This is a genomic window from Falsirhodobacter xinxiangensis (assembly GCF_004959935.1).
Taxonomy (GTDB): domain Bacteria; phylum Pseudomonadota; class Alphaproteobacteria; order Rhodobacterales; family Rhodobacteraceae; genus Falsirhodobacter; species Falsirhodobacter xinxiangensis.
This window is the reverse complement of record NZ_SMYN01000011.1, coordinates 56156-111201: the sequence shown is the minus strand read 5'-3', so window position 1 is coordinate 111201 and position 55046 is coordinate 56156. Positions and strand designations below refer to the sequence as shown.

Annotated in this window: 56 protein-coding genes and 1 other RNA gene; 39 read left to right on the top strand and 18 right to left on the bottom strand. The window is 66.1% G+C overall.

The window, feature by feature from the left end; genetic code table 11:
- Positions 1-220 precede the first annotated feature (220 nt).
- Positions 221-565, top strand: a complete 345-nt coding sequence (locus E2K76_RS13895) for a bactofilin family protein (protein WP_136684954.1) — start codon at positions 221-223, stop codon at positions 563-565.
- 21 nt (positions 566-586) lie between these two features.
- Here E2K76_RS13895 and E2K76_RS13890 read toward each other — a convergent pair whose 3' ends face one another.
- From E2K76_RS13890 to E2K76_RS13880, 3 genes are all read right to left on the bottom strand, one after another.
- Positions 587-2059, bottom strand: coding sequence for a carboxypeptidase M32 (locus E2K76_RS13890; protein WP_136684953.1), 1473 nt, complete (start codon positions 2057-2059; stop codon positions 587-589).
- Entirely contained in the window at positions 2056-3216 is a 1161-nt protein-coding gene (gene ctaA, locus E2K76_RS13885; RefSeq protein WP_136684952.1) for a heme A synthase, read from the bottom strand. Before ctaA ends, E2K76_RS13890 begins: the two co-directional genes overlap by 4 nt.
- A 69-nt stretch (positions 3217-3285) precedes the next feature.
- Positions 3286-3747, bottom strand: coding sequence for an Lrp/AsnC family transcriptional regulator (locus tag E2K76_RS13880; RefSeq protein WP_136684951.1), 462 nt, complete (start codon positions 3745-3747; stop codon positions 3286-3288).
- Positions 3748-3887: 140 nt separating this feature from the next.
- Here E2K76_RS13880 and cobA point away from each other — a divergent pair, with 140 nt between their 5' ends.
- The 6 genes from cobA to E2K76_RS13850 are packed head-to-tail and all read left to right on the top strand — an operon-like array spanning position 3888 to position 8678.
- Positions 3888-4667 carry a uroporphyrinogen-III C-methyltransferase gene (gene cobA / locus E2K76_RS13875; RefSeq protein WP_136684950.1) on the top strand — a complete coding sequence of 260 codons (780 nt, stop codon included), beginning with the start codon at positions 3888-3890 and terminating at the stop codon, positions 4665-4667.
- A complete protein-coding gene (locus E2K76_RS13870) occupies positions 4664-4984 on the top strand; it encodes a DUF2849 domain-containing protein (protein WP_136684949.1) in 321 nt (106 codons plus the stop codon). Before cobA ends, E2K76_RS13870 begins: the two co-directional genes overlap by 4 nt.
- Positions 4985-4997: 13 nt before the next feature.
- Positions 4998-6665 (top strand): nitrite/sulfite reductase, encoded by a 1668-nt coding sequence (locus tag E2K76_RS13865; RefSeq protein ID WP_136684948.1) that lies wholly within the window; start codon positions 4998-5000, stop codon positions 6663-6665.
- Positions 6655-7404, top strand: coding sequence for a phosphoadenylyl-sulfate reductase (locus E2K76_RS13860; protein WP_136684947.1), 750 nt, complete (start codon positions 6655-6657; stop codon positions 7402-7404). Before E2K76_RS13865 ends, E2K76_RS13860 begins: the two co-directional genes overlap by 11 nt.
- Entirely contained in the window at positions 7401-7805 is a 405-nt protein-coding gene (locus tag E2K76_RS13855) for a DUF934 domain-containing protein (RefSeq protein WP_136684946.1), read from the top strand. Before E2K76_RS13860 ends, E2K76_RS13855 begins: the two co-directional genes overlap by 4 nt.
- Before the next feature lie 57 nt (positions 7806-7862).
- On the top strand, positions 7863-8678 hold the full coding sequence (locus E2K76_RS13850; protein ID WP_181952904.1) for a ferredoxin--NADP reductase: 816 nt from the start codon (positions 7863-7865) through the stop codon (positions 8676-8678).
- Positions 8679-8709: 31 nt separating this feature from the next.
- On the opposite strand, the gene E2K76_RS13845 is transcribed toward E2K76_RS13850, so the two are convergent.
- The gene (locus tag E2K76_RS13845; RefSeq protein ID WP_136684944.1) at positions 8710-9318 is read right to left on the bottom strand and encodes a hypothetical protein; all 609 of its coding nucleotides are present in this window, start codon (positions 9316-9318) and stop codon (positions 8710-8712) included.
- A gap of 216 nt (positions 9319-9534) precedes the next feature.
- On the opposite strand from E2K76_RS13845, the gene infC reads away from it, so the two are divergent.
- Positions 9535-10032 carry a translation initiation factor IF-3 gene (gene infC / locus E2K76_RS13840; protein WP_246032968.1) on the top strand — a complete coding sequence of 166 codons (498 nt, stop codon included), beginning with the start codon at positions 9535-9537 and terminating at the stop codon, positions 10030-10032.
- A 33-nt stretch (positions 10033-10065) separates the two neighbouring features.
- On the opposite strand, the gene E2K76_RS13835 is transcribed toward infC, so the two are convergent.
- Positions 10066-11646 (bottom strand): OmpA family protein, encoded by a 1581-nt coding sequence (locus E2K76_RS13835; RefSeq protein ID WP_136684942.1) that lies wholly within the window; start codon positions 11644-11646, stop codon positions 10066-10068.
- A gap of 95 nt (positions 11647-11741) precedes the next feature.
- On the opposite strand from E2K76_RS13835, the gene E2K76_RS13830 reads away from it, so the two are divergent.
- Together E2K76_RS13830 and E2K76_RS13825 are read left to right on the top strand one after the other, a co-directional pair.
- The gene (locus tag E2K76_RS13830; protein ID WP_246032967.1) at positions 11742-12758 is read left to right on the top strand and encodes a glycosyltransferase family 2 protein; all 1017 of its coding nucleotides are present in this window, start codon (positions 11742-11744) and stop codon (positions 12756-12758) included.
- Positions 12759-12809: 51 nt separating this feature from the next.
- The gene (locus E2K76_RS13825; RefSeq protein WP_136684940.1) at positions 12810-13679 is read left to right on the top strand and encodes a phosphoadenosine phosphosulfate reductase; all 870 of its coding nucleotides are present in this window, start codon (positions 12810-12812) and stop codon (positions 13677-13679) included.
- Here E2K76_RS13825 and E2K76_RS13820 read toward each other — a convergent pair.
- A complete protein-coding gene (locus E2K76_RS13820; RefSeq protein WP_220432245.1) occupies positions 13674-14039 on the bottom strand; it encodes a lysozyme inhibitor LprI family protein in 366 nt (121 codons plus the stop codon). The two genes, E2K76_RS13825 and E2K76_RS13820, sit on opposite strands and share 6 nt — an antisense overlap.
- A 69-nt stretch (positions 14040-14108) precedes the next feature.
- Between E2K76_RS13820 and pyrC the strand changes: the two genes are divergently transcribed.
- From pyrC to E2K76_RS13805, 3 genes are all read left to right on the top strand, one after another.
- Positions 14109-15143 carry a dihydroorotase gene (pyrC, locus tag E2K76_RS13815; RefSeq protein WP_136684938.1) on the top strand — a complete coding sequence of 345 codons (1035 nt, stop codon included), beginning with the start codon at positions 14109-14111 and terminating at the stop codon, positions 15141-15143.
- Entirely contained in the window at positions 15140-15817 is a 678-nt protein-coding gene (locus E2K76_RS13810) for an orotate phosphoribosyltransferase (protein WP_136684937.1), read from the top strand. Before pyrC ends, E2K76_RS13810 begins: the two co-directional genes overlap by 4 nt.
- Before the next feature lie 229 nt (positions 15818-16046).
- On the top strand, positions 16047-17537 hold the full coding sequence (locus E2K76_RS13805; RefSeq protein ID WP_136684936.1) for a replicative DNA helicase: 1491 nt from the start codon (positions 16047-16049) through the stop codon (positions 17535-17537).
- Here the strand turns inward: E2K76_RS13805 and E2K76_RS13800 are convergent.
- The 4 genes from E2K76_RS13800 to E2K76_RS13785 are packed head-to-tail and all read right to left on the bottom strand — an operon-like array spanning position 17534 to position 21602.
- Entirely contained in the window at positions 17534-18301 is a 768-nt protein-coding gene (locus E2K76_RS13800; protein WP_169053315.1) for an EcsC family protein, read from the bottom strand. The two genes, E2K76_RS13805 and E2K76_RS13800, sit on opposite strands and share 4 nt — an antisense overlap.
- Before the next feature lie 52 nt (positions 18302-18353).
- On the bottom strand, positions 18354-19304 hold the full coding sequence (locus E2K76_RS13795; protein WP_136684959.1) for a GGDEF domain-containing protein: 951 nt from the start codon (positions 19302-19304) through the stop codon (positions 18354-18356).
- Positions 19304-19885: a heme NO-binding domain-containing protein gene (locus E2K76_RS13790; protein WP_136684934.1), complete on the bottom strand. Its 582-nt coding sequence runs from the start codon at positions 19883-19885 to the stop codon at positions 19304-19306. Before E2K76_RS13790 ends, E2K76_RS13795 begins: the two co-directional genes overlap by 1 nt.
- 58 nt (positions 19886-19943) lie before the next feature.
- Positions 19944-21602 carry a DUF4153 domain-containing protein gene (locus E2K76_RS13785; protein WP_169053314.1) on the bottom strand — a complete coding sequence of 553 codons (1659 nt, stop codon included), beginning with the start codon at positions 21600-21602 and terminating at the stop codon, positions 19944-19946.
- A 69-nt stretch (positions 21603-21671) separates the two neighbouring features.
- Here E2K76_RS13785 and E2K76_RS20365 point away from each other — a divergent pair, with 69 nt between their 5' ends.
- From E2K76_RS20365 to rnpB, 6 genes are all read left to right on the top strand, one after another.
- On the top strand, positions 21672-21938 hold the full coding sequence (locus tag E2K76_RS20365) for a hypothetical protein (protein ID WP_169053313.1): 267 nt from the start codon (positions 21672-21674) through the stop codon (positions 21936-21938).
- Between the two features lie 33 nt (positions 21939-21971).
- Positions 21972-22259 (top strand): Asp-tRNA(Asn)/Glu-tRNA(Gln) amidotransferase subunit GatC, encoded by a 288-nt coding sequence (gene gatC, locus E2K76_RS13780; protein ID WP_136684932.1) that lies wholly within the window; start codon positions 21972-21974, stop codon positions 22257-22259.
- Positions 22256-23722, top strand: a complete 1467-nt coding sequence (gatA, locus tag E2K76_RS13775) for an Asp-tRNA(Asn)/Glu-tRNA(Gln) amidotransferase subunit GatA (RefSeq protein WP_136684931.1) — start codon at positions 22256-22258, stop codon at positions 23720-23722. Before gatC ends, gatA begins: the two co-directional genes overlap by 4 nt.
- Positions 23723-23755: 33 nt before the next feature.
- Complete coding sequence (locus E2K76_RS13770) at positions 23756-24481, top strand: hypothetical protein (protein ID WP_136684930.1); 726 nt, start codon at positions 23756-23758, stop codon at positions 24479-24481.
- Positions 24478-25107, top strand: coding sequence for an N-acetylmuramoyl-L-alanine amidase (locus tag E2K76_RS13765; RefSeq protein ID WP_136684929.1), 630 nt, complete (start codon positions 24478-24480; stop codon positions 25105-25107). Before E2K76_RS13770 ends, E2K76_RS13765 begins: the two co-directional genes overlap by 4 nt.
- Positions 25108-25119: 12 nt before the next feature.
- Positions 25120-25513: RNase P RNA component class A (gene rnpB / locus E2K76_RS13760), an RNA gene on the top strand.
- Here rnpB and E2K76_RS13755 read toward each other — a convergent pair.
- Positions 25514-26275, bottom strand: coding sequence for a MauE/DoxX family redox-associated membrane protein (locus tag E2K76_RS13755; protein WP_136684928.1), 762 nt, complete (start codon positions 26273-26275; stop codon positions 25514-25516). It lies immediately after the preceding RNA gene.
- Between the two features lie 177 nt (positions 26276-26452).
- Between E2K76_RS13755 and rpmG the strand changes: the two genes are divergently transcribed.
- Complete coding sequence (gene rpmG / locus E2K76_RS13750; protein WP_018301779.1) at positions 26453-26620, top strand: 50S ribosomal protein L33; 168 nt, start codon at positions 26453-26455, stop codon at positions 26618-26620.
- A gap of 150 nt (positions 26621-26770) precedes the next feature.
- Here rpmG and E2K76_RS13745 read toward each other — a convergent pair whose 3' ends face one another.
- On the bottom strand, positions 26771-28927 hold the full coding sequence (locus tag E2K76_RS13745) for a FepA family TonB-dependent siderophore receptor (protein WP_220432244.1): 2157 nt from the start codon (positions 28925-28927) through the stop codon (positions 26771-26773).
- A 164-nt stretch (positions 28928-29091) separates the two neighbouring features.
- Between E2K76_RS13745 and E2K76_RS13740 the strand changes: the two genes are divergently transcribed.
- The 3 genes from E2K76_RS13740 to E2K76_RS13730 are packed head-to-tail and all read left to right on the top strand — an operon-like array spanning position 29092 to position 31850.
- Complete coding sequence (locus E2K76_RS13740) at positions 29092-29643, top strand: TRAP transporter small permease (protein WP_169053312.1); 552 nt, start codon at positions 29092-29094, stop codon at positions 29641-29643.
- Positions 29640-30896 carry a TRAP transporter large permease gene (locus tag E2K76_RS13735; protein WP_136684926.1) on the top strand — a complete coding sequence of 419 codons (1257 nt, stop codon included), beginning with the start codon at positions 29640-29642 and terminating at the stop codon, positions 30894-30896. The genes E2K76_RS13740 and E2K76_RS13735 overlap by 4 nt, the downstream gene beginning before the upstream one ends.
- A gap of 9 nt (positions 30897-30905) precedes the next feature.
- A complete protein-coding gene (locus E2K76_RS13730; protein ID WP_136684925.1) occupies positions 30906-31850 on the top strand; it encodes a TRAP transporter substrate-binding protein in 945 nt (314 codons plus the stop codon).
- Here E2K76_RS13730 and E2K76_RS13725 read toward each other — a convergent pair.
- Positions 31847-32398, bottom strand: coding sequence for a cytochrome b (locus E2K76_RS13725; RefSeq protein ID WP_246032966.1), 552 nt, complete (start codon positions 32396-32398; stop codon positions 31847-31849). The genes E2K76_RS13730 and E2K76_RS13725 overlap by 4 nt on opposite strands.
- A 106-nt stretch (positions 32399-32504) precedes the next feature.
- Between E2K76_RS13725 and E2K76_RS13720 the strand changes: the two genes are divergently transcribed.
- Genes E2K76_RS13720 through E2K76_RS13710 form a run of 3 tightly spaced genes read left to right on the top strand, consistent with a single transcriptional unit; the run spans position 32505 to position 37998 of the window.
- Complete coding sequence (locus E2K76_RS13720; protein ID WP_136684923.1) at positions 32505-34073, top strand: (2,3-dihydroxybenzoyl)adenylate synthase; 1569 nt, start codon at positions 32505-32507, stop codon at positions 34071-34073.
- Positions 34070-34303 carry a phosphopantetheine-binding protein gene (locus tag E2K76_RS13715; RefSeq protein ID WP_136684922.1) on the top strand — a complete coding sequence of 78 codons (234 nt, stop codon included), beginning with the start codon at positions 34070-34072 and terminating at the stop codon, positions 34301-34303. The genes E2K76_RS13720 and E2K76_RS13715 overlap by 4 nt, the downstream gene beginning before the upstream one ends.
- Before the next feature lie 8 nt (positions 34304-34311).
- Positions 34312-37998 (top strand): non-ribosomal peptide synthetase, encoded by a 3687-nt coding sequence (locus E2K76_RS13710; protein WP_136684921.1) that lies wholly within the window; start codon positions 34312-34314, stop codon positions 37996-37998.
- On the opposite strand, the gene E2K76_RS13705 is transcribed toward E2K76_RS13710, so the two are convergent.
- Positions 37978-38772 carry an alpha/beta hydrolase gene (locus E2K76_RS13705; protein ID WP_136684920.1) on the bottom strand — a complete coding sequence of 265 codons (795 nt, stop codon included), beginning with the start codon at positions 38770-38772 and terminating at the stop codon, positions 37978-37980. The two genes, E2K76_RS13710 and E2K76_RS13705, sit on opposite strands and share 21 nt — an antisense overlap.
- Before the next feature lie 123 nt (positions 38773-38895).
- On the opposite strand from E2K76_RS13705, the gene E2K76_RS13700 reads away from it, so the two are divergent.
- The 5 genes from E2K76_RS13700 to E2K76_RS13680 are packed head-to-tail and all read left to right on the top strand — an operon-like array spanning position 38896 to position 43936.
- Positions 38896-40281 (top strand): YncE family protein, encoded by a 1386-nt coding sequence (locus tag E2K76_RS13700; RefSeq protein WP_136684919.1) that lies wholly within the window; start codon positions 38896-38898, stop codon positions 40279-40281.
- A 46-nt stretch (positions 40282-40327) separates the two neighbouring features.
- Positions 40328-41404, top strand: coding sequence for an ABC transporter substrate-binding protein (locus tag E2K76_RS13695; RefSeq protein ID WP_246032965.1), 1077 nt, complete (start codon positions 40328-40330; stop codon positions 41402-41404).
- Positions 41401-42429, top strand: a complete 1029-nt coding sequence (locus E2K76_RS13690; RefSeq protein WP_136684917.1) for a FecCD family ABC transporter permease — start codon at positions 41401-41403, stop codon at positions 42427-42429. The genes E2K76_RS13695 and E2K76_RS13690 overlap by 4 nt, the downstream gene beginning before the upstream one ends.
- Entirely contained in the window at positions 42426-43190 is a 765-nt protein-coding gene (locus E2K76_RS13685) for an ABC transporter ATP-binding protein (protein ID WP_136684916.1), read from the top strand. Before E2K76_RS13690 ends, E2K76_RS13685 begins: the two co-directional genes overlap by 4 nt.
- 38 nt (positions 43191-43228) lie before the next feature.
- Positions 43229-43936, top strand: a complete 708-nt coding sequence (locus E2K76_RS13680) for a DUF6065 family protein (protein WP_136684915.1) — start codon at positions 43229-43231, stop codon at positions 43934-43936.
- A 91-nt stretch (positions 43937-44027) separates the two neighbouring features.
- Here E2K76_RS13680 and E2K76_RS13675 read toward each other — a convergent pair whose 3' ends face one another.
- The 4 genes from E2K76_RS13675 to E2K76_RS13660 all read right to left on the bottom strand — a co-directional run bounded on the left by E2K76_RS13675 (position 44028) and on the right by E2K76_RS13660 (position 47670).
- A complete protein-coding gene (locus E2K76_RS13675) occupies positions 44028-44423 on the bottom strand; it encodes a hypothetical protein (RefSeq protein WP_136684914.1) in 396 nt (131 codons plus the stop codon).
- Positions 44424-44495: 72 nt separating this feature from the next.
- Positions 44496-45581 carry an iron-containing alcohol dehydrogenase gene (locus tag E2K76_RS13670; RefSeq protein ID WP_136684913.1) on the bottom strand — a complete coding sequence of 362 codons (1086 nt, stop codon included), beginning with the start codon at positions 45579-45581 and terminating at the stop codon, positions 44496-44498.
- Entirely contained in the window at positions 45578-46525 is a 948-nt protein-coding gene (gene pdxA / locus E2K76_RS13665; protein WP_136684912.1) for a 4-hydroxythreonine-4-phosphate dehydrogenase PdxA, read from the bottom strand. Before pdxA ends, E2K76_RS13670 begins: the two co-directional genes overlap by 4 nt.
- A complete protein-coding gene (locus tag E2K76_RS13660; protein ID WP_136684911.1) occupies positions 46522-47670 on the bottom strand; it encodes a sialidase family protein in 1149 nt (382 codons plus the stop codon). Before E2K76_RS13660 ends, pdxA begins: the two co-directional genes overlap by 4 nt.
- 240 nt (positions 47671-47910) lie before the next feature.
- Between E2K76_RS13660 and E2K76_RS13655 the strand changes: the two genes are divergently transcribed.
- The 8 genes from E2K76_RS13655 (at position 47911) to secG (ending at position 54907) form a co-directional block, all read left to right on the top strand.
- Positions 47911-49407, top strand: a complete 1497-nt coding sequence (locus tag E2K76_RS13655) for an ABC transporter substrate-binding protein (RefSeq protein ID WP_136684910.1) — start codon at positions 47911-47913, stop codon at positions 49405-49407.
- 54 nt (positions 49408-49461) lie between these two features.
- The gene (locus E2K76_RS13650) at positions 49462-50337 is read left to right on the top strand and encodes a dihydrodipicolinate synthase family protein (protein WP_136684909.1); all 876 of its coding nucleotides are present in this window, start codon (positions 49462-49464) and stop codon (positions 50335-50337) included.
- Positions 50337-51287 (top strand): NAD(P)-dependent oxidoreductase, encoded by a 951-nt coding sequence (locus E2K76_RS13645; protein ID WP_136684908.1) that lies wholly within the window; start codon positions 50337-50339, stop codon positions 51285-51287. The genes E2K76_RS13650 and E2K76_RS13645 overlap by 1 nt, the downstream gene beginning before the upstream one ends.
- Positions 51284-52291 (top strand): Ldh family oxidoreductase, encoded by a 1008-nt coding sequence (locus tag E2K76_RS13640; RefSeq protein WP_136684907.1) that lies wholly within the window; start codon positions 51284-51286, stop codon positions 52289-52291. Before E2K76_RS13645 ends, E2K76_RS13640 begins: the two co-directional genes overlap by 4 nt.
- Positions 52288-53250 carry a four-carbon acid sugar kinase family protein gene (locus E2K76_RS13635; RefSeq protein WP_136684906.1) on the top strand — a complete coding sequence of 321 codons (963 nt, stop codon included), beginning with the start codon at positions 52288-52290 and terminating at the stop codon, positions 53248-53250. The genes E2K76_RS13640 and E2K76_RS13635 overlap by 4 nt, the downstream gene beginning before the upstream one ends.
- Entirely contained in the window at positions 53247-53945 is a 699-nt protein-coding gene (locus tag E2K76_RS13630) for a FadR/GntR family transcriptional regulator (protein WP_136684905.1), read from the top strand. The genes E2K76_RS13635 and E2K76_RS13630 overlap by 4 nt, the downstream gene beginning before the upstream one ends.
- A 285-nt stretch (positions 53946-54230) precedes the next feature.
- A complete protein-coding gene (locus E2K76_RS13625) occupies positions 54231-54440 on the top strand; it encodes a hypothetical protein (protein ID WP_136684904.1) in 210 nt (69 codons plus the stop codon).
- Between the two features lie 71 nt (positions 54441-54511).
- Positions 54512-54907 (top strand): preprotein translocase subunit SecG, encoded by a 396-nt coding sequence (gene secG / locus E2K76_RS13620; RefSeq protein WP_136684903.1) that lies wholly within the window; start codon positions 54512-54514, stop codon positions 54905-54907.
- Positions 54908-55046: the final 139 nt, after the last annotated feature.

Sequence of the window (55046 nt, the reverse complement as noted above, 5' to 3'; positions counted from 1 at the left end):
CTGCGGTGAAGCGGTATCTACGGATAGCACGCAGCACTCGCAAGAGGAAAAATGCATCCGACATGAAGATTTTTTGTCATGCCCAATAAATATTGGTGTCAAAGTGCCCCTGCCCAACAAACACGCAGCCGGCCATAACCCGCCCGGTCTTGCAAACGGCCTTGACCCCCACACGCGGTTGCGCCTTCTATCCCGAAAACGCCGTTCTAAGGATACGCACATGAATACGCCCGCCGACCGCCCCTTGGGGAATGCCGCAAAATCCGTCCTGTCTTCGGATCTGCGCATCAGCGGCGACATCACCTCCGAAGGCGCGGTGGAGATCTTGGGCACCGTCGATGGCACTGTCACGGCACGCGGCCTGACGGTCGGCCCTGAAGGTTCGGTCACCGCGACCGTCTCTGCCGAACAGGTCGACGTGAAAGGCCATCTTGATGGCCGCGTCAGCTGTTCGGAGCTGACCTTGCGCGGCACCGCGCGGGTCACGGCGGACATCACCTACAAGCGCGTGGTGATCGAAAGCGGCGCGCAGATCGAAGGCCGCTTCACGCTGGATGAAAAATAAGGGGCCCGAGGGCCCCTTTCTTCAAATCCGGTAGATACCGCGGAACTTCGCTTCCAGATAGTCCAGCAGCGGCCCCTCGTCCGGCTCGAATCCGCAAGCGGTGCGGATCGTGTCCGCCGGCGGCCGCAGACCCCCATGTCGTTGCAGCGCCTCGCGCAGCCAGCCGGTCGCCGCCGACGTATCGCCCTGTGTCAGCGCCTCATCCAGAGAAGGCACCGCCTGGCGCAGCGACGCATTCAGACATCCGGCATAGACGTTGCCCAGCGCATATGTCGGGAAATACCCGAACAGCCCCACTGACCAATGCACGTCCTGAAGCATCCCGTGCGAGGGCCGATCCACCGCCACCCCGAAATCGGACAGGAAGCGCGCGTTCCACGCCTCCTCCATGTCGGCCACCTCAAGCTTGCCGCGGATCAGGTCCCGTTCCAGATCAAAGCGCATCATGATGTGCAGGTTGTAATGCACCTCGTCGGCCTCGGTGCGAATGAACCCGGCCTGAACCCGGTTCACCGCGCCATAGAACGCCTCGGCATCCGCGATGCCGAAATCGCCGAACCGTTCAACCATCTGCCCATGCAGCCAGCCGGTGAAGGCCCGCGAGCGGCCAAGCTGGTTCTCATAGATCCGGCTCTGGCTTTCATGCACGCCCATCGACACCCCCGCCCCAACCGGGGTCAGCAAGTAGTCCGTATCGACGCCCAATTCGTAACAGGCGTGGCCAACCTCGTGGATGGTGGAATAGATGCAGTTGAACGGGTCCGTCTCGACCACCCGCGTCGTGATCCGCACATCGCTGCCGGACCCCGAGCTGAACGGATGCACCGCCGTGTCCAGACGCCCGCGCGTGAAGTCATAACCGAACCGTTTCGCCAGATCGCGCGACAGGCGAAGCTGCGCATCGGTGCCGAACTTGCCCGACAGCACGGGCGGCTGATACTCTGCCCCCAGAACCGCCTCGCGCAGCGCGACCAGCCGCGGACGCATCCGACCGAAGACCGCGCCGATCGTGTCCGCCGTCGCGCCCGGCTCGTAATCGTCGATCAGCGCGTCATAAAGATCGCCGCCGCCCGCCAGATGCGCCGCCTCCTCGCGCCGAAGCCGCACCACCTCGGCCAACGTCGGCAGGAAGGCCGCCACGTCGTCATTCGCCCGCGCCTCGGCCCACACCCCTTGCGCGATCGAGGTGACGCGCGCCAACTCCTCGGCCAGCTTGCCCGGAACCTTGGTGCTGCGCTCATAGCTGCGGCGGATCAGGCGAAGCTGCGCCTCCGACTCGTCATCCTCGGCCTTCGCCTGCGCCAGCCATCCAGCGATGCGCGGATCGGTGCGGCGGGCATGCAGCACGCCCTCCAGCGCCGCCGTCTCCTCGCCCCGCTGCTCGGCGGCGCCGCGCGGCATCATGGTTTCCTGATCCCAGCCCAGCCGTCCCGCAACCTGCGCCAGCGCCTCGGTCTGGCGCTGGAACGCCATCAGATCCTCGTAAGCGGTCATATCGTCCCCTTCCTGATCGAGCCGACAAGCGGATATTGTGCAAGATAGCGCGCCCGCAGGATAAGCACCCACAGCAAAATCGCCCCGATCTGATGGGTGATCGCCACATGCAGATGCGCCCCCGTCAGCGCGGCAAAGATGCCCAGCAGCATCTGCGCCACCATCATCGCCATCACGACATGGAACGCCCCGCGCGTCGTGCGGTTCGGCGACTTGCGCCCGCGGTTCCAGACGACGATGGAAAAGACGAACAGCAGATAGCCCGACATGCGGTGGATGAACTGCACCAGCCCCGGATTTTCAAAGAACGCATGCCAGACCGGAAGGCTGCCCCCCGCCCCGTCCGGCACATAGAACGCATCCGCCGGAAAGAACTGCCCGTTCATCAGCGGCCATGTCGGAAATCCGCGCCCCGCGTCGATCCCGGCGACCAGCGCGCCCAGCAGGATCTGCAAGAAGCAGAAATGCAGAAGGCCCGTGGACATGGAAAACAGCTTCGCTTCGCGCACCCGCCGTGCCTGAAGCAGTGCGCCCTCGGTCCGGCCCAGCAGCAGCACATACCACGCAAGAAACCCAAGGATCACGAAAGCCAGCCCCAGATGCGTCGCCAGCCGATAGGACGCGACCGAGGTCATATCCCCAACCAGCCCCGACGCCACCATCCACCAGCCGATGGCCCCCTGCAGCCCGCCCAGCGCGCCAACCAACAGCAGCCGCCCCGTCCAGCCCGCCGGGATCTTTCCCGCCAGCCAGAACCCGACGAAGCCCAGCGCCCAGATCACACCCACCACGCGGCCAAGCTGGCGATGCCCCCATTCCCACCAATAGATGGTCTTGAACGCATCCAGCGTCATGCCGGCATTCATCAACCGGTATTGCGGGCTGTCCTGATACAGCCGGAACTCTGCCTCCCACGCCGCCTGATCCATCGGCGGCAGCGCGCCCGTGACCGGCTTCCATTCGGTGATCGACAGCCCCGCATCCGACAGCCGGGTCATCCCGCCCACGACGATCATCGCCGCCACCAGCAGGAACAGCAGCACCAGCCACAGCCGGATCGCGCCGCGCGCACCCCCGGTCTTGCGGTCGATCCCGCCCATCACGGGACCGGCCTTCGCCTGATCGCCGACTTCCTCGAATATGCTGCGTTTCGCCATTGGACGGGCCCCTTCGTTGCGGGGGCGAAGCTACCCCCAGCCGCCGCCCCCTTCAAGGGACGGGTTGTCCTAGACCGGGAGCACCGTGGTCGCCTTGATCTCCTCCATCGACAAAAGCGCGGTCACATTGTGAATCCGCACTTCCGAGATCAACGCCTGATAGAAGCGGTCGTAGGCGCGCGCATTCTCCACCCGCACCTTCAGGATATAGTCGATATCGCCCGCCAGACGGTGCGCCTCCAGCACCTCGGGGCGCTCGCGCAGCGCGTGCAGGAACTTGCGCTGCCAGTCCGCCTCATGCTCGGACGTGCGGATCAGCACGAAGAAACACGCCTCCAGCCCCAGGGCTTCGGCATCCAGCAGCGCGGTCTGGCGCAGGATCACCCCCGCCTCCTTCATCCGGCGGATGCGATTCCACACCGGGGTCTTGGAAGAGCCGACCTTCTTGGCAATCTCGTCCAGCGATTGCGCCGCGTCCTGCTGCAACTCGGCAAGGATTTTCCTGTCCATTTCATCCAGCCGGACTGCCATTCGCAAAACTCCCCCTGCATCGGAAACCTGTTCCATGTGCGAAGTCTATCCGAACAACTGTCCTTATCCGCAAGGGGCTTATGGCAAAATGGGGGAAAAATGTCCTATATGGATGGGACCAAGCCACCCGGAGTGCAGCCATGTCGCATCAGCCCCTGACCCATAACGGTGCCGTCACCTTCGTTGGTGCAGGCCCGGGCTGCGTGGACATGCTGACCATGGGTGCCTTCCGTGCGCTGCAAGAGGCTGACGTCGTCATCCACGACCGCCTCGTCGGGCCAGAGATTCTGGCGCTGGCCAAAGGCACGCTGATAGACGCCGGCAAGGAGGGCTTCGGCCCCTCCACCCCGCAATCCGCGATCAACGCGCTGATCGTCGGCCATGCCGGCACCGGCGCCCGCGTCGTGCGCCTGAAGGGCGGCGATTGCGGCATCTTCGGCCGTCTGGACGAGGAGATCGAGGCGCTGGAGGCGGCCGGCATCCAATGGTCGATCCTGCCCGGCCTGACCTCCGCCGCCGCCGCCGCCGCTGCCATCGGGCAAAGCCTGACGAAACGCGGCCGCAACCGCGGGCTGCGCATCGTCACGGGCCACGACATGGACGGTTTCGCCGATCAGGACTGGAAAGGCCTTGCCCGCAGCGGAGAGGTCGCCGCGATCTATATGGGCAAGAAGGCGTCCCGCTTCATCCAGGGCCGCCTGATGATGCACGGGGCCGATGCAAACACCCCGGTCACGCTGGTGGAAAATGCCACCCGCCCCGACCAGCGCATCGTCGCCGCCACCCTTGGCACATTGTCCGATACCGCGACATGCCTGACCGGACCCGCCGTGATGCTTTACGGCCTTGCCCCCCGCGCCGCCGCCCAAGCCCTTCCAGAACTGCACGAGGCCTCCGGTCTTAAAGAGGTTACAGCATGAGCCGCAAATACATCCCCAAGGTCGTGACCGCCAACGCGCTGCTGGAAGGCGACGTGATCTACCTCACCGCCGACGACCGCTGGACGCGAGAGCATCATGAGGCGGAACTGATCGAGGACGAGGCCCACGCCCAGCTGCGTCTGCTGCACGCGGCTGCCCAGAAGGGCACCGTCGTCGGCGCCTATCTTGCCGATGCGAAACCCGGCGCCAACGGCCCCGAGCCGATCCACTTCCGCGAGGTGTTCCGCACCCGTGGCCCGTCCAACTATGCCCATGGCAAACAGGTGGGCGAACAGCCCGGCCCGCGCCACTACTGAGATCGAGGAAGCCATGTATAGCTACAACGATTTCGACGAAGCCTTCGTGCGCGAACGCGTCGCCCAGTTCACCAGCCAGGTCGAACGCCGCATCGACGGCTCGCTGACCGAGGATGAGTTCAAGCCGCTGCGCCTGATGAACGGGCTGTATCTGCAACTCCACGCCTATATGCTGCGGGTCGCGATCCCTTATGGCACGCTGAACCCCAACCAGATGCGCCAGCTCGCGCATATCGCGGAGACGTGGGACAAGGGCTACGGCCACTTCACCACGCGCCAGAACATCCAATACAACTGGCCGCTGCTGAAAGACGTGCCCGCGATGCTGTCCGCGCTGGCCGATGTGGGCATGCACGCGATCCAGACCTCGGGCAACACGATCCGCAACGTCACCTCCGACCATTTCGCTGCGGCTGCGGCGGACGAGATCGAAGACCCCCGCCCCTATGCCGAGCTTCTGCGCCAGTGGTCCACCGACCATCCGGAGTTCCAGTTCCTGCCGCGCAAGTTCAAGATCGCCGTCACCGGCAGCCCGAACGACCGCGCCGTGGTCAAGGCGCATGACATCGGCCTGCGCATGATCCGCCGGGGCGATGAAGTCGGCTTCGAGGTGCTGGTCGGTGGCGGTCTGGGCCGCACGCCGATGATCGGCCAAGTGGTGCGGGACTTCTTGCCCAAGGAAGACCTGCTGCCCTATTGCGAGGCGATCGTCTCGGTCTACAACCTGCTGGGCCGCCGCGACAACAAATACAAGGCGCGCATCAAGATCACAGTCCACGAAAACGGTCTGGACGAGATCAAGCGTCAGGTAGAACAGCGTTTCGCCGAGATTCGCCCGACCTTCCACGGCCACGATCAAGACCTGCTGGACGACATCCGCGCGGCCTTCGCCCCGCCCGCCTTCCGCAACGCGGAAACTACGGCGCATGACCAGTTCTACGCCGCCGATCCCGTGTATCGGTCGTGGGCCGACACCAACCTGACGGAACATCGCAACGCGCAATATTCCATCGTCACCATCAGCATCAAGAAGCATGGCGAAACCCCCGGCGACGCCACCGCCCACCAGATGCGCGTCATGGCCGACCTTGCCGAACGCTACGGCCATTCCGAACTGCGCATCAGCCACGAACAGAACGTGATCCTGCCGCATGTCCACAAATCGGACCTGCCCGCCGTCCACGCGGCGCTGGTGCAGGCTGGCCTCGGCACCGCGAACGTCGGCTTGATCTCCGATATCATCGCCTGCCCCGGCATGGATTATTGCGCGCTGGCCACTGCCCGCTCGATTCCGGTCGCGCAGGAAATCGCGACCCGCTTCGACGAATTGAAGCTGGAGCACGAGGTCGGCCCGCTGAAGATCAAGATCTCTGGCTGCATCAATGCCTGCGGACATCACCATGTCGGGCATATCGGGATTCTGGGTCTGGACCGTGCCGGCGTCGAAAACTACCAGATCACGCTGGGCGGCGACGGGACCGAAACCGCCGTCATCGGCGAGCGCGCCGGTCCGGGCTTCGCCTATGACGAGATCGTCCTGGCCATCGAACGCCTTGTGCACGCCTATCTGGAACACCGGACCGAACCGACCGAGACCTTCCTGCAAACCTACCGACGGCTTGGCCTCGCCCCCTTCAAGGCTGCGCTCTATCCGGCGGAAGGGGAGAAGGATGCCGCTTGATCCCGGATGGGCCTCGCTGGCCGAGAAGGCGGCGGAGCTGAACAGCCGCTATAAATACCACGCCGCCGTGTCGGTGATGGAACATGCGCTGGGCGACCCCGACGTCGGGGCGACCACGCTGGTGTCCAGCTTCGGCGCGGAATCGGTGGTGCTGCTGCACATGCTGTCAGTCATGGCGCCAGAAACCCCGGTCCTGTTCATCGACACGCAGATGCTGTTCCCCGAAACGCTGCAATACCAGCGTGACGTGGCGGAAAAGCTGGAGCTGACGAACATCCAGACCATCGTGGCCGATCCCGCCGCGCTGGATTACGAAGACCCGGACGGCACGCTGCACCAGTTCAACACCGACGCCTGCTGCAACCTGCGCAAGACCGTCCCGCTGGAAAACGCGCTGCGCCCCTATGACGCGTGGATCACCGGCCGCAAACGCTTTCAGGCCGGCACCCGCGCCGCGCTGGAGTTCTTCGAACTGGACGGCGACACGCGGCTGAAGATCAACCCACTTGCCATGTGGGGCCGCGAGGATCTGGAGGAGTATATGGTGAACAACCGTCTGCCCCGTCACCCTCTGGTCGCCAAGGGCTATCCATCCATCGGCTGCGCCCCCTGCACCAGCCCGGTCAAACCGGGCGAGGACCCCCGCGCCGGCCGTTGGCGCGGCAGCAACAAGACCGAATGCGGCATCCATTTCATCAATGGCAAGCCCGTCCGCACCTCCAAGGAGAACGCCGCATGAGCGTGATCGTCACCGACCGCGGGTTCGCCCCCGACGACTTCACTGCCGAGATCGCCCCCCTGGCCGAGCTTGGCAACCACTCCGCCGTGGACCTTGCCGCCACCGACGATCCGACCGCCTTGGAAGGTCGGCTGAACGATCTGGCGCTGATCCGCGTCGCCTTCGCGTCCTTCTCGGACGGGCGCGGGTTCACGCAGGCCGCACGCCTTCGCCGAATGGGTTACACGGGCCGCCTGCGCGCGCACGGTCATGTAATCGCGGATCAATATGCCATGGCACGACGTTCCGGCTTCGACGAGGTTGAAATTTCCGACGATCTTGCCATACGTCAGCCCGAGGACCAGTGGCGCTTCCGCGCCGACTGGCAAGCCCACAACTATCAGGCCCGCCTGCGCGCCTGACCCATGCCGCAGCCAGGGGACCTCCCCTTCCGCCCCCGGCCCATGCAAGGAACGACCATGAACGAGACCGTCGCCATCGCCCCCACCGCCAAAGTCGATCCCAACGCGCAGACCGTCACCTCGGTGCGCCACTGGTCGGACACGCTGTTTTCCTTCCGCGTGACGCGCCCCGCCTCGCTGCGGTTCCGCTCGGGCGAGTTCGTGATGATCGGGCTGGCGGGCGACAATGGCAAACCGATCATGCGCGCCTATTCCATCGCCTCGCCGAACTGGGACGAGGAGTTGGAGTTCTATTCGATCAAGGTGCCGGACGGCCCCCTGACCTCGCGGCTCCAGAACATCCAGCCGGGCGATCAGATCGTCTTGCGTCCGAAACCCGTCGGCACGCTGGTCCACGACGCGCTGCTTCCGGGCAAGCGGGTGTGGTTCCTTGCCACCGGCACCGGCATCGCGCCTTTCGCCAGCCTGATGCGCGACCCCGAGACCTACGAGAAGTTCGACGAGGTCGTCATGATGCACACCTGCCGCACCGCCGAAGAACTGACCTATGGCCGCGAGCTGGTCGAGGCGCTGGAACAGGACGAGCTGATCGGCGAAATGGTGGCGGGCAAGCTGAAATACTATCCGACCACCACGCGAGAGCCGTCGCCGCTGATGGGCCGGATCACCGACAACCTCGCCTCGGGCAAGGTCTTCACCGATCTGGGGCTCGATCCGATGAACCCCGCCACCGACCGCGCGATGGTCTGCGGATCGCTGGCCTTCAACCAGGATGTGATGAAGGTGCTGGAGGGCTTCGGCCTACACGAAGGCGCCAATTCCGAACCGCGCGAATATGTCGTGGAAAAAGCCTTCGTCGGCGAAGGCGTCTGAAGGAAGGGCCGCATGACGCGGCCCTTTTTCGTTACAGCCCCAATTCGCGACGCGCGGCTTCCAGCGCGGCGTCCAAGGCTTCCGGCGTCTGTTCGGCGGCCGCGAGCCCGTTCTTGAGCCGCGTCTTCACCTCGTCGCCCAACGCGGATGCATCGATGAAGTTCCGTGCACGCTCGGCATCGTAATGCTCCACGGTGAAGAATTGCGCCGGGTTCAGACCTGCGACCGCATCGGCGGCAGATCGGCCCGCAACGGTCGCGGCATTGGCAGCCTCGTTCGCGGCGGCGGCAGCGGCATCCGCCGCGTCGACGGCGGCATCATTCGCGGCCTCGCCCGCGTTTTCCAGCGCCGCGGCGGCATCGGCAGCCGCATTGGACGCAGCCTCGGTCGCGGCATCGGCGGCGGCGGCGGCATCGGCGGCGGCCTGCGCGCGGGCGGCTTCGTCCGACGCCTCGGCTTCGGCGGCGGCCTTCGCGGCTGCCTCGGCGGCGGCGTCAGCCTCGGCCTGTGCGGCACGGGCGGCATCCGCCTCGGCCTGCGCGCGCACCGCCTCTTCCTGCGCGGGACGGTAGCTGAACTGGTAATAGCCCCCCGCCGCAAGCAGCACGAGGATGGCAGCGGTGATGACGGTCTTGTTCATGGTCTCTCCTCTTGCCGCAAAGCTGCGGCACCGGACGCTGTCTGGCACAACGAAACCCGGCTGAAAAGCGTTCCGCAGCCAGCCAAGCAAGGGGATTGAGGTTGAAAGCCGCCGCCACTCGCATTAGCTTGCGCGACATCGCATAACCGCTGAAGGACGCATACCATAGCCCGCAGACCCCACAACGCCCCGCCGCAACGCGACACGGGCCCCCGCGTGAATGATCGCATCCGCGCCAATGAAATTCGCCTGATCGGTGCCGACGGCGAAAACGTCGGCGTCGTGACCCCCGCGCGCGCCATGGCTATGGCCGAGGAAGCCGGGCTGGATCTGGTTGAGATCTCTCCGAACGCGGAACCGCCGGTCTGCAAGATCATGGATTTCGGTAAGTTCAAGTACGAGCAGCAGAAACGCGAGGCCGAGGCCCGCAAGAAGCAGCACGTGATCGAGATCAAGGAAATCAAGTTCCGTCCCGGCACCGACACGCATGACTATGACGTGAAGATGCGTTCGGTTCTGAAATTCCTTGGCGAAGGCGACAAGGTGAAGGTCACCCTGCGCTTCCGCGGCCGCGAAATGGCGCACCAGGATCTTGGTCTGGAACTGCTTCAGCGCGTGGCCGCCGATGTGACCGAGGCCGAAGCCGGCAAGGTCGAATCGATGCCCAAGCTCGAAGGTCGCCAGATGGTCATGATGATCGGCCCGGCGAAATAAGAATAAGGCGCGGGGTTTCCCCCGCGCCTTATTTCATCGCGCCGCCGTTTGCAGGATCGGGGTGATGATCCGAACGGCGACGCGGCGGTTGCGCGGCTCGTCCGTTTCGGTCTCCACCCGCAGATCGCTTTCGCCATATCCCTGCACCACCAGATTTTCCGGCGGCACGTCGAAATACTCGGTCAGCGCCAGCGCGACCGATTCCGCGCGACGGTCCGACAGGGCAAGGTTCGACGCCGCAGAGCCGACCGCATCCGTATGCCCTTCGACAAGGAACACTTCACGCGGGTTGTCCGCAACCATGTCGCGCACCAGCCGCCCCAGATCCGCAAGCTGCTCGGCCTGCCCCGCATCCACGGCAGCCGACCCGGTGCGGAAGGTGATGTTGTCCACATCCAGCACCGGGGCAAGCGCGCGCACCTGCCTGTAATCGCGAATCTGCGCCAGCGAATAGGTCCGCGCATTCTCTCGCGCCTCGATCCGCGCCAGCGCATCCCGCAGCGAGTCCCGGTCGGTCGCCGACACCCGCGCCTCCTCGCGTGCAGGCGGCAGCAGCGAGACATCCACCGGCGCGGCCTTCACGGTATCGTCGATCAGCCGGATCTCGTTTCCGGCGGTATCGACGCGGCTGCGGCGCAGCACGCGGCCCGAGGCGTCGCGGATCGTCACGACGCGCGTCCCGTCCCCCTGCTCCACCGTCGACCGGGTCGAGCCGTCGTCGAAGCGTTCTGTCCGCACCGTGCTGCCCGGCTGGCGCAGGAGTGCATCATCATCCTTCAGGACCGCAAAGCTGCCATCGTTCTGACGGACGACGACACGGTCGCCCGTGTTCGACACGACCTCGTCGCCATTGTTCATCAGTGCGCCGATGGCCAGACCGCCCAGCGCCAGAAGCCCGACCTTCTCCAGATTGCTCAGCCCGCCATCGTCCTCGCCCCGGCGCTCGCCCGAAGCGGTGGTGGCGAAATCCTCGTCGCTGGATCTTGCATCGTCCGCGGTGATCTCGGTCGTCGTCTCCTCGGCAGGAGCGGCATTTTCCCGCGCAGCGGCTTCGGGAACCGGCGCCGCCTCTGAAGCTTCCTCCGCAGGCGCAGCATCCGATGCGGCAGGAGGGGCTTCTGGAACCGCCGCCTCGGGAGCCTGCTCGGGCGGCGTTTCGGTAGCCGGAGCATCCGGCGCAGGGGCCTCTGGAGCCTGCTCGGGCGGCGTCTCCGCCTGCTCAGGCGGCGTTTCGGTGGCCGGGGCAGCATCCGGCGCAGGGGCCTCGGGGGCCGCGTCCGGAGCCTGCTCTGGCGGCGTTTCGGCGGCCGGGGGAGCCTCTGCCTCCGGAGGCGGCGCTTCCTCCGCGGGCGCCGGGGGCTGGTCGGGTTCGGGTTCCGCAGGGTCCTCCGCGCTCGGGGCTTCGGGTTCCGGCTCCGGGCTTACCGGCTCGGCGCTCGGCTCCTCGGCAGGGCGTTCCGCCTCGGTCCCCGAGGGGTCCACCGGGGCCGCATCTTCCACCGGGGGCACCGGAGTCTCCTGCGCGACCAGTGGCAAAGGCGGCAGCCCCGCCAGCGCGACGGTCAGCGCCGCCGTCGTGGTCAGCAACCTGCTGTGCAAAATCCGCTTCGTCATGGAAATTCTCCTTCCTCGCCCCCGAACGCGGCAGCGGTGGCACGGTTCCCGCACGCGGACCTATGCGGCGCGGCGCGCCCGTGCTAGGCAGTGCCGTGGTCCGTCATCTTTCCATCCTTACCGTCCGCAACGAAGGCGCGTTCCTCCTGGAATGGCTCGCCCATCACCGGGCCGTGGGATTTGACGATTTCCTGATCTTTTCGAACGATTGCCAAGATGGCACCGACCTGATGCTGGACCGGCTGCAACAGCTGGGGCTCGTGACCCATATCCGCAACGATGGCCCGTTTCCACAGGGCCCGCAATGGGCGGCGCTGAAACAGGCGGAACGGCACCCGCTGATGCACCGCGCGGATTGGGTTCTGGTGCAGGACATCGACGAATTCGTCAACATCCGCGCGGGTGGCCATCGGCTTGCGGACCTGCACGCCGCGATGCCCGACGCGACAGCCATCGCGCTCAGCTGGCGGATGTTCGGCAATGACGGCGTCGTGCATTACGACGATGCGCCCGTCACGCGCACCTTCACCCGCGCCGCCCCTTCGGTCCTGCAATGGCCTTGGCGCGCGATGCTGATCAAGACGCTGTTCCGCAACGACGGCAGCTATCGCAAGCTGGGCGTCCACCGGCCCAAATCCCCCGAGGATGTGGACCACCAACGCTGGTTCGACGGATCGGGGCGCGAGCTGCCCGAAAGCTTTCGATCCCGCGGGCTGTTCGTGCCGTTCCTGCGTGACAATCATGCGGTGGTGCAGTTGAACCATTACGCCCTTGGCGCGATGGAAAGCTATATCGTCAAATGCGACCGGGGCCGCGCGAACCGCGAATCCTCGGCCTTCGACATGTCCTATTGGGTCGACCGCAACTTCCGCGACGAGGAGGATCGCAGCATTCTCGATCTTGCCCCCGACCCCGTCGAAGATGCGGAACTGGCGCGCCTTCACGCCGCCGCCGTCGACTGGCGCCGAAGCCGTTTTCGAGAACTGATGCAAGAGGAGCCGTGGCAGGCGCTGTTCGGCAGGTTGCTGATGACCCCGCCCACACGCCCCCTTCCGCCCGATCAGGTCGCGCTGATCTTGCGACATCGCGTCACACAGCCCGCGCCGGATTGACCGCTTGGCGGCAAGGCGACAAACTTTCCTGCCATTCCAGACAGCCGCGCCATGACCGACGACACCCTGCCCCGCGATGCCTTCGCCGCGACCGACAAGGCCGCGTGGCTTGCCGCCATGGAAAGTATTGGCGAGAGCGAAGGCTATTTTCAACCCTTGGGTGCGCGGCACTGGGCGATGTTCGCCGATGACAGCACGACGCTGCTGGTCAGCTTCGAGTCGATCGAGGCCTGCCTTGCCCGCGCAGACCAGATGCCGATGGGGCGCATCGTAGCCGAATCGAAGGGCTGGTCGCATCTGTGCCTGATCACGGACGGGCCGACATGGTTCCGCGACCCCGCCGTCTATTCCTTCTTCGACCGGCTGGTCGAGGATGCCTTCTTCGAGGATTTCGACCGCGTCGTCTTTCATGGCAGCGGCATGGGCGCCTATGCCGCCTGTGCGTTTTCAGTCACTGCACCCGAGGCGACCGTGATCGCGGTGCAGGCGCGCGCCACGCTGGACCCCGCGCGCACGGGCTGGGACCCGCGCGACCGCAAGCAGCGGCGGCTCGACTTCACGTCGCGATATGGGTTTGCGCCGGACATGGTCGAAGGCGCGGGCGGGGTGTTCCTGATCTACGATCCGCTGTTCGCCCCGGACGCCGCCCATGCCGCGCTGTTCGACCGCGCGAACGTCACGCATCTGAAATGCCGGGGGGGCGGCGGCGAACTTGGCACCATGCTGGAGCATATGGCCATCGTCCCGCGCCTTCTGGAAAACGCGGGCGAGGGGCGAATCTCGGCGGCGATATTCGCCCGGCTCTGGCGCAGGCGGCACCAGCACGAACCCTATCTGCGGCGGCTTCTGACGCTGAACCGCGACAAACCGCGCCGCACGAAACCGGTGCTGGACGCGCTGCGGGTCATCCGCGATTCATGACCCCTTGGCCAGAGCCTCCATATCGGCGGTTCTTGCGTCGGTCAGACGGGTCTTGCAGTTGACGACGACCATCCCCTGCATCGAGCCGCCGGCATAGGGCAGCCCTTCGGCGGCGCAGGCGGTGTCGCGGAACGAGATCCACGCGCGCTGGGCACGCCGCAGGACATCCTCGCCGCCGTCCAGCCCGCGCATCTTCGTCATCGCCTTGCCGAAGGCCGCGTTCAGCGCATCGTCGGCGGCGCCCAGTTCTTCGGCAGCACATTGGGTCATCTGGGCTTGCGTCACGGCATTGGCGCAATCGACCTGCTGCGCGGCAACGGGCAACGGCAGCAGAAGCGTCAGGGCAAGAATGCGATACATCGGGGTCTCCTTCATTTCGGCGCAAGCTAGTGCTGGAAAATGCCACGGCGATGCGCTAGGCGCGAGGGCATGCAACAGACATTGACCCTCCGCCGCCCGGATGACTGGCACCTGCACCTGCGCGACGGCGCGATGCTGGAAGGTGTCCTGCCCGAAACCGCCCGCCATTTCGCGCGGGCGATCATCATGCCGAACCTCGTGCCGCCGGTCGTGACCGGCGATCACGCCCGCGCCTATCGCGACCGAATCCTCGCCGCCCTGCCAGAAGGCATGGCGTTCGAGCCGCTGATGACGCTGTATCTGACCGAAGGCACCGACGCCGCCGATGTGCGCGCGGCAGCCGAATCCGGTCTGGTCAAGGCGGTGAAGCTGTATCCGGCGGGGGCGACGACCAATTCCCACGGCGGCGTGCGCGATTTCGACAAGGTGCGCGGCGTGCTGGAGACGATGGCCGAGATCGGCCTGCCCCTCTGCATCCACGGCGAGGTGACGACCCCCGAGGTCGATATCTTCGACCGCGAAGCCGTGTTCATCGACACCGTCCTCGACCCGCTGCGCCGCGCCAATCCGGGCCTGCGCGTGGTGATGGAGCATATCACGACCGAACAGGGCGTCGCCTATGCCCGGTCGGGAACCGATCTGGCCGCGACGATCACGACGCACCATCTGGTCATCAACCGCAACCACATCCTCGTGGGCGGGATCAAGCCGCATTACTACTGCCTGCCGGTGGCGAAACGCGAACAGCATCGGCTGGCGCTGCGCGAGGCGGCGATGTCGGGCGATGCGACCTTCTTCCTCGGCACCGATTCGGCCCCGCATGTGGACGCGCTGAAGGAACATGCCTGCGGCTGCGCGGGCTGCTTCACCGCCACCAACACCATGTCCGTTCTGGCCGAGGTGTTCGAGCAGGACGGCAAGCTGGATCGCCTCGAAGGGTTCGCATCCCTCCACGGTCCCGCCTTCTATCGCCTGCCGGTGAACGAGGCGACCATCACCCTGACCAAAGGCGCGCCCGTCGAATACCCCACGAAAATCGAAACCGGCGCCGGTCCCGTGACCGTGTTCGACCCCGGCTTCCCCCTGCACTGGACCGTGAAATGATCCCGACCTCCTTCCCCCCGCGCGAAGAAATCGCCCGCCTGACCGCCCGGATGCTGCTGGAGATCAAGGCCGTCCACTTCAATGCGGAAACGCCGTTCACGCTGGCCTCGGGCCTGCCCTCGCCGACCTATATCGATTGCCGCAAGCTGATCTCCTATCCGCGCATCCGCAGCACGCTGATGGACTTCCTGACCGTGACCGTCATGCGCGACGCGGGGTTCGAGGCGTTCGACAACATCGCAGGCGGCGAAACCGCAGGCATCCCCTTCGGCGCTTGGGTGGCCGAGCGCATGGCGCTGCCGATGACCTATGTTCGGAAAAAGCCCAAAGGCTACGGCCGCAACGCCCGCATCGAAGGCGCGATGACCGAAGGCCAGCGCGTCCTGCTGGTGGAGGATCTGACCACCGACGGCGGATCGAAACTGTCCTTCGTCGATGCGATCCGCGAAACGGGGGCAAGCTGCGCGCATACGGCGGTGATCTTCTATTACGGCATCTTCCCGGAAACGACGCAGCGGCTCGCCGATCATGGTGTGACGCTGCATCACCTGTGCACCTGGTGGGACGTGCTGGCCGAAGCCCGCGCACAGGGCGCTTTCGATGAAAAAACGCTCACCGAGGTCGAGGCTTTCCTGAACTCGCCGCGCGAATGGCAGGAGGCCCGGAAGGGCTGAGCCATTTCCGGCCTATGACGTCCCAAGGCGCTGCGCAGCCCGCGCGGCGCCTTGTTTCTTCGCCCGTTTCAACACTTGCCCGCAGGGTTATCCACAGGAAAGCCCCCATATCTGCGGGCTTTCCCGCAGTTTTTCCACAGACTTTTCCCCTTTGCACCCAAGCCGCAATCGGGGGTATGAACACGAACCACCGGAACAGGGTCGGGATCGCCGACCAGAGAGGAAGAGCATGAACGAGATCACGAGCTTCCGTCCCAATGCCGGCCCCGCGCCCGAAGGGGATACCGATGCCCTGCCGCATAATATCGAAGCAGAACAGCAGCTTCTGGGCGCGATCCTGACGAATAACGACGTCTATGACCGCGTTTCGTCGCTGTGCAAGGCTGACCACTTCTACGATCCGGTCCATGCGCGCATCTTCGAAGTCGCCTCGGCCCGCATCCAGAAGAACGCGCTCGCTTCGCCCGTAACGCTCAAAGCGTTTCTGGAGGACGACCCAGGGTTGCGCGAGCTGGGCGGCCCCGCATACCTTGCCCGCTTGGCGGGCGCGGCGATCTCGGCCTTCGCGGCGCGCGATTATGCACAGATGATCTATGACCTTGCCGTGCGGCGCGAACTGATCGCGCTGGGCCGGGATATTTCGGCCAAAGCCGCCAAGGTCGATGTCGCGTCCGAGCCGAAGGAACAGATCGTCGAGGCCGAACAGCGCCTTTATAAGCTCGGCGAACAGGGCGTCGCCGAACGCGGCTTTCAATCGTTCCTGAAAGCCGTGACCGAGGCGGTGAATGTCGCAAACGCCGCCTATCAACGCGACGGTGGCCTTGCCGGGATTTCGACCGGGCTTGTCGATCTGGACAAGAAGCTGGGCGGGCTGCATCCGTCCGACCTTCTGATCCTTGCGGGCCGTCCGTCGATGGGGAAAACCTCGCTGGCGACCAACATCGCGTTCAACGTGGCGAAAGCCTACAAGCGCGGCATCACCCATGACGGCACCGAAGGCGCGGTCGAAGGCGGCATCGTGGGGTTCTTCTCGCTGGAGATGTCGGCCGAACAGCTGGCCGCCCGTATCCTGTCCGAAGCGTCGGAAGTGCCGTCCGAACAGATTCGCCGCGGCGACATGACCGAGGCCGAATTCCGCCGTTTCGTGGAAGCCGCGAAGGCGCTGGAAGCCTGCCCGCTCTATATCGACGATACACCCGCCCTGCCGATTTCGCAGGTCGCAGCCCGCTGCCGCCGCCTGAAACGGACGCATGGACTGGACGTGCTGATGGTGGACTATCTCCAGCTTCTGAAGGGTTCTTCCAAGGAATCCCGCGTGCAGGAGGTGTCCGAGATCACCCAGGGCCTGAAGGCGATCGCCAAGGAGTTGAACATCCCCGTCATCGCCCTGTCGCAGCTGTCGCGCCAGGTCGAATCGCGCGAGGATAAACGCCCGCAGCTTTCGGACCTGCGCGAATCCGGCTCGATCGAACAGGACGCCGACGTTGTGATGTTCGTGTATCGCGACGAATATTACAAAGAGCGTGAAAAACCGGGCGACCATGATCTGGAGGCCATGGCGAAATGGCAGCAGATCATGGAACAGGTGCACGGCAAGGCCGAATGCATCATCGGCAAACAGCGCCACGGCCCGATCGGCACGGTGGAGCTTTCGTTCGAAGGCCGCTTCACCCGCTTCGGCAACCTCGTCAAACCGTGGCAGCAGGGGTCCGAGTTCTAGGGCCGCACGGGTTTCGCATTCGCGGCGCGGAAGGCGTGCAGAACCTCGCCCTCCGCGTGGCTTTGCGCCAGCTTCATCAGCGAAAAGCGCACATGCGCCAGTTCCTGATAATAGCCAAGGAAGGCGAGGTTCACCGCGGCCCCCGTCACCGCCCCGATGACCGGCACCGTCTGCGCCGCCAGTTTCTGCCCCATGACCAGCGCGAATTTCGGCGCGATCCGCGCGATCATCGCATGCGCCCCCGCACCGTTCAGCATCACCCGCGCCGCAAGAAAGCCGGTGTTGACGCCGTCATCCTCCTCCAGCGGCGATCCCGAACCGAAAACGCGCAGACATTCCAGCCGGACCACCTCGTCATCGGGATCGAACCCGTGTTCCGCCGCGATCTTCTGGATGGCGGCGAAGAAGATCGACACCGTCGCCGGAAGCTCCAGCACCGCCGAGCCCAACCCGCCGAAGCCACCCGCCCCGCCCGACACGGCGACCGCGATCTTGTGCCCATGCTTGCCCGCATCCGGTAGAACGCCGCTGCCACGCACACCCGACGCGGCCTTGTAGCATTGCTCCAGCGCCGAACCCGTCACGTCCTCGATTCGGTCACGAACACCCTGCGGCAGCTTCTCCATCAGCCCCTCGGCCCGCCCGCCGGCAAGGTTGACCGCCTTCATCAGCGGACCGCCCGCCTTTTGCGCGCGTTTGGCAAGCGCGGCGATCTGCGCCTCGGTCTGGGCGGAAAGCGGTGCGGGAACAAGCGTGTGGGTCATCGATGGCCTCCGTTCCCAATGAAGGTAGGACCCCGCCGCCGATGCGACAAGGTCAGCGCACGCGGCGGACCTGACCGCGCCCGCCATGCTTGCTGGCGTAAAGCGCCTGATCTGCGTCATCCAGCATGATGTCCGGGTCGGGCCGGTCGTAAAGCGCCGAACTCGTGACCCCGATGCTGATGGAGATGCGGCAGATGCGCCCCGCGACATCTATCGGCTCGTTCATGCGCATGACGATGCGCCGCGCAATGCCTTCCGGCAGATCGCAGTCGCCCAAGCCCGGCAGGACGACGACGAATTCATCCCCGCCGATCCGCGCAACGGTATCGCCGCGCCGGGTCTCCTCGCTCAGGATCTGCGCGACGCGGCAGAGCACCGCATCCCCCGTCGCATGTCCATACAGATCGTTGACCTGCTTGAAGAAATCGAGGTCCATATGCAGCAGGCTGAACGGCTTGCCCGTCGCGATCAACCCCGACATCGCCGCATCCAGACCGCGCCGATTGCGCAAGCCCGTCAAGGTATCCGTCAGCGCGCGTTCCTCCGCCTCGGACTTGGCGCCCTGAAGCCGCAGGTTCAGCTGGCCAAGCTCCTCCATCACCGCGCTTTTGGCTTCGACGACGTAAAGCATCTCCATCGTCAGATCGGTCGCGGCGAAATCGGAATCGGTCAGGCCATAGTGGCGGATCGCCTCCAGCAGCCCGATGCCGAAGGACAGGTTCAGGATCAGCCCGCCGCGCATCGGCATCGCCGCCCCGCGCAGGGTCACGGGCGATCCGGCCACGCCAAGGTGAAGACGCGGGCCTTGCGGCAACGCATCCATCGTCGCAATACCGCCCGGACGGCGCACGGTGAACAGGTCGAAGAACCAGCGCCCCTCGGGCCGGACCGGAAACAACTTGGCCAATGTCGGCCCCGCGCGCAGCACCCGTCCGTCAAGCGACACTGCAAGATGCATCGGCATCAGCAGGTCCAGCGCCTCGTTCGGAAGATCGAACCGCATCATGCCCTTGCCGCCAGATCGAACGGGCGCCCCGCGAAAAGCTGCACCTCGACCAGACGGACCGAGATCGTCTCCCCTTCGGCATCCGCGCCGACATGCTCCAGAAAGGCGAGCGTTCCGTAATCGTCCGCCATCGCACGCAACAGGCCGACGACCAGATGCCCCACCCCGTCCAGCGACCAGCGGCAGGACAGCAGATACCCGTCCTCCCCCTCGCGCAGCGTCAACAGCGGCACATCCGCCCCCGGCAGGGCCAGACGGCAGCGATCGGGAAAATCCTCCAGCGAGTTCAGGAAGTCGCGGAACGTCACGCCCCCGAACCGCAACAATCGCCGCACGGGTTCAAGCAAGGGGTTGGAGATCAGATGGTTGCCCAGATCCTCCAGCACCGCCTCGCGCGGGCGGGACAGGCGCACCGATGCCGCCCGCAGCACCGCATCCGTGACCGAAGGGTCATAGCGCAGCATCGCCTCGAAATCCTCGAACCCGAGGCCTGCATCCTGCGCCACCTGCCGCCACAAATCCGCACCGTATGTGTCGCGCAGGAAACATTGGATTGCCCTGTTGAACAGACCGTGCATCACCTTCACCCCTCGCACCAACTCGGCAAAGGTTAGGTCTGCGCCGGTTAAAATAGTTTCAACGCTGGATCGTCACGCTTCCCCCGGGCAGTTCCAGCCGGTTCTGCGCGACCGGAACGAAACGCAGCCCGTCGCGGATGATCGCGCCGACCACCTCGGCAGCCCCCCGTTCCTGCGTGCCCACCGGCGATGCGATGCGCGACTGCACCTTGCCATCCACCAGCGCGAATCCCTCGAACGCCGCGAATTGTCCGTGACCGGGGTCATAGGCGATCAGCGCCTGCGGAGCCGTCTCGTCAGGCCAGAAGGGACCGATCACCATCACACAGGCCGTGGCGCAACCGCTGCGCAGGCTGTCCAGTTGCCATTGATCCATCCCGGCAAGGAAACGGTCGCGCAGTGCCGTCTCCGATTCCGGGCGCACGGGCAGCACCGCCGCGACATCCGCCGCCGTTGCCCTGCGCGGAACCTCACGGGCGGCGCGCAGGCGGCGGGCAAGATCCTCCTGCCCCGGCTGGGCCGCCAATGCGTCCAGGCTCGCGAAGGCACGATCCCCTGCCCGGCCCCAGTCCAGCATCGCCGAAGGATCGGCCTCGCCCCGCCCCGCGACGATCCGGTCAAGCTGGCTTTCGGCGGATATGCGCTGCGCGTCCAGCAGCGGCGTCTGCCAGATCGCCGCCACCCCGATCAGCAGCAGCGCCAGCACGATGTTCCCCTGCCGCAGATGCGCCCGCCATCCGGGACGAACCACCGCCAGCAGATAAGCCGCGCCATAGGCCAGCGCCATCCCGGCCCCCACGGCGGCAAACAGGCGCGGCGGGGTCCAGCCATATTCCGACACCCGCAGCCAGACCGACCAGACCGCCAGCGCAGCCGGAATCGGCAGGATCGCCGCCAGCGCGCGCGCGGCCCATGCCATCGCGCCGTGGACCGAATCATCGTCCCGCCGCTCCACCGCCGCCGTCACCAGCGTTGCCGCCGCGACGCACATCCACAGCAGCGTGCCCGCCACCGACAGCGACCCGAACACATCCGCCGCCCCCCGGAAGGGCAGCGCGATCAGGAACACCACCATCACCGCCAGCACCACCGGCAGCAACACACGCAGAAGCCGCAGCACGATGAAGGGCGAGACGACCTCCGAAAGCTCGTTCGCGACGGCGATCGCAAGGCCCAGCGCCAGCCCGGTGATGATCCAGGGTGCGGCGTCGGTGTCGATCACCCGTTCGACCCAGTCGATCCCGACGATGTTCAAAAGCGCGTCCGACAGATAGATCAGCCCCCAGACCAGCCCGACGAACAGCCATGCCCCGACATAGCGCATGACGATGCCCCACGCGGCGGAGAACAACGCCGGATAGTCGCGCACCGACCCCGCGATCCAGAACGGCAGCGGGATCAGCACCGTGACGAAGAACGCAAGCGAGGCGTGGCTGCTGTCGAACAGCCCTTCCAGATCGGTGAACCGCATCCCCGCCAGCACCAGCAGCCCTGCGGACAAGACAGCGATCACCAGCGCCCCAGCCCCCGCGCGACGGAATGGCAGCGGCCCCCACATGCCCAGCAGCGCGGTGGCGAAGCTGCCAGCGAACGCCGCCAGCGCCAACGCCGCCAGAGGGGGCAGCGCCTCCAGCGCCTCGTAAAGACCATAGAGGCTAAGCCCCGCCAGCGCCCCGACAAGGGCCATCGCCCCGCGCATTCCGATCGTCCGGTCCATCCGTTCCTCCGTCATGTGCCAGCGATGACACCACTTGATCCCAAAGCGCAAGGCGGCAAGGATGGCGGCATGGACCTTCTGATCTCGCAACTGACCGACCCGTTCCGCATCGGCCTTCTGGTGGCGCTGGTGCTGACCACGCTGCGCAACGCCGCCATATCGGGGGTGATCGTGCCGCTGCTGGCGGGGATCGTGTTCGTGGCCGTCATCATCCCCGTCGCGATGCAGGGCGGGGCCGATCCGGTTCGCATCGCCGTGGGTCTGGCGGCGAATGCGATCATCCTTGCCGTGGTGCTGGGGCTGCGCGCGCTTGCCCTGCGGCTGCGCGCGCGTTAAACCCCGCCCCGGACCAACACCCCGGAGCTTTCCATGTCGATCGACACCGAGACCGCCCGCAAGGTCGCGCATCTGGCGCGTATCCGAGTCGAGGAGGCCGATCTGCCCGCGCTGGCAGGCGAACTCAGCAACATCCTGACCTTCATGGAACAGCTGAACGAGGTGGATGTCTCGGGGGTCGAGCCCATGACCTCGGTGACGCCGATGCGGCTGAAACGCCGCGCGGATGTCGTGACCGACGGAGACATCCAGGAAAAGGTCCTGTCGAACGCGCCCGATGCGCGAGAAGGTTTCTTTGCCGTGCCGAAGGTGGTGGAATGAGCAGCAATACCCTGACCATCGAAGCCGCCCGCGACGCCCTGCGCAAGCGCGAGATCACGTCGGTCGAACTGACAGAGGCCTGCCTGAAAGCGGCTGGTGCTTCGACGAAGCTGAACGCCTTCGTCCACCACACGCCCGATCTGGCGCTGGAGATGGCGAAGGCCGCCGATGCGCGTCTTGCATCCGGCGATGCGCCGTCGATGTGCGGCATCCCGCTGGGGATCAAGGATCTGTTCTGCACGCGCGGCGTTCCTTCGCAGGCGGCATCGAACATCCTGTCGGGCTTCACGCCGGAATACGAATCCACCGTCACGTCCAAGCTGTTCGGCGATGGCGCGGTGATGCTGGGCAAGCTGAACATGGACGAATTCGCCATGGGCTCGTCCAACGAGAATTCGGCCTATGGCCCCGCGATCAACCCGTGGCGCGACGGGCTGACCCCCGGCGGATCGTCGGGCGGATCGGCGGCGGCGGTCGCGGCCGACCTGTGCATTGCGGCGACCGGCACCGACACGGGCGGCTCGATCCGCCAGCCCGCCGCCTTCACCGGAACGGTCGGGATCAAGCCGACCTATGGCCGGGTGTCGCGTTGGGGCGTCGTCGCCTATGCCTCGTCGCTGGATCAGGCGGGACCGATGACCAAATCGGTCCGCGATGCCGCAATCATGCTGGGCAGCATGGCCGGGCATGACGCAAAGGATTCGACCTCTGCCGACATCGCCGTGCCGGATTTCGAAGCGGCGCTGACCGGCGATATCCGCGGCAAGAAGATCGGCATTCCGCGCGAATACCGCATGGACGGCATGTCGGACGAGATCGACGCCCTGTGGCGCCGCGGGGCCGAGATGCTGAAGGATGCGGGGGCCCAAATCGTGGACATCTCGCTTCCCCACACGAAATACGCACTGCCCGCCTATTACGTCATCGCCCCGGCCGAAGCATCCTCGAACCTCGCCCGATATGACGGCGTGCGGTATGGGATGCGGGCCACGCTGAACGCGGGCGACGACATCACGGACATGTATGAGAAGACCCGCGCCAAGGGCTTCGGCAAGGAAGTCCAGCGCCGCGTCATGGTCGGGGCCTATGTGCTGTCCGCGGGCTTCTACGACGCCTATTACAACCGCGCCCGCAAGGTTCGCGCGCTGATCAAGCGCGACTTCGAGCTTGCCTTCGCGGATGGCGTGGATGCGATCCTTGCCCCCGCCACCCCGACGCCCGCGTTCGAGATCGGCAAGAAATCCGACAACCCGGTCGAGGCTTATCTGAACGACGTCTTCACCGTGACGCTGAACCTTGCCGGGCTGCCCGGCGTTTCGGTTCCGGTGGGGCTCTCGGCCTCGGGCCTGCCGCTTGGCCTGCAACTGATCGGCCAGCCGTGGCAGGAGGCGGAGCTTCTCAATCACGCCTATGTGCTCGAAAAATCGGCGGGGTTCGTAGCAAAACCCGCCAAATGGTGGTAAGCGCCCAAACTGGGATTTGAGTCGGAAACACAGATGTCTGCACGCGTTTCTTTCGTGATCGTCGCCCTCGGGCTTGCGGCCTGCGCGCCGCAGGTGCCCGACAGCGGCGCCAGCTACCAGGACTATATGCGGAACGCGCAGCTGAACGGGTCCTCCCCGATGACGCAGCCGGTCCAGACCTATGGTCAACCGCAGGGGCAAAGCTTCTCGACCGAGGGAGCACTTGCGGCGATCAACGCGGCAGAGGGCGGCAATTCGGTTCCGGTGTCCGGCACCGGATATAACGATGCGAATGCGATGCGCCCTCGCGGCGACGCACCGTCCAACATCCGGGTCGAGAATGGCGAGATGGCGGCGATCGCCGGTCACGCCGCCATTTCCAACGAGAACAACTTCGACGCGGTCTCGGCAGATCGTTCCATCGCCGAAGATGCCGCCGCCATCGCACAGAACCGCGCGCAGTATCAACAGATCCAGCCGACCGCGATCCCGCAACGTCCGGATTCGTCCGGCGGTTCTTCCATTGTGCAGTTCGCGCTGCAAACCAGCCATCCGGTGGGCACGCAGATGTATGGCCGTTCGGCCATCCGGCTGACGAACACCGCAAATGCCTGCGCGAAATACCCGTCGGCGGATCAGGCGCAGATCGCCTTCCTTGAAGCGGGTGGCCCGGATCGCGACCGCCGGGGCCTCGATCCGGACGGCGACGGCTATGCCTGCGGCTGGGACCCGACCCCCTTCCGCGCGGCCCTGCGCTGAACCTGTCGCCCAATCACGGATCGCGCCGCGATGGCGCGGTGCCGGACCTGATCGTCATACACTACACCGCCATGGCAACCTTCGAAGCCGCGCGTGATCGCCTGTGCGATCCGGCGGCCGAAGTGTCATGCCATTGGCTGATCGCCGAGGATGGGCGCGTCCTGCAACTGGTGGACGAAGCCCTGCGCGCATGGCATGCGGGCGCTGGCGAATGGGCAGGGCGCGACGACGTCAATTCCCGCTCCATCGGGATCGAGCTTGCCAATGACGGCGCATCCCCCTTCCCCGAGCCGCAGATGCGCGCGCTAGAGGGTCTGCTGCACGGGATCATGGCCCGCTGGTCCATCCGCCCCGCTGGCGTGATCGCCCATTCCGACATGGCGCCGGACCGCAAATCCGATCCCGGCCCTCGTTTCGACTGGCGGCGGCTGGCGCGTCAGGGGCTGGCCGTCTGGCCCGGCCCCGCCCTGCCCGGTGACTTCGACGCGCACCTTCGCGCCTTTGGCTATCCCTGCGCCGCGCTGGAGGCGTTCCGGCTGCGCTTCCGCCCTTGGGCACGCGGCCCCTTGGACGATACCGACCGCGCCCTTGCAGCGGGCCTTGACGCGGCGGCGCGCACCGCATAACCCCCGCGATGCGCGGATGGCCGGATGACCGCGTGGGGCAACCCGCGAGGAAAGTCCGGACTCCATGAGGCAAGGGTGCCGGGTAACGCCCGGCCGGGGCAACCCGAGGGAAAGCGCCACAGAGAAGAGTCTGCCCCGCATGTCGGGGTGATGGTGAAACGGTGGGGTAAGAGCCCACCGCGGACCTGGCAACAGGGACGGCAAGGCAAGCCCCACCCGGAGCAATGCCGAATAGGGACCCCGCGCCTGTAAGGTCCGCGCCTTAGCGGAGACCACAGGCAGGATGCTTCAGCCCAGGGGTCCGGGTTGGCAGCTAGATCCCACCGGCAACGGCGGGACCAGAGGAATGGTCATCGAAGGGAAGCGATTCCCGGAACAAAATCCGGCTTACAGGCCATCCGCGCAATCACACCATCGCCAGCATCCAAAGCGCCATGAACACCATCATGGCACTTTCCAGCAGGGACACGAACCCCAGTGGCACGCGGCTGTTTCCACCCACGCAGGCGCAGCGCAGCTCTCGCTTCTCGACATAGACCGCCTGCACCACCGATACGACGCCCACCACCCCGATGAACAGCGCAACGGGCACCGAAACCCAAAGCAGCACGCCCGTGATCATCAAAAGCCCTGCCGCCGTCTCGGCAAAGGGATAGATATAGGCATAGCCCACCCATTTCCGCGCCAGCAGGTCATAGCCCAGAAAGCCGGTGGTGAAGCTTTCGACGTCCTGAAGCTTCTGCAGCCCCAGCAGCACCATCGCAAAGGCGATCGCCCATTGCAGCCAGCTTGCGAAGGTCAGCGTGTCCGTTGCCCAGCGCGCCGCCAGCGCCGACAGCGCCGCCACGGCAAAGACCGCGACCACCGGGGCATAGGTCGTGTCGTTCTTGCCCGCCACCGGGTCGCCCAGAAACGCCCGCAGCGCATCATGCCCGCCGATCCGATCCTCGCCGATCCAGACCTGCGGCGTGGTCTTGACGCCGTGCTGGGCCTTGAAGGCGTCCACCTCCTCGCGGGTGCGCAGCCAGCGGTCATCGACCTGATAGCCGTGCTTTTCCAGCTGCGCCTTCGCCTTCAGCCCGAAGGGACAGACATGATCGCCCATGACCATGCGATATATGGTGGCCCGGCGCAGCGGAACGGCGCGGAAATTCGGATCTGCGTTCATGGCTCTACTCCTTTTCCCCGGTCCAATGTATGGCCTGTGGCGCAAGGGTCCAACCGTCCGTATTTTCATTCGGCGGAAACCCGAATTGCGGTTGACTCCGGGGCGCGCGCGGTTAAAAGGCGGGCTTCAAGGATTTACCACGGGGGAGCCGTTTCCTCCGACGCTGTGGAGACGACAATGGCGAAGCCGACGACGATCAAGATCCGTCTGAACTCGACGGCGGGCACCGGGCACTTCTATGTGACCAAGAAGAACGCCCGCACCATGACCGAGAAGATGACGGTTCGCAAATACGACCCCGTGAAGCGCGAGCATGTGGAATACAAAGAAGGCAAGATCAAGTAAGATCTGCCTGTCTTTTCCAAGACCAAAAAGCCTCGGACGTTCGGTCCGGGGCTTTTTCTTTGTCCGCATCGACGATTCGACCGCCGACGCTGCGCCCAGCAAAACGCCGCGACCCGAAAGGGACGCGGCGCGCTTCGTCATAGGGCCCGATCAGAACGTCTTGTTGATCGACAGATAGAACGCCCGACCCGGTTCATTGAAGGTGTTCGCGCCGATACCGGTGCGGAACAGCTGTTCGTCGAACAGGTTGGTCACCCCCGCCGACAGATGCGCCGTTTCGGTCATGTCCCATTTCGCGCCCAGGTTCACCAGCGTATAGGAGGGACGATCCTCGATCTCCTCCGCGGGCAACTCGCCGCCCGTGTTGCTGTTGATGGTCCGCGATTCGATCCGGCCATAGTTGGTCATCGACAGCGTGACCGTCAGGTCATCGCTTGCCAGCCAGTCCAGCGCGCTGTTGATCGTGTATTTCGGCACGAGGCTGAGCGGCTGGCCGCGTTGGTCTTCGGATTTCAGCATATACGTCGCGTTGACGCTGAACGCGAAACGCTCGCCCAGCGGAGCCGAGAAGCTGCCCTCAAGACCGGACACTTTCGCCTCGGGCGTGTTGTCCCAGATGAAGACGCGCTGACCATCGGGCTCGACACCGATCTGCGTGTTGCCGGCCGCGATCCGATCTTTGTAATCGTTGTGGAAATAGGCAAGCGAGCCGCTGATGCCGTCCAGCCCCTCATAGGCGATGCCGACCTCGGTGTTCAGGCTGGTTTCCGGCTTCAGGTCCGGATTGCCCTGGATCTTGCACGGTTCGGTCAGGCCGTTGACCAACTGGCACCCATTGCCCCCGGAATTGTAGCGGTAGTTCGGATTCAACTGATACAGGTTCGGCGACTTGAAGGCCCGTGCGACGCCCACCTTCATCGACCATTCATCCGTGAAGGCATAGGTCGCATTCAGGCTCGGGCTGGCGTTGAAGCCATAGGTATCCGCCCAGTCCACCCGCACGGCAGGCGTCAGGGTCAGCCGGTCGTCCCACAGGATGTTGTTTTCGGCATAAAGGCCGATATTGGTCTGGTCCAGCTTGCTGGGGGCGCCATTATCAAGCGGGTTGCCATTGTCGTTCATCCGCTCGTGACGGACCTCGGCCCCAAGGGTCAGCGATTGCTCCCTGCCCGCAATGGTCAGCGGCAGCACCCATTCGGTCTTGGCGTTGATGTTGTCAAGCGTGGTCCGCTGCGGAGGGCAATCCTCGCAGATCGTGCCTTCGTTGCGACCCGTGCTGCTTTCGCCCAGTCGGCGGTTGCGGGTATTTTCCCACTGCAGATAGCTGAACGATTCGCCGAAGCTGTATTCCCCGCGATGCGTCACACCCAGGGTGGAGCGATACATGGTGTTCGTCTCCAGCCCGCGCTGGGCAAGGCCATCCTCGAACGAGCCTTCGGCACCGGAGCCGAATGTGCCACGCTCGCCGGCAAAGATGTTGCCTTGGCGCGAAAAGCCGAGCTCGAAGTCGATCTCGTGCCCATCGCGCGGCGCCCATGTCAGAAGGCCGGTCAGATCCTTGTTCACCACCCCCTCGCGGCCCGCGCTGGCGGTTTCGCTGTTCGAGGCGGCGTCGTTGATCTCGGGCGAATCGGCATCGGTCTTGTTGTAGTTGCCGGTCAGGCGGAAGCTCAGCTTCTCTCCCACCGGGCCGGCCAGCATGAAGTTGGTGCGCTTGCCGCCCCCTTCGTCCGAACCTTCGGGAAGATGGAAGCTCAGGCCCACCTGCCCGGTGAACGTGTCCGGGCGCTTGGTGATGATGTTGACCACCCCGCCCGACGCGCCGGAACCATAGCGCGCCGCAGCCGGGCCGCGCAGCACTTCGATGCGTTCGACCAGTTCCGGCGGCACCCAGTTGGAATCGCCGCGCGTGTCACGTTCGCCCGCACGGCCCATCTTGACCGAGTTGCGCGACAGGACCGGCTTGCCGTCGATCAGGATCAACGTGTTTTCCGGCCCCATGCCGCGAACGTCGATCTGGCGGTTGTTGCCCCGCTGACCCGAGGTGGAGTTGCCGGTCAGGTTGATCCCCGGCATCTTGCGGATGATTTCCGAGATGTCGTTCGCGACCGGCTGCTTCTCCAGATCTTCGGCGGTGATGGTCGATGCGCCAAGCGCCTGCTTTGCCTGTTCTTCGGCGGTGATGACGATCGGTGCCAGCTCGATCGGCTCCTCTGACGTCTGGGCCAGCGCGGTGACCGGAACGATCAAGCTTGTGCCAAGAAGCGCCGCGACGCAGCTGCGCCGTAGTTTATGGGGTTGCATCATCTATCCCTCGTCTTTAGGTGATTTTTTTTGTCAGGTAATGGGTAACAGCTTCGGGAGACAACGGGATTCCACGGCGCAGCAGCATTCTGTTGCCTTCAGAACACATTTTTTTTCGGCTTCACAATGGTTTAGCTGATCGATTCCCAATGCCATCGAAGGATGAGATGCCCTTGTCGACCCACGGCCTTCGCCCGATCCAAGAGGTTAGTCGCGCCTTACGCGGCGCCGAAACCGCGCTTGCGGCCGCGTTGGTCGCGGCGATCTTTGTTGTGCTTCTTGCCAATGTCGTCTCGCGCGGTCTGGGTCATCCGCTGGTCTGGACGGACGAGCTTGCGGTCCATCTGATGGTCTGGATCGCCTTCTTGGGCGCGTCTCTGGGGATCGCGTCGCGCAGCCACATGGCCATCGGCATCCTGCCCGAACGACTGGGCGATCGGGCGCGGGCGTGGCTGGTCGCGATCGTAGATGCGCTGGTGCTGGGCTTCATGGCAATGATGGCGGTGCTGGTCTGGAACTGGCTGGACCTGCCCGGTCTGATCGCCGCCGGGTCCGGCGCGGCTCTGGCGGAGCGCAGCTTCAACTTCGTCTATCTTGACCCGACCCTGACATTGGGGGTTCGCAAGATCTGGTTCTGGCTGATCCTTCCGTTGACCTGTGTGACCGGAACGATCCACGCCGCCGCGACGCTGGCGCAAAGCATCGGGGCGTTGAAATGATCGCGGGGCTTTCCTTCGTCGGTCTCATGGCACTTGGGGCGCCGATCTCTTTCGTGCTGGTGGCGGTGGCGGTGATCCTGATCCTTGCCAGCGGCAACGGCATCCTGCTGCAATCCTTTCCGCAGCAGCTTTTCGCCGGGATCGAAAGCTATGGCCTGTTGTCGCTGCCGCTGTTCATCCTGCTGGGCGAGTTGATGGGCGCGGGCGGTATCGGCCGTCATCTTCTGGCGCTGGCGCAGGCGGTGATGCCGCCGCTGCGCGCGGGGCTGGCGCAGGTGAACCTGCTGGCAAACCTGATGATGGCTTCGGTCCTCGGATCGACCGTGGCACAGCTGACCGTCATGGCCCGCCTGTCGGTGCCCGAGATGGAGCGCGAAGGCTACCCCCGCGATCTGGCGACCACGATCACAGCGGCGGGCGGGCTGCTGGCCCCGGTGTTGCCGCCGTCGATGAACCTGATCGTCTATGCCGCCGTGGCACAGGTGCCGGTGGCCGACCTGTTCATCGCCGGGATCGGGCCGGGGCTTGCGATGGCGGGCTGCTTCGCGGCGGTCATCTGGTGGATGGGGCGCAAGATGGACCTGCCCCGCGTGCCCGCGCAAGCCCTGCCCGACCGCGCACGTGCGATCTGGCAGGGGCTGTCCGCGCTGCTGGTTCCGGTCGTCGCGGTCGGCTCGATCCTTGGTGGGGTGGCGACGCCGACCGAATCCGCCGCCGTGTCGTCGCTGGCGGCCATCCTGATCGGCGGCCCGATCTATCGCGAACTCCGGCTGTCCGACATCCCGAGCGCGCTGGTCCGCACGGCCGTCACCTCGGGTGCGGTGCTGTATCTGGTGGCGGCGGCGCAGATCATCGGCTGGGCGATCACCTATCTTGGCATCCCGGCCCAGACCGCCGCGCTGATGCAGGATCTGGCGGACTCGCCGCTGACCTTCCTGATTCTGCTGAACATCCTGCTGCTTTTGATGGGCACGGTGCTGGAACCGATCCCGGCGATCATCCTGATCGCGCCGGTGCTGCTGCCCGTCGCGACGCAGACCTATGGAATCGACGCCGTGACCTTCGGCACGATCCTTTCCGTCAACCTCGCGCTCGGGCTGCTGACGCCGCCGGTTGGCGCGGGGCTTTACACCGCATCGCTGCTGACCGGGGTCAGCGCCGAACGCCTGTCGCGCCTTCTGGTCCCGTTCTTTGCAGCGGTGATCGCGGTGCTGGCGGGCATGACCGTCATCGCAGCCATGAACGCACGATAGGAAACGCAAATGCGCCTGCTGAACCTTGTGGCGATGATCGCCATGCTTGCTGCCCCCGCCGCCGCGCAGGACCTGCGCATCGGCATGGTCACGCCCCCGCCGCATCAATGGACCCGCTCGGCCAATGCACTGGCCGAAGAACTGGCCACCCGCAGCGAGGGCCGGATGAAGCTGGCCGTCTTCCCCTCCGGCCAACTGGGCAGCGAGGCGCAGATGCTTCAGCAGCTTCAGGCCGGGGCTCTGGATTTCGCCTTTCTGACGGTGGGCGAGCTTGCCAACCGCAACCCGGATTTCGGCATCCTCGTCGCGCCCTATCTGGTGGACACCGCCGAAGATGCGGCCAGGCTGCTGGAAGGTCCGACCGCTGCCGCGCTTCAGGACCGTCTGGGCGCGCTGGGCCTGAAGGGGCTGGGATATGGCATGGCCGGAATGCGGATCGTGCTGCTGTCGAAACCGCTGGACGGGACGGTCGCGGGGCGCAAGATCCGCACGGTGCCGCTGACGCAGGAAATGGACTTCTGGGCGAAGGCCGGTGCTGCGCCGACGCCGCTTCCACTGCCGGAATTGTTCGACGCCTATGCCAACGGGCAGATCGACGGGATGCAGCTTGACCTCGAAGGGACGTGGAACAACCGTTTTCAGGATTATTCGGCGGTCGTGCTGGACACGCGGCACGCGATCTTCCCGATGTTCGCCGTCGCTTCGGCCCGCAAATGGCAGACCCTGCCGCCCGAGGATCGCGCGCTGATCGAGGAGCTGATGACCGCCGAGACCGCCCACATCCGCGCCGCATATCCGGCCATCGACGCCGATTACCGCGCCAAACTGCACGAGGCAGGCGCGCCCATCGTGGAAGCCGGGCCGGAGGTCTTCGGCACGGCGGTTCAGGACTGGTATGCCGAATGGCGCCGGAAGACCCCCCTTCTGGCCGATCTGGAGGCCGAGGTCCGCTAGCGCCGACCGACCATGCGGGCCAGCGTTCCGTCGCGCCACATGCCTTCGTGCAGGCCGACCATGACGACATGGCCCGCGATCAGCGCCAGCATGACCCATGCCAATTCGCCATGCACCGCGCCCGCCAAGGTCTGCGTCCACTCCACCGGAACGGCTTTGGGCGCGAACACCTCCACCCCCAGAAGGCTCAGCCCACGGTCCCCACCCCATGCCCGCAGCAGCGCGACCGAAGGCACCGTCGCCATCACCGCATACAGCGCCAGATGACCCAGCCGCGCCCCCAGCCCAAGCAGCCCGTCCCCGTGATCGGGGCGGTTCTTGCGGTTCGCCAGCATCCAGACCACCCGCAGCACGATCAGCACGAACAGCACCGTTCCGACCAGCGCGTGGCCGCCAACGAAGAACGACACGAAATCCCGCCGTCCGAAAATCAGCCGCAGCGCCATGCCAAGGAACTGCCACAGCATCAGCGCGGCGATGGTCCAGTGCAGCAGGCGCGTCACGCGGCCATACATGTCGGGGCTGTCGCGCAACGGGAGTGCGGCCATGGCTACTTCCTTCGCATTCATCGGGTTGGCGATCCGGGGACAAAGTTGACTGTTTTTATCCGGAACGCTATGGCCTGACGCATCGGCAAAAGGCAAGGACCTTGGCGTGACAGATCCCATCCAGACATGGCCCGAAGACTTCGCGGCCCGCTATCGCGAAAAGGGCTATTGGCGGGGCGAGACGATGGGCGGCTTCCTGCACGCCCGCGCCGCCGAATCGCCGGATGCGGTGGCCGTGGTCGATGGAGCCACCCGCTGGAGCTATGCCGACCTGCTGGCCCGGTCCGAGTCCGCGGCCCATGGCTACCTGTCGCTGGGCCTTGCACCCGGCGACCGGGTGATCGTGCAGATCCCCAACGTCGCCGCCTTCTTCCCCGCCGTGTTCGGGCTGTTCCTTGCCGGGATGCTGCCCGTCTATACCCTGCCCGCGCATCGCGAAACGGAACTGGCGCATTTCGCGCGCAAGTCCGGCGCCAAGGGGATCGTCGTGACGGACGCCGCTTTCGACTACGTCGCCCTTGCCCGCAAGGTGCAGGCCGAGGTGCCCACCCTGCGCCACATCATCACGGACCCCTCCGGCCCCGCCACCCACCTGCCCAAGGTCGATCCGTCGCGCGTCGCGTTCCTGCAAATTTCGGGCGGCAGCACGGGACTGTCCAAACTGATCCCGCGCACGCATGACGATTACATCTACAGCTTCCGCGCCAGTGCCGAGATCTGCGCCCTTGGCCCGGAAAGCGTCTATCTTGCCGCCCTGCCCGTCGCCCACAACTTCCCCATGAGCAGCCCCGGCGTCTTCGGCACCCTCTATGCTGGCGGCACGGTGGTGATGGCCCCCGACCCCTCGCCCGGCACAGCCTTTCCGCTGATCAAGGCGCATGGCGTGACCATCACCGGCCTCGTCCCACCGCTGGCGCTTTTGTGGATGCAGGCCGCGCCCAAGACCGCGCATGACCTGTCGAGCCTGAAACTCCTTGGCGTTGGCGGTGCGAAATTCCTGCCCGAAGCCGCCGCCCGCGTGCGCGATGCACTGGGCTGCCAGTTGCAACAAGTGTTCGGCATGGCCGAGGGTCTGGTGAACTACACCCGACTGGACGATTCCGAAGACACCATCACCCAGACCCAAGGCCGCCCCATCAGCCCCGATGACGAGGTTCTGGTGCTGGACGACGACGGCACCCCAGTTCCCGACGGCACGCCCGGCAACCTGCTGACGCGCGGGCCGTATACCATCCGCGCCTATCACAGCGACCCGGCTGCGAATGCGCGCAGCTTCACTCCCGACGGCTTCTATCGCACCGGCGACATCGTCATCCGCCAGAACGGCTATCTGACCGTGCAGGGCCGCGCCGGGGATCACATCAACCGCGCGGGCGAGAAAATCTCGGCCGAGGAGATCGAGGACCACCTGCTGGCCCATCCGCAGATCTTCGATGCCGCCGTGGTCTCCATCCCCGACAAGCATCTGGGCGAGCGGACCTGCGCCTTCGTCATCCCCGAAGGCACCCCGACCGCCACCGAAATCCGCGCCTTCATGCGCACCCGAGGCGTGGCCGATTTCAAGGTCCCCGATCAGGTCGTCTTCGTGCCGGAGTTCGAGAATACCGCAGTGGGCAAGATCAGCCGCAAGGCCCTGCGCGCCGCCCTGCGCGCCAAGATGCTGGAGAACACATGACCCTGACCCTTGACCGGATGCGCCGCGACATCGCGGACGCGCTGTTCGTCGATCCGTCCGAAATTCCCGACGATGCGGTTCTGGCCGATCTGGGCCTCGATTCCATGCGGCTGATGGACCTGATGCTGGCATGGGAGGAAGCCGGGATGGATGCCGATTTCGGCATGCTGGCCGAACAGCCGACGCTGGCGGGCTGGTGGTCCGTGATCCAGCCGCGCCTGCCCGCCTGATGCGCGACATGCCCGGACACCGCTTCCCCCTGACCGAAGCGCAGGAAGGGCTGTGGTATGCGCAGGCGCTGGACCCTGCGAACCCGATCCTGAATACCGGGCAATATCTGGAAATCACCGGCCCGCTGGACATGGACGCCTTCCGCCGCGCCGTCGATCTGACGCTGGCGGAATCCGAGGCGTTGCGCCTGCGCTTCAGCACGACCCAGCCGCTGCAATGGCTGGGCGATCCGCCCGCGCTGACGGTCACGACCTGCACCGAGGCCGAGGCGCATGCCGCCATGCGCGCCGACACGATGCGCCCCCTTGCGCTGGAGGACGAACCCGCCGCCGCCTTCACCCTGTTCGCGGTCGGCGAAGGGCGGCACCTGCTGTATCAGCGCATCCACCATCTGGCTGTGGACGGCTACGGCATGGTCCTCGTGACCAACCGCATCGGCGAGCATTATTCCGGCATCCCCGCCCCCTTCCCCCCGCTGTCCCGCGCGACCGAGGAGGATCAGGATTACCGCCTGTCCGAAAAGCGCACCACCGATGCCGCCTTCTGGCACCAGACCTTGGCGGACCTGCCCGAAGTGTCCGGCCCCGCGCCGGGCCGCGCGGTATCGGGCCATGATTTCCTGCGCGAAAGCCGCTGGCTGCCGCAGCCGCTGCTGGACCGTCTGACCACCTTCGCCGCCGCCCAGCGCCTGACATGGCCGGACGTTCTGACCGCCATCACCGCCGCCTACCTTGCCCGTTGGACGGGGGGCGAGGCGGTCGTCGGTGTGCCCTTCATGGCCCGTATGGGCAGTCGCGCCTCGCGCGTGCCCTGCATGACGATGAACGTGCTGCCCTTGCGCGTGACCCCGGACGAGGATGCGCCGCTGTCCGAATGGCTGCGCACCGTCGCGAAGGATCTGGCGCAGGGCCGCCGCCACGGGCGATACCGCAGCGAACAGATGCGGCGCGACCTTGGCCTGATCGGCGGCGCGAAGCGGCTCCATGGTCCGCTGATCAACGTGCAGCCCTTCGATCTGCCGCCGAAATTCGCGGGGCTGGATGTGAGGCTGCACATCCTTGGCGCGGGTGCGGTGGACGATCTGACGCTGACCTTCCGCGGCGATGCCAAGACGGGCCTGCTGTTCGAGGTGGACGCAAACCCCACCCTCTATTCGGGCGAAGACGTCCATGCCCATTCGCTGCGGCTGGAGCATTTCCTGACGGCGGTGCTGGCGGGCGAAAGCCTCGACGTGCCCACCGCCATACCGGGCGAGGTTCCGGTGCAGGACACCGCCCACCCCATCCCTGACACGACCCTGACCGCGCTGATCGAGGCGCAGATGGCCGCCACCCCCGACGCCGTCGCGATCCGGTTCGGCGATCGCGCGATGACCTATGCCGACCTCGACCGCGAAAGCGCGGCGCTGGCTGCGAAACTGGCCGCAAGGGGCGCGGGGCCGGACAAGATCGTCGCGGTGAACATGGACCGCTCGCTGGACCTGCCCGTCGCCTTGGTCGCAATCCTGCGCAGCGGTGCCGCCTATCTGCCGCTGGACCCGGACCACCCGCCCGATCGCATCGCCCGCATTCTGGCGCAGGCGAACCCTGTGGCGGTGCTGCCCTGCGATCTGGACGGCGACGCGCCGATGACCGCCCCCGCGCCGGGCGACATGGCCTATGTCATCTTCACCTCCGGATCGACCGGCGATCCGAAGGGCGTGGTGATCGAACACCGCGCCATCGTGAACCGTCTGCTCTGGATGCGGGACCATTACGGCATCGACGCCACCGACCGAATCCTGCAGAAGACCCCGGCGACCTTCGATGTGTCGGTGTGGGAGTTCTTTCTGCCGCTGATCTGCGGTGCGGAACTGGTCATCGCCCCGCCCGGCGCGCATCGCGACCCCGCCGCCATCGCCGCGCTGATCCGGGGCCACCGGATCACCACGGTGCATTTCGTGCCGTCGATGCTGTCGGCCTTCCTCGCCTCCCCCGCCTCGGTCGGGCTGTCGCCGAAGCGCGTGTTCTGCTCTGGCGAGGAGCTGACCGCTGACCAGCGCGCCCGCTTCCACCGCCAGATCCGGGCCGAGCTTCACAACCTCTATGGCCCGACCGAGGCGGCGGTCGATGTCAGCTACTGGCCCGCCGCGCCCGACGATACCTCCAACCCGCTGCCCATCGGCTTTCCGGTCTGGAACACCACGTTGCATGTGCTGGATGAACGGATGCGGCCCGTGCCGCCGGGTCTTGCGGGGCATCTTTACTTGGGCGGGGTGCAGCTTGCGCGCGGGTATCTGGGGCGGCCCGACCTGACGGCGGAACGGTTCACGAACGGGCTTTACGTCACCGGCGATCTGGCGCGACTGCGGCACGATGGGGCGGTGGTGTTCCTTGGCCGATCCGACCATCAGGTGAAGATCCGGGGCCTGCGGATCGAATTGGGCGAGGTGGAGGCCGCGATCATGGCCACCGGTCTTGCCCGCGAATGCGTGGTGCTGGCGCGGCAGGATCGGCTGGTGGCTTATGTCGTCAAGGCCGCCGAATACGACGGCCCGCTGGCCGCGCGGCTGACCACGCTCCCCGCCTATATGATCCCCGCTGCCGAGGTGGTGCTGGACGCCCTGCCCGTCACCGCCAACGGCAAGCTGGACCGCAAGGCGCTGCCCGACCCCGCCTTCGCCGCCACCGGCCGCGCGCCGGAAACGCCGACCGAACGCCTGCTCTCGCGCCTGTTCGCCGAGGCGTTGCGCCTTGACGCGCCGCCCCCCGCCGATGCCGATTTCTTCGCTCTGGGCGGCGATTCCCTTGCCGCAGTCCACCTCGCTTTGGGCATCGAGCAGGAGACGGGGCGCGATCCCGGCCTTGGCACCGTGTTCGAGCATCCGATCCTGTCACAGCTTGCCGCCGCGCTGGATGCCGGGCGGCCTGCCGATGACGGTCTTGGGCCGGCGATCCTTCTGGCGCAGGGCGATACTGCCCGCGCGCCGCTGTTCCTGATCCATCCGGCGGGGGGGCTTTGCTGGGGCTATCGCGGCCTTGCGCGGCAGATCGCGCCGGAGCGGCAGGTCTGGGGCCTCCAGAACCCCGGCCTCGATCCCGACATCGCGCTGCCCGAAAGCCTCGATGCGCTGGCGGCGGGTTATGCGGACCGGGTCGCGGCGATGACCGATGGGCCGGTGTTGCTGGCGGGTTGGTCGGTCGGCGGGATCATCGCGCAGGCGATGGCCGTCCGGCTGGAGCAGATGGGGCGCCGCGTCGCGCTCGTCGCGATGCTGGACAGCTATCCCACCGATTGCTGGCGCAACGAGCCCGAGCCGGACCCCGTCGCCGCCCTCCGCGCCCTTCTGGCCATCGCGGGCCACGACCCCGAGGCGCATAGGGATCTGACCACCCGCGACGCCGTTGTGGATTTCCTGCGGCAGGGCGAAACCGCTCTGGGCCAACTGCCCGACAAGGTTCTGGACGGGGTGATCCGCACCGTGACCGACACGAACCGTCTTGTCCGCACGCATTGGCACCGCCCGATGACCGCGCCCCTGCTGCATTTCCGCGCGGCGCTGGATCACGCGGACCGCGATCTGCACCCGGCGATGTGGCAGCCTTGGGCGCAGGTCACGGTGATCGACCTGCCGCATCTGCATTCGCAGATGACCTCTGCCGCCGCGACGGCTCTGATCGGCCCGGCCCTCGCCTCAGCCCTGCGCGAAACGTAGCGCCAGCGGAAAGGACGCCGCCAGCGTATCGATATGGCGCAGGCCCGGCAGGATTTCCGGGCGGCAGGACAGTGCCGCCGCCAGCGCCATCGTCGCGGGCGCGGGTCCGTCCGGCGGTGGACCGTCCGCGCCCGACCGCTTTTCGGCATCGCTCAGCGCCAGCAGAAGCGGAGCGTTGGCGCGGGCATCCTTGGCGATGCGCTGCATCAGCCCCTCGTCCCACCAGACCGAAGGGCTGATCGCCGCGAAACGCGCAAACGCCTCGGACCGGGTCAGATAGGCGAACAGAGTGAACAGCCCGCCAAAGGAATGCCCCCAAAGTGTGCGCCGCGCCGGATCGACGGGCAATCCCCGCTCCGCCTCCGCCCGCAGCGGCCCCGTCAACAGATCGAGGAACCGCCCCGCCCCGCCCGCCATCCGCCCTTCGTGCACGTGGTCGGGGCGCACCCCGTCCGGCCCGTCGGGCGGCGTGAAGTCAAAGGTCCGCCGCTCGCGCGAGAATTGGCGGTCGGTGTCATATCCGACGCCCACCAGCATCAGCCCCCGCCCCACTTCCAGATCCCCCGGCGTCAGGAAATCGAAGGCCGCGTTCCCGTCCAGCATGTAAAGCACCGGCCACCCGGCTTCCGGCGCAGGCCCGCGCGGCACGGCGATGAACAGACGATGGCCCGGCACCTGCCGCTCGGACAGATCGTGACTGTCCTGCCGCACATCGAATATCTGCATCCGAGCCGCATGCGTCGCATGGTCCGGCCCGACCTTACCCTTTTGCATCTTTGCCCTGTCGGTTTTGGTTGACAAGAATTGTCATGATTATACTGATGCCCCCGGACAAGCCAGACCGGGGTTCCCCCCGCCAAGCCATTGCCGGGCAACATTTCTTGTAGGGGGCCTCTTATGGCACGACATTTCCGCTCCACCGTGGCGGCTTTGGCACTTTTCACGGCACCGGCCTTTGCCGAAACGGTCTTCACGCCCAGCGCCGACGGGTTCGCGGGCAATGTGCGCGCCAGCGCCGCCCAGCAGGGCGCGGCGATTTCCGCAGGCAGCACCGCCGTGATCGCGGGCCAAGGCCTGCCCCCCGGCCAGACCATCACGCTTCAGCGTGGCACGACCGTGCTGAACGCCGATCCGATCACCGTGGATGCCGAAGGCAAATTCAGCGTCGAGGTGAGCGTTGACGAAGACGCGGCAACCGGCCTGCAACCCGTCGTCGTCATTGCCGAAAACCCCGCCGCCGCGACCGTGGTGGACCTCAAGGTCTCTCCCGTCATCCCGGTGCAGGGCGAGGATCGGTTCGAGATCGCCAGCCAGAAGGTCACGCGCGGGCTCTATCAGGTCGCCTATTCCGAGGCGTCGGATGCGCTGTTCGTGACCGCCGCCGTGGGCCGCCCGCCGGTGAAGGAATCGGTGCTGTCCAAGGTCGATCCCGACACGCTTGAAGTGCTGGCCAGCATCACCCCCGAAGCCGCCCCGGCCCGCGCCGATGGCAGCGACGGTGGTCTGCTGGCCGTTTATGGCGTCGCGGTGGACGATGCGAACGGCACCGTCTGGGTGACCAACACCCGTCAGGACACCGTCGCCGTCTACAAGCAGGAAGACCTGTCGCTGGTCAAACAGTTCGAACCCGGCGCCGCCGACCATTCGCGCGACGTGGTGATCGACGAGGCGAACGGCCGCGCCTATGTCACCGCCGCCTTCACCGGCAATATCGAGGTGTTCGACGCCAAGACGCTGGAAAAGCTGGACCCGATCGTGATCGAATCCGCCAAGCGCGGCGAGGATTTCGGGGTCATGAGCCTCGATCTCGACACCGAACACAACAAGCTGGTCACCGTGTCCATGTCGTCCAACGAAGGCGCGCTGATCGATCTGGCCACGAACGAGGTCAAGGTGTTCGACCTGCCGGGCGCACGTAGCGCATCGGGCGTGGCCTTCGATGCGGCGGACAACCTGTTCTTCGTTGCCTCGCAGCAAAGCGACAACCTGCTGATCGTGAATGCCGAAACAGGCGAGACGATTCACGACGTCGAGGTGGGCGCAGGCGCGCTGAACGTCACCTTCGATCCGGTGAACCGCCTTGCCTATGTCGCGAACCGCGGCGCGGGCACGATCACGGTGGTCGATCCCGAAGGCACCATCGTCGCCAATCTGGATGGCGGCACCATGCCGAACCAGCTTCGCGCCGATGGCAAGGGCAACGTCTTCGTCGTGAACAAATCGCGCGGCGAGGATGACCCGGATGGCGACCGCGTCTGGCGCATCACGCCGGCCCAGCAGTAATCGGACGCGGCGGAGGAAACTCCGCCGCTTTTCGCAGGAGACGCCCGTGATCCGCCTTGCCCTCGCCTTTGCCCTGACCGCCCTGCCCGCCTGGGCCGAGATCAGCGCCACCGACATCATCGGGCGCGAGGTGGTGCTGGACGCCCCCGCGCAACATATCGTGCTGGGCGAAGGGCGGCACATGGCGGTGCTGGGCCTGCTGCATGACGATCCGGTGTCGCTGGTCGCAGGCTGGCGGCTGGACAAGGCGCTGGACCCGCCGACCCTTGCCGCCTATCGCGCGAAGTTCCCGGCCATCGACGCCATTGCGCCGGTGGGGTCGGGCAATCGCGACATCTCGGTCGAAAGCATCATCGCGCTTCAGCCCGATCTGGTGGTGTTGTCGCAGATGGACGTGGGCGATCCGGGGATGGAAACCGCCCGCAGCCAGATCGAAGCCGCAGGCATCCCCGTCGCCTATGTCGATTTCTTTGCCAAACCGCTGGAGAATTCGATCCCCTCGCTGCGCCTTCTGGGCAAGCTGACCGGGGCCGAAGCGCGGGCCGAGGAGTTCGCCGCGTTCTACGACGCGCATCTGACGACAATCCGCGAGCGGCTGGAGGGCGCGGATCGGCCTTCGGTCTTCTTCCACGTCCATGCTGCGCCTGTCGGATGCTGTTCGACCGTCGGCACGGGCGTCTTTCACGACTTCATCACGACGGCAGGGGGCCGAAACATCGGTCAGGACGCGGTCAAGGGGGTCTTGGGCAATGTCAGCCTTGAATATCTGATCGGGGCGGACCCGGATTTCTATGTCGCCACCGGCGGGGCACATATGGCCGCGCGCGGCGGTCTGGTGCTGGGCAGCGGCGTCGATGCCACGCAGGCGCAGGACAGCTTCGATACGCTGATCGCCGCGCCCGGCCTGTCGTCGCTGCGCGCGGTCGAGGAAGGGCACGCGGCGGGCGTCTGGCACCTGTTCAACGATTCACCCGTCCATGTCGCGCTGATCGAATATCTGGCCAAGACGTTCCACCCGGACCTGTTCGCCGACCTCGACCCCGCAAAGACACTGGCCGAGATCGAGACCCGCTTTTCCCCCGTGCAGGTTCCGGGCACATGGTGGGTAACGGCGGACCAATGACCGCGCTTGACCGTTACCGCAACCTTGGCCGCCGCCGCGCGTTTCTGGTCGCCGCCTTGGCCCTTGCGGCACTGGCGGCGCTGCTGCTTGACATCCTCACCGGACCGGCCAGCCTTCCATTGGCAGACACCCTTGCCGCCCTTCTGGGACAAGAGGTCCCGCGCGGAACTCAGGTCATCGTCTGGCAGGTCCGCCTTCCGGTCGCGGTGATGGCGCTTCTGGTCGGGGCCGCATTGGCGCTGGCTGGGGCGGAAATGCAGACGGTGCTGGAAAACCCGTTGGCCGAGCCGTTCACGCTGGGCGTGTCATCGGCGGCGGCGCTGGGCGCGGCGCTGGCCATCGTGCTGGGCGTGACGGTGCCGTTCCTGCCCCCGACATGGGGCGTGTCGGCCAACGCGTTCCTTCTGGCGCTCGGGGCGCTGGCGCTGTTGCAGATGCTGGGACGGTTGCGCGGCGGCGGGCCGGAAATGCTGATCCTGTTCGGCATCGCCCTGAACTTCACCGCAGCAGCGCTGCTGTCGCTCTTGCAATTCATCGCCTCGGCGGATGCGCTGCAACAACTGGTGTTCTGGACCATGGGCAGCCTTGCCGCGACCCGCTGGGAAGGCGCCCTCATGATCGCGCTCATCCTTGTCGCCTGCACCCCCTTCGCCATCCGGGCGGCGTGGCGCCTGACGGCGCTTCGAATGGGCGAGGAACAGGCCCGCAGTTTCGGCGTCGATACGCGGTCGTTGCGCCGCTGGGCGCTGGTGCGGGTCAGCCTGCTGGCGGCGGGCGCGGTGTCGATGGTGGGGGTGATCGGCTTCGTCGGCCTTGCCGGGCCGCATATCGCCCGGATGCTGGTGGGCGAGGATCACCGCTTCTTCCTGCCCGCGAGCCTGCTGACCGGCGCGGTGGTGCTGTCGCTGGCATCCACCGCGTCGAAGCTTGTGGTGCCGGGGGTGCTCTTGCCGATCGGGCTGGTGACATCGCTGATCGGGCTGCCGATCTTCTTTGCGCTGATCCTTGGCGGGCGGACGCGATGATCCTTTCCGTTCAGGGCATCACGGTGCGTTACGGCAAGCGTCTGGTGCTGGATGCGCTGTCGCTGCCCGATCTTGGCCCCGGCCTGACGGTGCTGGCCGGGCCGAACGCTGCGGGGAAATCGACGCTGCTGCGGGCCATCGCGAACCTTGCCGCCCATTCCGGCAGCGTCATGCTGGACGGCGTGGACCTTGGCCGCCAGCCCCCGGCCCAGCGCGCGGCGACGCTGGGCTTCATGCCGCAGGCGCTGCCGTCGGGATCGTCGTTGATCGTGCTGGAAAGCGTGATCGCTGCCCTGCGCGCCTCGGGCGAGGCGCCGCGCGCGGATGCGGCGGCGCTGGCGGTGCTGGAACGGCTGGGGATCGAGGCGCTGGCCTTCCGGCGGCTGGACCAGCTTTCGGGCGGGCAGCGGCAGATGGTCGGCCTGGCCCAAGCCTTGGTCCGCAATCCGCGTGTCCTGCTGCTGGACGAGCCGACGAGCGCGCTGGACCTCGCCTATCAGACCCGGCTGCTGACCGAATTGCGGCGGCAGGCGGACGCGGGGCGCATCGTCATCGCCGTGCTGCACGATCTGTCGCTGGCCGCGCAATGGGCGGACCGGATCGCGGTGATTGCCGACGGCCGCCTGCACAGCACCGGCACCCCGGCGGACGTGCTGACCCGCGACATGCTGGCCCGCGTCTATCGCGTGGACGCGCGGGTGGAGACCTGCGGGCGGGGGCGCACCGTAATCCTCGTGGATGCGGAATATCGCGGCGGCTGACACGTATGCCTGCGGAACCTTCCGCAAAGGGCAACGCCATGATCTTCAACAAGACGCCGCGCATCACCTTCACCTGCACGCCCGCCGACAAGGGCGTGATCGCCGAGCCCTTCCCCGCCAAGGGCTACATGCCCGACTGGTTCCGGAAGTTGCCCGCCGTGGACGAGCGCAAGCTCGCGACGAACGACACCGGCCTGACGGTCAAACGCTGCATGCCCTTCATCGACGCGATGACGACCGGCTGGATCATCCCGCTTGCCGCCACGGTGCGGATGGAGGTGTCCGAAGGCGGCCAGCAGGTCGACACCGGCTGGGATTTCGACCGCACGATGATCAGCACCCACGGGATGCACCAGGCGCGCGGCAATCCGTGGGGCCAGCGCCCACCGATGAAGTTCCACAACCACTGGACCATCGCTACCCCGCCCGGCTGGAGCTGTCTGTTCGTGAACCCGCTGAACCGTCCGAACGGGCTGTTCGAAGTGGTGGCGGGCGTGGTCGATACCGACACCTACCGCGTGCCGATCCATTTCCCCTTCTTCGCCACCGCGCCCGACGGGTTGCACGTCATCGAAAAGGGGTCGCCCATGGTGCAGGTCATCCCCTTCCGCCGTCGCAGCACCGACCTGCAAGCCGACATCCGCGCCGAAACGGCAGAGGAGCGCGACACCCGCAGCCGGATCTTCCGCAGCACCCTGTCGCGCACCGGCTGGTATCGTCTGTTCGCCCGCGACGACCGCAAATGAAAGGGGGCCGCCCTCCCGGCGGCCCCCGACACAGCAATCAAGAAGGCCGCCGATCCTGCGATCGGCGGCCTTTTGGTTCTTGCCCGTCGTCTCAGTCGTCGTCGCCGTCATCGTCCGACGAGTTCGAGCTGGAATTGCTGCTCGAATTGGAACTGGAGTTGCTGCTGGAGTTCGAACTGGAGTTGGAACTGCTGTTCGAGCTGGAGTTGCTGCTCGAATTGCTGCTGCTGTTCGAGCTCGAATTGCTGGACGAATTGGAATTGCCGCGCGATCCGCGGTCGTCATCGTCATTGTCGTCGTCGCGCGAATGGCTGCGCGAATAGGACCGCGCGACCATCCGGCCATCGTCGTCGCGGCGCGCTTCGCGGTGACCGCCGCCCAGAACATTCTCGACGAAGTTCGAGATGCGGTCACGCGTATCGGCTGCGGCGGGCGCCGCAGTTCCACTGGCGACGGCAAGTGCGAGTGCGGAAATCAGGCGTTTCATGGTGTTTCCCCTGTCATGGATCAACGGTCGATCCGTTGCAGGGGTATGACGCGCCACGCCCGGCTTTATTCCCTAGAAAGCCGCATGATAGATCGCCAGCACCTCCGCCTCGCTCATGTCGCGCGGATTGTTGTCCATCAGGCGGCGGATGGCATGGGCGTCGCTGGCAAAGCGGGCCAGTTGATCCTCGGTCGCGCCATGGGCGGACAGGCGCATCTCGATCCCCATATCCGCGCAGAACCGATGCGCGGCCCCGGCCAGATCGCCGGACAGGCCAAGCGCGCGGGCAACCTCCGCCGTCTTCGCCTCGGCGACGGGTTGGTTGAAGGCCAGCACATGCGGAAAGATGATCGCATTCGCCAGCCCATGCGGCAGATGCAGAAGCGTGCCCAGCGGATAGGCCAGCGCATGTCCCGCCGCCGTGTTCACCGGACCCAGACAAATGCCGCCATAGAAGGAGGCCAGCATCATCCCCTCGCGCGCCTCGGTATCGGTGCCGTCCTGAACCGCGCGGGCAAGGAACCGACCCACGAGGTCGATCCCCATGCGCGCGAACCCGTCGATCACCGGATGGGCGTTGCGGTTGGTGAACGCCTCGACGCAATGGGCCATCGCATCGACGCCGGTGGCCGCCGTCACAGCGGGCGGCACGCTGAAGGTCAGTTCCGGGTCCAGCACGGCAAGGTCTGCGATCAGATGCGGGCTTTCGACCGCGATCTTGGACCCTGCCACCGGATCGGTGATCAGCGCGCGGATGCCAGCCTCGGACCCCGTCCCCGCCGTGGTCGCAACCTGCACCAGCGCAGAACGCCGCCCGGCGACCTTGTTCGGCCCCGCCACATCCCGCAGCGTCTGGTCCCCGTCCCACATCGCCGCGACCAGCTTGGCCACGTCCATGACCGAACCGCCGCCCAGACCCACGACGATATCGGGCCGAACGTCACGCGCCGCCGCCAGCGCGGCGTCAAGACAGGCGATGTCCGGCTCGCCCGGAATGTCGCTGAAGACGGTCACGTCCGACAGGCCCAACCGATCCGCGAAAGACGCGGTATGCGGCGTCGCCAGCACGAAGGTGCGCCCTTGCATCGCGCCGACCTTCGCAACCGCGCCCGCGCCGATTTCCAGCCGTTTCGGCAGGTGGATGGTGATGTTCCTCATGCTTTCCCCGCGACCAGCTTGCGCGCATAGGCGATGGCTTCATTCATGTTGCCGTGGTTGGCGATGCCCTTCCCGGCAATGTCGAAGGCGGTGCCGTGATCGACCGAAGTGCGGTCGATCGGCAGCTCGACCGAGACGTTGACCGCCGTGTCGAAGGCCACCAGCTTGATCGGAATGTGCCCCTGATCGTGATACTGCGCGACCACCAGATCGAAGGCCCCGGAATAGGCGCGGTGGAACACGGTATCGGCGGAAATCGGGCCCGCGGCGTCGATCCCCTCGGCGCGGGCGGCTTTGACGGCGGGGCCGATCTGGTCGTCATCCTCGGTCCCGAACAGCCCGTTTTCGCCGCAATGGGGGTTGATGCCCGCGACCGCGATGCGCGGGGCTTCGATGCCGATGCGCTTCAGATGGGCGTTCCCGGCGCGAATCGTGGCCAGGACCCGCTCGGTCGTCGCGCGCTTGATCGCATCCTTCAGTGACACGTGGGTGGACACGTGGATGACCTTCAGCCGCTCGGACGCCAGCAGCATATAGGCCGCCGCCGATCCGGTCAGCGAGCGCAACATCCCCGTGTGCCCGTCATAGTGGTGGCCCGCAAGGTTCAGCGCCTCCTTGTTGATCGGGGCGGTGACGATGCAGCCGATGGTCCCGGCTTCGGCATCGCGGACGGCCTTTTCGATGAAACGAAACGCCGCATCCCCCGCCACCGGCGAAAGTTGCCCCCAGGGCAGCGGCGCATTCTCGATGGGCAGGTCCACGACGTGACCCTCAAGATCCACATCGCAGCCGACGGCTTTCTTCGCCGCCTCCAGCGTGGCGCGGTTGCCATAGATGCGCGTGCGGGCGCGGTCCGCGTCCGACATGTCGCGCAGGGCCTTCACGCTGATCTCGGGTCCGACGCCCGCAGGGTCGCCCATGGTGATGCCGATGATGTCGCTCATGCCTTTGCCTCCCAGCCCGGCGACAGCCGGACATATTTGATCGCGCGCCGATGATAGGTGTAGGTGATGTGAAGCGTCCCGTCCGGCGCCTGAAGCAGCCAGGGATAGGACATCTCCTTGTTGCGCCCGTCGGTGGAATCGTTCGACAGGCAGGTGCCGGGGCCATCCTCGATCACGATCCGCTGCGCAAAGGTGCGCCCACCGTCGTCCGACAGGCAGACCGCGACCGGCGCGCGCGGCACACCCCAGATCGGCACGCAGCCGCCTGTCGGGTCGGCATCGGGACGGTCGTCATCCTCGCCCAGCTCGTCATAAAGCGAGGCGCGGCGGTCGGCGCTGGCAGCCCCCGAGGCGAGGTTGCAGATCACCGCGATCCTGTCGCCAACCCGGATCGCCGCGATGGAGGAATTGTTGTTCGGCAGATCCGTCGCCACCGGCGCCTGCCAGACGCCGGCCACCAGATCGCTGCGGAACACGTGGTCGGCCTGACGGCGACGATAGAAGGCGGCATCCCCTGCCGGGCTCATATGCACGCAGCCGATGCTGTCCGGCACAGGCTCCAGCGTCCAGGTCGCACCGCCATCGGTCGAAATCCCCATCGCCGCATCGTCATGGCTGCCGTTCCACTTCTGCCCCGGACGCGAGACGCAGCGGAAGATCGGCAAGAGCCACGCCCCATCGTCCCGCACCGTCACGTTGCCGCGCACGAAACAACCGCGCGGCAGGTCCAGAAACCGCCCCTCGCCCGCCGTCACGCCATCTTCGTCGCGGGCCAGCGGCGCCATGCGGATGCGGCATTCGTCCTGATTGCCAGAGGGTTGCGAGGTGTGCAGCAGCCACATCTGCCCGTCCGGCGCATGGAACACGACCGGGTTCTGTTCCGAATGGTCGGGATCATGCGACAGTTTCCGCACCGGCCCCCAGCGCCCTGCCCCAGCCTCCAGCACGCTGGCATGGATCGAGATGTCGGATTTTCCCTCCAGCGTGCCGCCGAACCAGACGCAAAGCAGGGCGCCATCCTCCAGCAGCGACAGGAAAGACGCGTGGTTCTGGATCATCGGCGAGGGCAGGAACGCCTCGGCCCGCCCTTCGGCAACAGGGCGGACGACTCCCGTCATCGCCTGTTCGATCTGCGCTGGCGTCATCGATTCCTCCCTCTCGGCAACGGGGAGAGATTCGGAGTAAATCATAAAGTTGTCAAGTTACCATTTCTGCATGTGCGAAGAGCAAACCGGTCCACAACATTGTTTATATTGTGTTTAATTACAGGTTTCGATCACATATAACCATACTTGTTGACAACATATCTCAATCCTTCCATGACTTGTAACAGCTTCACATGCGGCAAGAGGAGGCCGCTCCGAACATCTTCTGGGAGGTAGATGATGAAGACCAAGCTTGCCCTCGGCGCGCTGATGCTCGCCACGAGCCTGACGCCCGCCCTTGCCGCAGACACCGACATCCGCGTCGTGCTGAGCGAGGATCTGGACCTGATCGAACCTTGCATGGCGACCCGGTCCAACATCGGCCGCGTCATCCTGCAGAACGTGAACGAGACGTTGACCGAATACGACACCCGCGAAGGCAAAGGCATCCTGCCGCGCCTTGCAACCGAATGGGAGCAGACAGACACCGGCTGGCGTTTCCACCTGCGCGAAGGGGTCACCTTCTCGGACGGCAGCACCTTCGATGCGCGCGACGTGAAGCATTCCTTCGACCGCGCCATGAGCAGCGAGATCAGCTGCGAGACGCCGCGTTACTTCGGCGGCATGACGGTCGAGGCGACGGTGGTGGACGATCACACCATCGACTTCACCGCCGATCCGGTGCAGCCGATCCTGCCGCTGCTTCTGTCGCTGGTCACCATCGTTCCCGAGGAAACCCCGGTCGAATTCACCCGCACCCCCATCGGCACCGGCCCCTACGAGCTGACCGACTGGACCCCCGGCCAGCAGATCGTGCTGACCCGCCGCGACGGGTATTGGGGCGACCAGCCCACCGTCACCTCGGCCACCTACCTGTTCCGCAGCGACCCTTCGGTTCGTGCCGCGATGGTGGAGACGGGCGAGGCCGACCTTGCGCCCTCCATCTCGGACGTAGATGCGACCAACCCCGAGACGGATTTCAGCTACCTCAACTCCGAAACCGTCTATCTGCGGCTGGATCATTCCGTTGCGCCGATGAACGACGTGCGCGTGCGCCGCGCGTTGAAGATGGCCATCGACCGCGAGGCATTCGTCGGCACCGTCATGGCACCGGGGACCGAGATCGCGACCGCGCTCGTGCCGCCGACCACCGCAGGCTGGAACCCGGATGTCGTGCCGACCGCCTATGACCTCGAAGGCGCGCAGGCGCTGCTGGAGGAAGCCAAGGCCGACGGCGTTCCCGTCGACACGCCCGTCAAGATGATCGTGCGCACCGGCAACTTCCCCGGCGTGACCGAAGTGGCCGAAGCCATCGGCCAGATGCTGAACGAAGCGGGCTTCAACATCGAGTTGCAGATGGTCGAAGTGGCCGAGCACGAGAAGTATTACTCCAAGCCCTTCCCCGAAAACGTCGGCCCCTACATCCTGATGGCGATGCATGACAACGACAAGGGCGACCCTGTCTTCACCATGTTCTTCAAATACGACACCGAAGGCCGCCAATCCGGAACCGCCGATCCGACGGCGGACCAGATGATCGCCGCCGCGCAGGCCGCCACCGGAGAGGAACGCGCCAAGCTCTGGTCCGACCTGATCGCATATCTGCATGACGACATCGCCGCCGATGCCCCGCTGTTCCACACGGTCGGCTTCACGCGGGTCGGCACGCGGCTCGACTTCAAGCCGACGATTGCGACGAACTCGCAACTGCAACTCCAGCAGATCGGCTTCAAGTAAGCCGCCTTCCCGGGCGGACGCCTCCCCCGCCCGGGACCCTTTCAGGAGCATCCGATGACCAAAGAAGCCTTCGTCGCACTCGTCACCTGTTTCAACGATGACGAGACGATCAATTTCGACGCCACCCGCGCGCAGGTCCGCCGCCAGGTTTCCGCCGGAAACAACATCATGTGCGCCGGGACCAACGGCGATTTCACCGCCCTGACCTTCGACGAGAAGGTCGCCCTGACCGAAGCCGTCGCGGACGAGGTGGCGGGCCGCGCGAAGATCATCGTGAACGCCGGAATGCCCGCGACGTATGAGACGGTCCTGCTGGCAAAGGAATTCGATCGGATCGGCGTGGACGGCATCGCGGTCATCACCCCCTTCTTCATCGCCTGCACGCAGGACGGGATGATCCGCCACTTCACCGCCGTCGCCGATGCGGTGAACACGCCCGTCTATCTTTACGACATCCCCGCCCGCACCCAGAACCACATCGAACCGGCCACCGCCAAGACGCTGTCGGCGCATGGCAACATCGCGGGCATCAAGGATTCGGGCGGCGCGCAGGACACGCTGGAGGAATACCTCGCGCTGGCCAGCGATGATTTCGCCGTCTATTCCGGCCCAGACCATCTGGTGCATTGGTCGCTGCAGAACGGGGCCAAGGGCTGCATCTCGGGGCTTGGCAACGTGCTGCCCGAGGTTCTGGCCGCCATCATCCGCGCCTTCAACGCGGGGGATCAGGCAGAGGCCGCCAAGCAGCAGGAGATCTTCGGCAACTTCCGCAAGGACCTCTACGGCCTCGGTTATCCCCCGGCGCTGGTGAAGCGCGCGCTTTACCTGATGGACAACTCGGTTGGTGCCAGCCGCCAGCCCGCTTTGCTTCCCGATCCGGCGCAGGACGCCAAGATCGCCGAGATCCTCAAGAAATACGCGCTGCTCTGATGGTCAAGGTGCTGACCACCTCGCCCGGCTTCGGCAAGCATGGGCGCGTGCCGGAACGGCTGGCGGCGACCGGATGGGACTTCGTGCGCGCCGCGACCGAGGCGGAGGTGATGGACCAGATCGGCGACGCGGACTTTCTGGTCGTGGGGCTGGTCGGCACGACGCAGGGAATGCTCTCGGCGGGCACGCGACTGAAGGGCGTTCTGAAACATGGCGTGGGCGTGGACAATATCGACATCCCCGCCTGCACCGCGTGCGGGCTTCCGGTGACAAACACGCCGGGCGCGAATGCCGATGCCGTGGCGGAACTGGCCGTCGGGCTGCTCTTCGCCATGGCCCGCAGCATTCCCGAAGGCCATGTCTCCGTCACCTCGGGCGGATGGGACCGGCGCGTCGGCACCGAGGTGGGCGGCAAGGTTCTGGGCATCGTCGGTCTGGGCAATATCGGCCGCAGCCTTGCGATCAAGGCGCGGGGGCTGGGCATGACGGTGATCGCGACCGATCCCCATGCCGACCGCGACTTCGCCGCCGCCCATAGCATCGTGCTGACCGATCTGGACGGGGTGCTGGTCGCCTCGGATTACCTGTCGATCCATGTCTTCGGCGGCAAGGACAATGCCGCGCTGATCGGGATGCCGCAGATCGTGCGGATGAAGCCCGGCGCGCGGATTTTGAACCTCGCGCGGGGCGAGGTGGTGGATCTGGACGCAGTGAACCTTGCGCTGACCACCGGCCACCTGGGCGGCGCGGCCATCGACGCCTATGCGTCCGAACCGCCGGACCGCAGCCATCCGGTCTTCGCCAACCCCAAGGCGGTCTTCATGCCCCATTCCGGTGCCGACACGCTGGAGGCGTTCGAGAATGTCGGGCTGATGAACATCGCCGACATGGAAACCATTCTTGCAGGCGGACGCCCCGCGCGCACCCTCAACCCCGAGGTTTTCGCATGACCCATACCGCCGACCATCTGCGCGATCTGGCGCTGGATCTGTTCAACCGCGCAGGGCTTGCCCCCGAAAAGGCAGCATCCGTCGCGCGGTTTCTGGTCGAGGCCGATCTGATGGGCCACACCACCCACGGGCTGGCGTTGGCACCTTGGTATCTGCAATCCATCCGCGACGGAGTGATGACCAAGGATGGCACGCCGGAAATCGTCTCGGACCGCGGCGCGGCCGTCTGCTGGAACGGCAAGCGTCTGCCGGGGGCATGGCTGGTGGAGCAAGGGCTGCTGCTGGCTTGCGAGCGGGCGGTGGAACACGGCACCTGCACGCTGGTCATCGGCGACAGCCATCATATCGGCGCGCTGGCCGCCTATCTGTCGCTGGCGACGGATCGGGGGCTGATGGTGTCGATCGCGTCGTCTTCGCCCTCGGGGGCGCAGGTTGCGCCGTTCGGCGGCACGCGCGGCGTCTTCACGCCGGACCCGGTGGCCTATGGCATTCCGACGCCGGGCGATCCGATCCTGATCGACATCTCGGCCTCGATCACGACGGCGAACATGGCCCAGCGCATGATCCGCGAAGGTCGGCAGTATGACCACGACTGGGCGATGGACAGGAACGGCGATCTGACCCGCGATCCCAAGGCGATCATGGATGGCGGATCGCTGCTTCCCACCGGCGGTCTGGACCACGGGCAGAAAGGCTATGGCATGGCCCTGTCGGTCGAGGCGCTGACCCAGGGCCTTGCGGGTTACGGCCGCGCGGATGCGCCCAAGGGCACCAACGCCGCCGTCACCATCACCGTCCACGACCCCGAGGCGTTCGGCGGGCGCGAGGCCTTCCTGCGCCAGACGGGCTGGCTGGCGGATGCCTGCCTCGCCTCGCCGCCCCGCGATCCGGCCCGCCCAGTGCGTTTGCCGGGACAGGCTGCGCTGGCCCGCAAGCGCCGTGCGCTGGAACAGGGGGTCGATCTCTACCCCGGCATCTACGACGCATTGCTGGCCGAGGGATGATCCGCCTTGCCATCATCGCCGACGATCTGACGGGCGCGCTGGACGCCGCCGCCCCCTTCGCCGGGCGCGGGCTGCGCACCTGCGTCGCCCTGTCGCCCGAAGCCTTGCCCGAGGCGTTGGAGGCGGAGGTGGTGGCCGTCAGCACCCGCTCGCGCGAGATTTCTCCGGATGCGGCGCGGGCGGCAGTGGAACTGGCGCTGTCGGCCCTGCCCCCCGGCACCCGCATATTCAAGAAGATCGACAGCCGCATGAAGGGCAACATCGCCGCCGAACTGGCCGCGATCCCGGCAAAGCGGATGCTGGTCGCCCCGGCCATCCCGGATTTCAGTCGCGTGGTGCGGAACGGCCATGTGCAAGGCTTCGGCGTGGACACCCCCATCGCCATCGCGCCGTTGCTTGGCCGCGCGGCCGAGATTCCCGATACGCAAACCGAAGCCGACATGGCCGCGCTGAATACCGATGACGCGCTGCTGGTCGGCGCGCGCGGGTTGGCCGAGGCTCTGGCGATGCGCCTGACAGGCCGCGCAGCCTCGACGCCAAAGTTGGCGGGGCCGCGCGGGCTGCTGGTGATCGGCTCTCGCGATCCGATCACCATGGCGCAGATCGCGGCCACGGGAATCGCGCCGACGCCCGCCCCGAACGGGATGATCCCGGACACTGCGGGTCTGCTGGTTCAGGCGACCCCCGGCGCGACGGTCGAAGACCCCGCCACCGTCGCCGCGAACCTCGCCCGCGGGATCATGGCGCTGCCCCGCCCCGACACCCTGTTCCTGACGGGCGGCGCCACGGCCGAGGCCGTGCTGTCCGGCCTTGGCATCCGCACACTGCAGCTTCTGGGCGAATGCCTGCCCGGCCTTCCGGTCGCGCGGGCGGGCGGCATGACCATCGTTGCCAAATCCGGCGGTTTCGGCGACACGAACACTCTGGCAAGGATCGCGAGGATGATCGGGGACGCATGATGCAGACGGCGGGGCGCAGGAACCTTGGCGAAATCGTGTTCGACCGGATGCAGCGCGCAATCAAATCCGGCTCCTATGCCCCGGACGAGCGGCTGCCGACCGAACACGACCTTGCCGCGGAGTTCGAGGTTTCGCGCCCCATCGTGCGCGAGGCGTTGCAGAAGCTTCGCGATCAGGGGCTGATCTACTCCCGGCGCGGGGCGGGCAGTTTCGTGCGCGCCATCGGGGTCAAGCAGCCGCTGGGTTTCGGCGCGCTGGAAAACGTGGCCGATCTGATGAACTGCTATGAATTTCGCGTGACGATGGAGCCGGAGGCAGCCGCCCTTGCCGCCGAACGCCACGATGCGGCGACGCTTGCGCCCATATCCGCCGCGCTGCACCTGATGCGCGATGCGACCAACCGGCAGTCCCACCGCGAAGATGCCGATTTCCAGTTCCACCTCGCCATCGCACTCGGCTCCGAAAACCCGTATTTCGCCACGTCGATGGAGGCGCTGAAGGATCACATCGCCGCGGGCATGCGGTTCCACGGCGCCTCGATCAAACGTGACGAGAGCGGGCTTTCGACCGTCTTTTCCGAACACGCGCAGATCCATGCCGCGATCCGCGACCGGGATTCGGCCACGGCACGCCAGCTGATGCGCGAACATCTGATCGGCTCGCGAGAGCGGGTGTTCGAAAAGCGCCGGCCCTAGATCGGCCAGACCTCGTCATCCTTGGCGGTTTGTGTCTCGGGGGTTGCAGTCGTGCGCATCCAGAAGATGCGCAGGAAAGACGCGAACGGAAACGTCATGATCTATACTCGGTAAAAAGGTCACGGGTTCAAATGCCGTTCTCATACCACGGATTTCGCAAGCGTCGCAGGGAAATCGACGGGCCGATCGGCGGCTTTCCGGACATGCCGGAAAAGCCTAGTGGCAGGCCGCATCGGCGCGTCGTATTTCTGTCGCATCTTAATGACTGCCAGCGGAAGCCCTGCCGTGCCGGAAGATCAACGCATCATCGACCTTGAACGGGAACTGATCGAAACGCGGCGCGCGGCCGTGTCGATCATCACTGGCCTGACCGAAGCACAAAGCGCGGCGGACAGGCTTCAGATCGCCGACGGGCTGGACCGCTCGGCAACCGAATGCGACGCGACCCGCGCGCGCCTTTCGCGCCTGATCGCTGCGGCCTTGCGCCGGGGATAGGGCATTAAGGGTTGCGGGCGCGCCCTCTTGATTCTAGATAGGCGCGTCATCATCCGAAGGCCCGGCTCCGTATGGAAAACGTCATCCTCACCGTTCACCTGATCCTCGCGCTCCTGCTCGTGGGGGTCGTGCTGCTGCAACGGTCGGAAGGCGGCGGGCTTGGCATGGGCGGCGGCGGTGGCGGTGGCGCCATGACCGGGCGGCAGGCGGCGAACGCGCTGACCCGCGCGACCTGGGTTCTGGCGGCGGCGTTCATCTGCACCTCGATCGCGCTGACGGTTCTGGCGGCGGCAGGTTCGGGCGGCGGTTCGGTCATCGACCAGATCGGTGGACAGGCCCCCGGCCAGCCCGACACGACCGCCCCGGCAGGCAGCGACCTGCTGCCCCCCACGCCGAACGCACAGCCGTTGACCCCGCCGCGCGCGGACGATGCGGCCCCGGCGGTTCCGCAAACTCCGGCCAACTGATCCACCACACATCGGCGGGCGACCTGCCCGCCAGACACCGTTTTGCGGGTGTCGGGTTGCGAAGGGGTCCACCCTCGGCTATATCCCGACTCCCGTGATGTTGCGTTTCCGGAGTTCCGAATCGCAACCTTGAAATGCA

Coding starts and splice junctions, on each gene's coding strand:
- E2K76_RS13895 (WP_136684954.1), top strand. CDS start 221: ATGAATACGCCCGCCGACCGCCCCTTGGGGAATGCCGCAAAATCCGTC.
- E2K76_RS13890 (WP_136684953.1), bottom strand. CDS start 2,059: ATGACCGCTTACGAGGATCTGATGGCGTTCCAGCGCCAGACCGAGGCG.
- ctaA (WP_136684952.1), bottom strand. CDS start 3,216: ATGGCGAAACGCAGCATATTCGAGGAAGTCGGCGATCAGGCGAAGGCC.
- E2K76_RS13880 (WP_136684951.1), bottom strand. CDS start 3,747: ATGGCAGTCCGGCTGGATGAAATGGACAGGAAAATCCTTGCCGAGTTG.
- cobA (WP_136684950.1), top strand. CDS start 3,888: ATGTCGCATCAGCCCCTGACCCATAACGGTGCCGTCACCTTCGTTGGT.
- E2K76_RS13870 (WP_136684949.1), top strand. CDS start 4,664: ATGAGCCGCAAATACATCCCCAAGGTCGTGACCGCCAACGCGCTGCTG.
- E2K76_RS13865 (WP_136684948.1), top strand. CDS start 4,998: ATGTATAGCTACAACGATTTCGACGAAGCCTTCGTGCGCGAACGCGTC.
- E2K76_RS13860 (WP_136684947.1), top strand. CDS start 6,655: ATGCCGCTTGATCCCGGATGGGCCTCGCTGGCCGAGAAGGCGGCGGAG.
- E2K76_RS13855 (WP_136684946.1), top strand. CDS start 7,401: ATGAGCGTGATCGTCACCGACCGCGGGTTCGCCCCCGACGACTTCACT.
- E2K76_RS13850 (WP_181952904.1), top strand. CDS start 7,863: ATGAACGAGACCGTCGCCATCGCCCCCACCGCCAAAGTCGATCCCAAC.
- E2K76_RS13845 (WP_136684944.1), bottom strand. CDS start 9,318: ATGAACAAGACCGTCATCACCGCTGCCATCCTCGTGCTGCTTGCGGCG.
- E2K76_RS13835 (WP_136684942.1), bottom strand. CDS start 11,646: ATGACGAAGCGGATTTTGCACAGCAGGTTGCTGACCACGACGGCGGCG.
- E2K76_RS13825 (WP_136684940.1), top strand. CDS start 12,810: ATGACCGACGACACCCTGCCCCGCGATGCCTTCGCCGCGACCGACAAG.
- E2K76_RS13820 (WP_220432245.1), bottom strand. CDS start 14,039: ATGTATCGCATTCTTGCCCTGACGCTTCTGCTGCCGTTGCCCGTTGCC.
- pyrC (WP_136684938.1), top strand. CDS start 14,109: ATGCAACAGACATTGACCCTCCGCCGCCCGGATGACTGGCACCTGCAC.
- E2K76_RS13810 (WP_136684937.1), top strand. CDS start 15,140: ATGATCCCGACCTCCTTCCCCCCGCGCGAAGAAATCGCCCGCCTGACC.
- E2K76_RS13805 (WP_136684936.1), top strand. CDS start 16,047: ATGAACGAGATCACGAGCTTCCGTCCCAATGCCGGCCCCGCGCCCGAA.
- E2K76_RS13800 (WP_169053315.1), bottom strand. CDS start 18,301: ATGACCCACACGCTTGTTCCCGCACCGCTTTCCGCCCAGACCGAGGCG.
- E2K76_RS13795 (WP_136684959.1), bottom strand. CDS start 19,304: ATGCGGTTCGATCTTCCGAACGAGGCGCTGGACCTGCTGATGCCGATG.
- E2K76_RS13790 (WP_136684934.1), bottom strand. CDS start 19,885: ATGCACGGTCTGTTCAACAGGGCAATCCAATGTTTCCTGCGCGACACA.
- E2K76_RS13785 (WP_169053314.1), bottom strand. CDS start 21,602: ATGGACCGGACGATCGGAATGCGCGGGGCGATGGCCCTTGTCGGGGCG.
- E2K76_RS20365 (WP_169053313.1), top strand. CDS start 21,672: ATGGACCTTCTGATCTCGCAACTGACCGACCCGTTCCGCATCGGCCTT.
- gatC (WP_136684932.1), top strand. CDS start 21,972: ATGTCGATCGACACCGAGACCGCCCGCAAGGTCGCGCATCTGGCGCGT.
- gatA (WP_136684931.1), top strand. CDS start 22,256: ATGAGCAGCAATACCCTGACCATCGAAGCCGCCCGCGACGCCCTGCGC.
- E2K76_RS13770 (WP_136684930.1), top strand. CDS start 23,756: ATGTCTGCACGCGTTTCTTTCGTGATCGTCGCCCTCGGGCTTGCGGCC.
- E2K76_RS13755 (WP_136684928.1), bottom strand. CDS start 26,275: ATGAACGCAGATCCGAATTTCCGCGCCGTTCCGCTGCGCCGGGCCACC.
- rpmG (WP_018301779.1), top strand. CDS start 26,453: ATGGCGAAGCCGACGACGATCAAGATCCGTCTGAACTCGACGGCGGGC.
- E2K76_RS13745 (WP_220432244.1), bottom strand. CDS start 28,927: ATGATGCAACCCCATAAACTACGGCGCAGCTGCGTCGCGGCGCTTCTT.
- E2K76_RS13740 (WP_169053312.1), top strand. CDS start 29,092: ATGCCCTTGTCGACCCACGGCCTTCGCCCGATCCAAGAGGTTAGTCGC.
- E2K76_RS13735 (WP_136684926.1), top strand. CDS start 29,640: ATGATCGCGGGGCTTTCCTTCGTCGGTCTCATGGCACTTGGGGCGCCG.
- E2K76_RS13730 (WP_136684925.1), top strand. CDS start 30,906: ATGCGCCTGCTGAACCTTGTGGCGATGATCGCCATGCTTGCTGCCCCC.
- E2K76_RS13725 (WP_246032966.1), bottom strand. CDS start 32,398: ATGGCCGCACTCCCGTTGCGCGACAGCCCCGACATGTATGGCCGCGTG.
- E2K76_RS13715 (WP_136684922.1), top strand. CDS start 34,070: ATGACCCTGACCCTTGACCGGATGCGCCGCGACATCGCGGACGCGCTG.
- E2K76_RS13710 (WP_136684921.1), top strand. CDS start 34,312: ATGCCCGGACACCGCTTCCCCCTGACCGAAGCGCAGGAAGGGCTGTGG.
- E2K76_RS13705 (WP_136684920.1), bottom strand. CDS start 38,772: ATGCAAAAGGGTAAGGTCGGGCCGGACCATGCGACGCATGCGGCTCGG.
- E2K76_RS13700 (WP_136684919.1), top strand. CDS start 38,896: ATGGCACGACATTTCCGCTCCACCGTGGCGGCTTTGGCACTTTTCACG.
- E2K76_RS13690 (WP_136684917.1), top strand. CDS start 41,401: ATGACCGCGCTTGACCGTTACCGCAACCTTGGCCGCCGCCGCGCGTTT.
- E2K76_RS13685 (WP_136684916.1), top strand. CDS start 42,426: ATGATCCTTTCCGTTCAGGGCATCACGGTGCGTTACGGCAAGCGTCTG.
- E2K76_RS13680 (WP_136684915.1), top strand. CDS start 43,229: ATGATCTTCAACAAGACGCCGCGCATCACCTTCACCTGCACGCCCGCC.
- E2K76_RS13675 (WP_136684914.1), bottom strand. CDS start 44,423: ATGAAACGCCTGATTTCCGCACTCGCACTTGCCGTCGCCAGTGGAACT.
- E2K76_RS13670 (WP_136684913.1), bottom strand. CDS start 45,581: ATGAGGAACATCACCATCCACCTGCCGAAACGGCTGGAAATCGGCGCG.
- pdxA (WP_136684912.1), bottom strand. CDS start 46,525: ATGAGCGACATCATCGGCATCACCATGGGCGACCCTGCGGGCGTCGGA.
- E2K76_RS13660 (WP_136684911.1), bottom strand. CDS start 47,670: ATGACGCCAGCGCAGATCGAACAGGCGATGACGGGAGTCGTCCGCCCT.
- E2K76_RS13655 (WP_136684910.1), top strand. CDS start 47,911: ATGAAGACCAAGCTTGCCCTCGGCGCGCTGATGCTCGCCACGAGCCTG.
- E2K76_RS13650 (WP_136684909.1), top strand. CDS start 49,462: ATGACCAAAGAAGCCTTCGTCGCACTCGTCACCTGTTTCAACGATGAC.
- E2K76_RS13645 (WP_136684908.1), top strand. CDS start 50,337: ATGGTCAAGGTGCTGACCACCTCGCCCGGCTTCGGCAAGCATGGGCGC.
- E2K76_RS13640 (WP_136684907.1), top strand. CDS start 51,284: ATGACCCATACCGCCGACCATCTGCGCGATCTGGCGCTGGATCTGTTC.
- E2K76_RS13635 (WP_136684906.1), top strand. CDS start 52,288: ATGATCCGCCTTGCCATCATCGCCGACGATCTGACGGGCGCGCTGGAC.
- E2K76_RS13630 (WP_136684905.1), top strand. CDS start 53,247: ATGATGCAGACGGCGGGGCGCAGGAACCTTGGCGAAATCGTGTTCGAC.
- secG (WP_136684903.1), top strand. CDS start 54,512: ATGGAAAACGTCATCCTCACCGTTCACCTGATCCTCGCGCTCCTGCTC.